This is a genomic window from Micromonospora eburnea (genome assembly GCF_900090225.1).
In the GTDB taxonomy this organism is placed as follows: Bacteria; Actinomycetota; Actinomycetes; order Mycobacteriales; family Micromonosporaceae; genus Micromonospora; species Micromonospora eburnea.
Window position 1 is genome coordinate 6,571,186 of sequence record NZ_FMHY01000002.1, and the last position, 54,584, is coordinate 6,625,769.

The following is a 54,584-nucleotide window of genomic DNA, read 5'->3' on the forward strand; positions in this document are numbered from 1 at the left end:
GGACGACCTGCTCGCCACCGCTGGCGGAGCCGGCGGGGGCGGCATCGGCTACCTGCTGAAGGACCGGGTGGCCGCGATCGACGAGTTCCTGGACGCGCTGGGCCGGGTGGCCGCCGGCGGCACGGTGCTGGACCCGGAGGTGATCAGCCAGCTGCTGGTCCGGCGCCGGCGCGACGACCCGCTGGCCGCCCTGACCCCGCGCGAGCGGGAGGTGCTCGCCCTCATGGCCGAGGGCCGCTCCAACACCGCCATCGCCAAAGCCCTCGTGGTCAGCGACGGCGCCGTGGAGAAGCACGTCCGCAACATCTTCACCAAACTCGACCTCCCCCCGGACGCGACAACCCACCACCGCCGAGTCCTAGCCGTCCTGACCCACCTCCGCGCCCCCTCCTAGCGAGTTGATCAAGAGGTTTGCGTCTGACTCACGCGAACCCCAGACGCAAACTTCTTGATCAACAAGGAGGGCGGTGGCGGTGACGGGGTCAGGGGAGGGTGCGGGCCAGGGTGACCGCGTCGGTCAGGGTGTCGGCGCAGGGATGACCGGAGCGGCGGAGGCGGGTGGGGTCGGATAGGCCGCCGGTGTAGAGGACGCAGGGGGCGCCGACCGAGCCGGCGGCGTCGGCGTCGTCCAGCGAGTCGCCGATCAGCACCACCTCGTGGCCACCGAGCCCCAGCTCGGCCAGGTGCTTGGCCAGCCATTCGGCCTTGTGCCCGCCGCCCACCGCGGCCCGCAGCCCGTCCACCCGGCTGAAGTGCGGGGTCAGCCCGTACGTGCGGACGGTCGGGACCAGTTCGTCGTGGAACCACATGGACAGCAGCGACTGGCTGCCCGGCCAGGCGGCGATCGCGGTGGTCGCGTCGGCGGCCAGCCCGCAGCTGGTCAGCCCGGTCCGGTACGCGTCGTGGAAGATCCGGTCGAGCCGGCCGAACGCCTCATCGTCGATCGCCCGGCCGAGCATATCGGCGTAGTAGTCGGCGATCGGCCGGCGGAACCGCACCCGGTGCTCGTCGGCGGTGACCACCGGACCGCCGGCGCTGGCGAAGGCCACGTTGGTGGCGCGGACCACCAGGTCGAGGTCGTCGAGCAGGGTGCCGTTCCAGTCCCACACCAGGTGGCGTCGCGCAGTGGTCATCGCTGCACTGTAAGGGCCGGTCAGAGCTGCGGCGTGGTCAGGTCCCGCAGCAGCCGCCCCTCCTCCACCCGCCAGTAGCCGTGCTCCTTGCCGTCGAGCAGCACCACCGGCAACCGGTCGCCGTACTCGCGTTCCAGCTCGATGTCCTCGGTGACGTCCTTCTCGATCCAGCGGTCACCGGTGACGGCCACCACCCGGTCGAGCGCCGCCTTCGCGTCCTCGCACAGATGGCAGCCGGGCCGGGTGATCAGGGCGAGCCGGGGGTCACTGCTGGACATCGGGTACCTCCGTGCGGATCCGGGTCGGCGGTGCCGGAGACACCGCCGGGCGAAGCTCGGTCGGACCGGGCCAGGTTACGCGCACAGGGCCCGAGCAGCTCCTCCGCCGCCCGGAACCGTCGGCGCGGGACCGCCGCCGCCGGACCGTCGGCGCGACACGCCGAAGGTGCTACGCAAATCGCTCCGACCAGGATTTTCCACTCAAGACCCAACTCCGACGCAAAAGTCAACCGCACACGACGGACAACCGGTCCGCCATGGGTGCGACAGGGCGGGAAATACTTCCGCTCTGTGTAACGGACTTGCCACGCGTGGGTGACGTTGGCCCTATCATCACTCGGGTCGGCTCACCCCATTTGCCGTGAGTCGACACCCCTCAGCCCGAGGAGGCCCCCGTGCCTGTGAGCGCATTGGACCAGCACCTCAAGGGGATCTGCCGCCCGTCGGCACGTCCCGGAACGGCCCTGCCCGGCCGGGGTTTAGGCCGTCCCGCGGCGACGCCGCGACGGCCGTGCGCCGAGTGGATCGGGGAGGCGCGGTGACCACGTTCGGTTACGCGGAACGGCCGGCCGGGGTGACCAGCCCGACCCAGCGGACACCGGTCAACGAGCGGCTGGAGTCGCGCGCCTCGACCGAGGAGATGCGGAGCCTCGCGGTGCGGGCGGGCGAGGGGGCGCGACGGCTCCGCAACCGCTCGCACCCCAACGAGGCACCGCCGCGTCCGGCGGTGCCCGGCGGCAACGCGAAGCCCGCCACCAGCCGGCTCAACACCCCGGCCCGGCCGACCATGCCGGCGCAGGGCCGCCGGGTGGGCGACGCTCCGATGACCGCCGATCCCGGCGAGACCGCCGTGCTGCCGGCGGTGCCGGCCGCCGACACCGCGATCCTGCCGGTGGTGCCGGCCGCCGCGACCCCGGCCACCGGCTACCCGAGCCGCCCCGATCCGTCCGACCCGGCGACCGAGGTGTGGGCGCTGGTCGAGCGGGCGCAGGCCGGCGAGGCCGAGGCGTTCGGCCTGATCTACGACCGGTACGTCGACACCGTCTTCCGCTTCGTCTACTTCCGGGTCGGCAACCGGCAGCTCGCCGAGGACCTCACCTCCGACACCTTCCTCCGGGCGCTCAAGCGGATCGGCAGCTTCACGTGGCAGGGGCGCGACCTGGGCGCCTGGCTGGTCACCATCGCCCGCAACCTGGTCGCCGACCACTTCAAGTCGGGGCGGTACCGGCTGGAGGTCACCACCGGCGACGTACTCGACGCCGATCGGGAGGACCGGGGGCCGGAGGGCAGCCCGGAGGCGGCGGTGGTCGAGCACATCACCAACGTCGCGCTGCTCACCGCGGTCAAGCAGCTCAACCCGGAGCAGCAGGAATGCATCGTGCTCCGCTTCCTCCAGGGCTTCTCGGTCGCCGAGACGGCCCGCGCGATGGGCAAGAACGAGGGCGCCATCAAGGCGTTGCAGTACCGGGCGGTCCGGGCGCTGGCCCGGTTGCTGCCCGACGGTTTTCAGCCCTGATCCCCCACCCCTCGGCGCTCCGTCGGGTGTGGACCCTGTGCGCCTCCACCCAGCAGTGACGACGATCACTCCTTGTGATTAGCCATCGCCGCCCCCGTAACCGCCGACCGGCGCGGTCCGTTTCTCCGGGTGCGACCAGTGGTTGTCCCGGCGTCCCCCGGGCCACCCGGTCCGGCGGGTACGGTCGATCGTTCCTCCTCGACCGTCGGCGTCACGCTGCCACCGGTCGCTGGTGACGACAACGGCCGAGGAGGCCGTGACCAGCGAGAGGGGGTGCCTGCGGTGGACAGCGACCTCTTCTCCCGTCGGCGTGCCGAGCGCTTCGCACAGCTCCTCGACGAGGCCAACGGCGGCCGGCGGCACCATGTCCGCTCCCGGGCCGACGACGAACTCGCCGCGCTCGTCGCGGTGGGCCGGCGACTCGCCGCCGACCCACCGGCCGTCGAGGTCGACGCGGAGTTCCGCACCGGGCTGCGCGCGATGCTGGTCGCCACCGCCGAGCGGGAGGGTGTCGGGGCCCCGGCGCAGCCGACGACCGCCCCGGCCAGCACCGGCGTACGCGCGGTGACCGGGCGACGGGTCCGCGCCCGGGGCGCGATCCTGGTCGGGGTGGCGGCCGGCGCGATCGCCCTCTCCGGCATCTCCGCCGCCAGCGAGAACGCGCTCCCCGGCGATGCCCTCTACGGCATGAAGCGCTCCACCGAACGGGCCCAGCTCGCCCTGGCCAGCTCGGACGTGAGTCGCGGCCAGCTCTTCCTCGACTTCGCCCGGACCCGGCTCGACGAGGCAGCCACGGTCCATGGCGACCGGGTCGGGTTCAGCGCCGTCCTGGACGACATGGATGCGGACACCCGGCAGGGCGTACGCCTGCTGGCCACGGCGGCCGTGCAGCGCGCCGACGCGACGGGGCTGAACGCGATCGACGCGTTCGTCACCGGCCAGCGGCGCGCGGTCAGCGGGCTGCTGGACCGGGTGGACCACGTCGAGCGGGACCGTACGCACCGGTCGCTGGACCTGCTCGACGCCGTCGGCCGGCGCGCCGACGGGATTCGCGCCGCGATCGCCTGCGGGCTGTCGGCGCCGGTGGCCAGCGACGCGCTCGGCCCGAATCCGGACGCCTGCCCCGCCGACCGCTGACCGCCCGGCCCCGGTCGGCGCGGGAGCCTGCCGTCCCCGCCACACCGCACGCCGTGGCCGTCCGCCCGGCACACCCGCCCGGATAGGCTCGACAGGCGGGGATGCCGAGGGAGGAGGTCACCATGGTCCGGACCCGGAAGGTGACGGTCAGCACCGACGCCCACGGCCACACGGTCACCGGCTCGGAGGCCCCGGAGGCAACCCGGGAGGCCCCGACGCCCGACCCCACCACCGCCGCCGCCTTCTTCGACGTGGACAACACGATGATGCAGGGCGCCTCGATCTACTGGTTCGCCCGCGGGCTGGCCGCCCGGAAATACTTCACCACCGGCGACCTGGCCCGGTTCGCCTGGCAGCAGGCGAGGTTCCGACTGTTCGCCACCGAGCGCGCCGGGGACATGTCGCAGGCCAAGGAGGCCGCGCTCGCCTTCATCCAGGGCTGGCGGGTCGACGACGTGGAACGGCTCGCGGAGGAGATCTTCGACGAGCTGATGGCGCCCCGGATCTGGGCCGGCACCCGCCGGCTGGCGCAGCGGCACCTGGACGCGGGTGAGCGGGTGTGGCTGGTCAGCGCCGCCCCGGTCGAGATCGGCCGGGTCATCGCGACCCGGCTCGGGCTGACCGGGGCCATCGGCACCGTCGCCGAGGTGGTCGACGGGACGTACACCGGCCGGCTGGTCGGCGACCTCATGCACGGGCCGGCCAAGGCCGAGGCGGTGACCCGGCTCGCCGCGCTCGAAGGGCTGGTCCTTGACCACTGCGCGGCCTACAGCGACTCCGTCAACGACCTGCCGATGCTCTCGGTCGTGGGTCACCCGGTGGCGATCAACCCCGATCCGGCGCTGCTGCGGCAGGCCCGCCGGCGCGGCTGGGACGTCCGGGACTTCCGCACCGGACGTCGGGCGGCCAAGATCGCGGTGCCGTCGACGGCCGCCGCCGGGCTGCTCGCCGGCGCGGTCACCGCCGGTCTGGCGCTGCACCGCCGCCGTCACCGCGCCGACTGATCCCGCCCTGGCACTGGCCACAGGCCGGCAACTTCGGGGAAACTGCTGCCTCCCGCCCCTGGCAGGCAGCACCTTCGGCGAAGTTGCGCGGACCTCGGACCCGCTCGGGCAGGGACGGGTCGGGCGTCAGGGGCCGAACGGGTCGGGGCGGCGTTCGAGGAGCTTGTACAGGGTCTGCTGGATGGTCTCCCGCACCTGGTCGGCGAGGTTGAACACGACCAGCGGGTCGTCCGCCGAGTCACGCAGGTGCGCGGTGGGGATCGGTGGACAGAACTCGATCAGCCACTTGCTCGGCAGCGGCACCATGCCCAGCGGCCCCAACCAGGGAAACGTCGGCGTGATCGGGAAGTAGGGCAGCTTGAGCAGCCGGGCGAGCGGCTTGATGTCGGCGAGCATCGGATAGATCTCCTCGCCGCCCACGATCGCCACCGGCACGATCGGCGTGCCGGTGCGCAGCGCGGCCGAGACGAAGCCACCCCGGCCGAACCGCTGGAGCTTGTAGCGGTCGGCGTAGAGCTTGCCGACCCCCTTGAACCCCTCCGGGAAGACGCCGACCAGCTCGCCGTTGCCGAGCAGCCGTTCCGCGTCCGGGTTGCAGGCCACCGTCCCGCCGGTCTTGCGGGCGATCTCGGAGACCACCGGCATCCGGAAGACCAGGTCGGCGCCGAGCAGCCGCAGATAGCGATGTGCCGGGTGCTGGTCGTGCAGCGCGGTTGCCAGCACCAGCGCGTCCAGTGCGACGGTGCCGGCGTGGTTGCCGACCACCAGGCCGGGACCGGATTCCGGCACGTGCTCCACGCCGCTGACCTCGGTGCGGAACCAGTCCCGGTAGAGCAGCCGGACCAGCGGGTGGAAGACCGCGTCGGTCAGCTCCGGATCGAAGCCGAACTCGTCCACCTCGTAGTCACCGGAGAGCCGCCGCCGCAGAAAGGCGAGACCGTTGGCGACCTTGCGGTCCCAGTGGTCGCCGGGCCGGTCCGCCACCGCCGGCCCGGGCGGCGCGACCGGGGCGTCGGCCCGCGGCTCGCCCGCCGCCTCCGCCGGCTCGTCGGCGGAGGTGTCCGGCTCGTCGAGCGACGTGTCCGGCCCGCCGCTCGGTGCCGGGTCGGCGGCGGTCGCCGCGGTGCGTCGGTGCCCGTTGCGCCGCGCCGGCTCCGCGTCCGGCCCGGGCACGGTCAGCGGTACGTCGTAGCGGGCCTCGCCCGGCTCCTCGGGCCCGCTCACGGCCGCTCCCGCACGGCGGCCCGGGCCTGCCGGATGCCCTCCAGCACCAGCCACTCGGCTACGGCGAGCTGGTCCCGGGTCACCACCACGCCGCCGTGGTGCGCCCGGATGAAGTCCTCGAAGGCGGCGGCGGTCGAGCGGGGCGTGAAGCCGAACTCGCGTTCCAGCCTCGTGGTGTCCACCACCCGGCCGTGCACGAAGAGGTCGACCTGGTCCAGCCCGTACCGGCCGAAGCCCAGGGTGCGGGCGATCGCGGCGGCCCCGGACATCCCTGGTTCCAGCACCGGTACGGCCACCCGGCCCGCCCGGCGGATCGCCTGCGACAGGGAGAGCACCCCCGGCCCGGCGACGTTGTACGTCCCCGGGTGGTCCTCGGCGACCGAGCGGTGCAGCACCTCCAGGGCGTCGTCGAAGTGGACGAACTGGAGCCGGGGATCCCGGCCGAAGACGGTGGGCACCACCGGCTGGGAGAAGTAGCGGGTGAGCGTGGTGTCCGCGGTGGAGCCGATGAACGGCGCGAAGCGCAGCACGGTGGCGGTGACGTCGGGGCGGCGGCGGCGGAACCCGCGGACGTACCCCTCGATGTCGAGGATGTCGCGGCCGAAACCGCCGCGTGGCACCTCCCGCGGCTCGGTCTCCTCGGTGAAGACGGCGGGGTCGCGGAACGACACACCGTATGCGGCGGTCGAGGACCGGACCACCAGCTTGCGCAGCCGCGGCGCCCGCTGGCAGGCGGCGAGCAACTGCATGGTGCCGATGACGTTCTGTTCCTTCATCGCCGCGCGGCCGCCGTGCTGCGGATCGGGCGCGCTGACCAGCGCGAGATGCACCACCGCGTCGACGTCCAGGTCGATGAGCAGGGCACTGAGCGAGTCGAGGTCGAGGCGAATCCGCTCGACCCCGTCCAGCAGGTCGGTGAGCTCGGCGCCGGGGGGCGCCGGGTCGACCCCGATGACGCGCTCGATGCGCGGGTCGGCGGCGAGGCGCGCGGCGACGTGCGCGCCGAGGTAGCGCCCGACCCCGGTCACGACGACGACCCCCGGAGCACCGGGGGTGCCACCGGGGGTCATGTCGCGCGCCTTGCCCGGCAGGCGGGATCGAGCCGAGACGTCCACGGCCTGATCACCTGAGCCTCCGACGGTCGACTGTTGGCAAGTGTTGCCGGGTGCCGGGCCGCAGCCCGGCCCCGGTCACTTGCCGAGACGGCGACGCTGGACGCGGGTCTTGCGCAGCAGCTTGCGGTGCTTCTTCTTAGCCATGCGCTTGCGGCGCTTCTTGACCACCGAGCCCATACGACAGCCTTTCGATGCAACATGCGGGGCGGACCGGGCGACACCACCACGGGTGGCGTCGATGACCGCTTGCGGACAACGGACCGGACCAGCGTAGTGGGCAGGGCACACCGGCATGCGGTCACGATCGGAGTCCAGGGTAGCCGGAGCGCGTCAGCAGGACCAACGCGCCCCCGTCGATGCCCGTTACGTCGCACTCGACGGCCTGGCCGGCGGCGCGTCAGGCGGTCTCCTGAAACGCACCCCGAAGGTACTCGTGAACGGCGTGCTCGGGCACCCGGAACGATCGACCGACCCGCACCGCGGTCAGCTCACCGCTGTGCACGAGACGATAGACCGTCATCTTGGACACCCGCATGACCGTCGCCACCTCGGCAACGGTCAGGAACCTGACATCCGACAGTCGAGCGTCGGACTGCGACCCGGCCATGGCTCACCGACCCATTCCCGTGCCCGGCGCGTGCCGCCGGGGCGGGTTGCTCCCGCCACGACGAGCGACGCGCGTGTTACCAGTACGGTAGCGGGACGGCTGTGACCGGCGCGATCCCTTCCTGCGATTGATCATGGAACGCCCGCCGCCTCCCCGCTCACCACCTGGCGTTTTCCACCCGGAAGAGCGGCACGTCCGATCCCGTGAGCGGGTCCCCGGAGCAGCCGGGCTGGCTCCCGCTCCGAGCGTCACTCGGCCCGCAGCGCCACCACCGGATCGAGCCGACCGGCCCGCTGGGCCGGGACCACCCCGAAGACGATGCCGACCCCGGCCGATACGCCGAAGGCGAGCGCCAACGACCACCAGGTGATCGCCGCCGGGATCGGCGAGACCGCGTCGACCAGCAGCGCGGTGCCCACGCCCAGCGCCATCCCGGTCAACCCGCCGATCGAGGTGAGCAGCACCGCCTCCAGCAGGAACTGCACCCCGATGTCCCGGGGTCGGGCGCCGACCGCCTTGCGCAGGCCGATCTCGCGGGTCCGCTCGCGTACCGAGACGAGCATGATGTTGGAGACCCCCACCCCGCCGACCAGCAGCGAGATGCCGGCGATCGCGGCCAGTACGCCGGTGAGCACCCCGAGGATGTCGCCGAGCACACCGAGGATCTGCTGCTGGGTGACGGCGCTGAACTCGGTGTCCGGGTGCCGGCGGGACAGCTCCGCGACGATCCGGTCGCCGAGTTGGCCGATCTGCTCCCGGTCCGGGGCCTTGACCGCGATGCCGTCGATCCGCTGGGTGCCCCAGAGCCGCTGCGCGGCGGTCACCGGGATGTGCACCTCGTCGTCCCGGTCCACCCCGAGGCTCTGACCGAGCGGGGTGAAGACGCCGATCACCCGGAACCGGACCCCGGCCAGCGCGAGCTGCTGGCCGAGCGGGTCCCGGTCGGGGAAGAGCGCCCGGGCCACCGACGCCCCGAGCACCGCGACCCGCCGGCTGGTGTCCACGTCGGCGCCGGTGAGGTAGCGACCCCGGGCCAGCGAGCGGGTGAAGACCGCCGGGGTGGTTTCCAGGACGCCCTGCACGGTGGCGAAGTCGGATCGGGTGCCGGCCCGGACGGTCGCGCCGGAGGCGATGGTGACGGCCACCCGCCCCGGGTCGCCCACCACCCGGGAGACCGCGTCCACGTCCTTGAGATCCAGCGGCGAGACCACCGGGGCGTTGCCGACCTCGATCCGACCGGGAACCACCAGCAGCAGGTTGGAGCCGAGCCCCTCCACCTGCTGCTCGACCATCTGCTTGGTGCCGGTGCCGATGGCCACCAGCAGCACCACCGAGGCGACCCCGATGATCACCCCGAGCATGGTCAGCGCGCTGCGCAGCCGGTTCGCCCGCAGCGCGTCCAGCGCCACCCGCCAGGCTTCGGTGATCCTCACGTGGCACCCCCGGGCATCGCCTGGTCAGCCGCCGGACGCGGAAGACGTCCGGTGGCTCCGGCGGCGCCACCGGAGCCACCGGACGGGTGCCCCGGGCCGTGTCCGGACGCGGACCGGGGCTCCGCGCTGGGAGCGCCGTCCAGTGTCGCAGGTCCACCGGGACCGCCGGACAGCGGTCGATCATGAATGGTGTCGGACCGGATCAGGCCGTCACGTACGGCGATCCGCCGACGGGCCCGGGCGGCCACCTCCTGGTCGTGCGTCACCATCACCAGGGCCACCCCGGACTCGGCGTTCAGCCGTTCCAGCAGCTCCAGCACCGCCTCGCCGGTGGCGGTGTCCAGGTTGCCGGTGGGCTCGTCGGCGAGCAACACCGCCGGGTCGGTGACCAGGGCGCGGGCGATGGCCACCCGCTGCTGCTCCCCGCCGGAGAGCTGGTTGGGCCGGTGGTCCAGCCGGTGCCCGAGCCCGACCCGGCCGAGCATCGCCGCCGCGCGTTCCCGCCGCTGCCGCGCCCCGACCCCCCGATAGACCAGCGGCAGCGCGACGTTGTCCACCGCCGACGTCCGGGGCAGCAGGTGGAACGCCTGGAAGACGAAGCCGATGGTCTCGTTGCGCAACGCCGCCAGCTCGGGCGCGCCGAGGGCGGCCACGTCCCGGCCGCCGATCACCAGCCGGCCGCCGGTCGGCCGGTCCAGCCCGCCGAGCAGGTGCATCAGGGTGGACTTGCCGGAGCCGGACGGTCCGATCACCGCCACGTACTCGCCGGAGGCGATGGTGAGCGACACCCCGCGCAGGGCGGGCACGGTCACGCCGTCCAGCTCGTACGTCCGGGACACGTCGACCGCCTCGATCGCCGGCACCCCGGCGGGCAGCGCGGGCACCGGCCGGCCCCGGGTCGGGACCCCGGCGCTCACTTCAGTTCCTGGCCGTCGTGGATCCGGTCGGTGCCGCGCACCACGATCCGGTCGCCGGCCCGCACCCCGCTGACGATCTGCACCAGGTCCTGCCCCTGCACCCCGACGGTCACCGGCACCCGGCCGGCCCTGCCGTCCCGCAGCACCCAGACCGCGTCCCGCCCGTCGTCGGAGAAGACCGCCGAGGCGGGTACGGCCACCGCGTCGGTCGCCTCGCGTACCCGGAGGTGGACCACGGCGTTCATGCCGGGACGGGGGGTCGGCGCCGGCTCCCCCTCCCCGAGCCGGCCGGCACCGAGGCCGAGGCGGACCCGGTAGGTGACGCCGCCCCGGGCGGAGCTGGTGGGCAGCACGTCCACCGAGCGGACCGTGGCGTCGTACGTCGCGCCGGTCGCCGCGTCCAGCTCCACCGAGGCGGTCAGGCCGGCCCGGACCAGCAGCACGTCGGTCTCGTCCACCTCGGCGAGCAGGCCGAGCTGGCCGATGTCCACGATGGTGAGGACGGGAGTACCGGCGGTGACCCGGCCGCCCGCAGGCACCGCGTCGTCCACCCCCGGCGGGGGGCCGCCCTGAGCACCGGCTCCCAGGACCGCCGGGTCGATTCCCGCCGCACCGCCGCCGGCCGCGCCGAGCAGGCTGGTGAGGTCGGTCGGGGCGGCGGCCCGGGTGCCGCCCGGCTGCACCACCCCGGCGATCGGGGCGCGCAGGGTGAGCGCGTCGACGGTCGCCTTCGCCAGGTCGTACGCCTGCTGGGCCTGGAGGCGCTGCGCGGCGGACAGCGCGCTGACGGCGTTGTTCAGCCCGGCCATCCCGCGCTGCACCGCGGCGACCGCCTGGTCGGCGGCGCGGGCGGCTGACTCGTACTGCTGCTGGGCGGAATCGACCTGGAGCAGCAGCGCGGACCGCAGCTGCGGGTCACCGATCTTCCCGGCGGCCTGGCGCGCGGCGTCGAACGCCTCGGCGGCGGCCTTGTCGGTGCCGCGCCGGCGCCCGCCCAGGTCGCCCACGCCGACGCCCCGGCCGGCCCGCCGGGCCGCGCGCAGCGCCTCACGGGCCTGCTTCAGCCGCTCCTGTGCGGACGGCGAGTCGATCACGGCGAGCACCTGGCCGCGGGCGACCCGCTGTCCGGGCTGGACCCGCAGGCTGGCCAGGGTCCCGTCGGCGGGCGCGGTGAGGGTGGCGGCGGCCCGGGCGGTCACCGTGGCCGGCGCGTCGATCACCTCGGCGACCTCGGAGCGGCCCACCTGGGCCACGGTGACGCCGGACTGGTCGTCACCGCAGGAGGCGGCGGTGGTGCCGGTCAGGGCGACGACGGCGAGGAGGGCGGTGAGCAGGCGGGGGCGGGTGGCCACGGGCAACCGCGGCGAGTGGGGGCGGCGCACTCGTCGATGGTACGAGGGCCGGGAAAGGCCACCACGACACCGGGTCAGGCACCGGCGACCGTGCGGAGGTAGTTCACGCAGTCGTCGTGCAGACCGGACCAGGGGTCGCCGAACACCTGGTCCGCGGCCTCGTCCAGGGATTGGCGTTCGTGCACCACCGCCCGGAAGAAGTCGAGCACCCGCTGCTCGCCGTACCGGTCGACCAGGTGGTGTACGGCCAGGTAGCTGACGCCATAGGCACCGCCGACCCGGTCGTCGGCCGCGTCGTCGGCAGGCGCCAGCGAGTCGAGCCGGCCGTTCCATCCGCCATGGACCAGTTTCCGCACCTCGGCGAGACCGTCGTAGCGGGCCACCCGCTGGCCGTCCGCGCCCGCGTGCTCGGCCAGCCCTTCCACCAGCCACCAGGTGGACCGGTCCGAGTAGCCCCGGTCGGGCAGCGACGCGGCGTGGGTCAGTTCGTGCCGGAGCAGGTCGTCGGTCCCGGTCGGGGTGCTGGTCTGCGCGTTCAGCACGACGTCGTGGTGCCCGCCGCCGACGCCGACCGCGTAACCGGCCGTCCATTTCGGTCGCCCGCCGCCGTACCAGCGCTGCCACTCGGTGCGGCCCGCGTAGAAGACCAGGTAGCGGTCCGGCGGGGTGCCGGCGACCGCGTACCGGTCGGCGACCTCGGCGGCGGCCTCGGCCTGGGCGAGCAGCCCGGGAAGCTTGGCCCGCAGCGCCGGCGTGGTGGCCACCATGGTCCGCTTCCCCACCGCCACGGCCAGGTCGCTCACCTCCCAGGGCCGGGCCCCGGCCGGCTCCGCCCGGGACTCCTCGACGGTGACCAGCCGGGGCTCCTCCCCGACGATCCGCCACCGGGTGCCGATCGCCACGGTGCTCGGGGTGCAGTCCGGCACCACGAAGCAGTAACCGACCGTCACCGTCAGCCGCCACTCCCCCGGCCGCCCGTCGACCTTCGCCGGCACGCCGTCCACCTCCGGGCGCCACACCGTGACGCGCAGCGCGCGCAGGGCGGCGTACCGGCGGGTGAGGGCGGGGCGGGCGGCCGACTCCGCGACGGCGAGGAAGCCGGGCCGGTCGCCGGCGAGCAGTGCGGCGGCCTGGCGGTCGAGTTGCACGGCCATCCGCTCCGCGAGGCGGCGGGCCGCCGGGTCGTCGGGCGGCCCCGCCGCCGGTCGCCCCGCCGCGCCTGGCACGAGCAGGAGTACGCCCGGCACGCCGCACGCCAGCACGGCGAGCACCAGCCCGAGCGGCGCCCACAGCGGCCACCGCCGGCGGGACCTGCCCCGCCGCCGCTCCCACCGTTCCCAGGATCGGGCCCGATCCGGGAAGTGGTGGCTTCGGATCGGCCGGAACGCCACTGGTTCCAGGATCGAGCACGATCGTCCGGCTGCTCGTCAGCGTCGGTCATCCGGCGAAGGTTACCGCCGGTGGGTCAGACCGGGTGGTGGGCGAGGGTGAGCAGGGCCTTGTCCACCGCCCAGAGGCCCACCAGCAGTGCGCCGGGTACGGGACTCCCCGCCAGCGCGAGCAGCAGGCCGCCGGTGACGAAGCAGGCGGCCTGCACGGTGAGCTTGCCCGACGCGGGCAGCGGCACACTGGCCCTGGGCGAGCAGAACAGACCCCACACGACCGCGATCAGCAGCGGCGCGCCGAGGCCCGCGAGCAGGCGTACCGGCCAGCCGACGTCGAGGGTGAACCCCCACCATCCGGCGGCCACGATCAGCGCCAGCTCCAGCAGCAACGCAAGCGCGAGCAGCACACCCTTCATGACAGGACCTCCAGTGTCCGGCGCGGCCGCCGTGCGGGGCGTTCGGCTAATTGACTTAGCTAATAAGCTAATCCTATTAGCCTGTGCCGTCAAGACTTGACCTCAACCCGAGTGGAGCTTGCAAGATCGACAGCATGACGCTCTCCGGAAACGCCCACGTACGCCTCGCCCGCCCCAGCCGCGACCTGGCCGCCGCCGAACGGTTCTGGGTGGACGGGCTCGGCCTGCGGGTGCTGTACCGGAGCACGGCCGACGGTCCGGGCGAGCACGATCTCGTGATGGTGGGCTGGCCGGACGCCGGCTGGCACCTCGAACTGGTCGGCGGCGCGCACCTCACCGTGACCCCGAACCCCACCAGCGAGGACCTGTTCGTGCTCTACCTGGACGGACCGGTCGACGACGACCTGGTCGGGAGACTGGAACGGGCCGGCGGGACCAGGGTCTCCGCCGGCCCGTACTGGGACCGCTGGGGGTGACGTTCGCCGACCCGGACGGCTACCGCCTGGTGCTGAGCACCCGGGCCTGGTCGAACGGCTGAGTCACTTCTTGCTGACCAGCGCCCGACCGAAGAACATCAGGTTGGCCGGGCGCTCGGCCAGGCGACGCATCAGATAGCCGTACCACTGGTCGCCGTAGGGGACGTAGGTACGCACGGTGTAGCCCTCGCCGATCAGCCGCTTCTGCTCCTCGGGCCGGATGCCGTACAACATCTGGAACTCGAAGCGGTCCGGGCCGCGATCGAACCACCGGGCCCGGTCCTCGCCGATGGCGATCAGGCGCGGGTCGTGGGTGGCCAGCATCGGGTAGCCGTCACCGGACATCAGCACGTTCATGCAGCGCACGTACGACTTGTCGACCTCGCGGGCGGACTGGTACGCCACCGACTCCGGCTCCTTGTACGCGCCCTTGCAGAGCCGCACCCGGGAACCGGCGCCGGACAACTCCCGGCAGTCCGACTCGGTACGCCGCAGGTACGCCTGGAGCACCGCACCGGTCGACGGATAGTCCAGGCGCAGCTTGGCGAGGATGTCCAGCGTCGAGTCGGTGGTGGTGTGGTCCTCCATGTCCAGGGTGACCGTGGTGCCCGCCGCGTCCGCCGCCGCGCAGATCGCCCGAGCGTTGTCGTACGCGAGCTGCTCGTCGAACATCTGCCCGAGCGCGGAGAGCTTCACGCTGACCTCGGCGGCCGGGGTCAGCTCGGCGGCGGCGAGCAGCCGCAGCAGCTTGAGGTATTCGTCCCGGGTGGCGTTCGCCTGCTCCGGGGTGACGGTGTCCTCACCAAGGTTGTCGAGGGTGACCGCGAGGCCGTCGGCGACGAGCGCGCGGGTCACGCGCAGCGCGTCGTCAGTGCCGGCGCCGGCGACGAACCGGCGGACGACGTCCCGGGTGAACGGGGCCGTCGCGACGAGCCGCTCGACCTGGGATGACCGGGCCGCGGCGAGGATGACGGATCGGAGCATGGGCCGAGCGTAACGCCCGGCCGGGGGCCTGCGCGGGTGGCCCGGGTCGGCTACAAACGATCCCGTGGAACGACGCCCCCGACGCCGCCTCCGGTCGGCCACCGTGCACCTCGGCGCGCTGACCGCGCTGGCGCTCACCCTCTCCGGGTGCAACAACGACGATGACGACTGCGCCCTCGGCCCGGCCGGGGGTGGCGGCGACACGGTCGCCCTGGCCCTGCGGGTCCCCGGGCCGGCCGCCGCCCGGGACACCCCCGCCCCGGCCGCCGCCGCGCTGCCCGCCCGGGGCGGCTTCGGCACCCACCTCGCCTCCTGCGGCGGCTGACGTGCGGCGCGAGCCCAGCACCCCGCGCCCCGACTGGGACGCCACCATCCGCGCCCAGGGCCTGGTGTACGTCGACACCGAGCTGCCCGACGGCGGGATCATGTCGTACTGGGACGAGACCGCCGCGTACGCCTTCGAACTGGACGAGGTGCTCCGGCTGGAGGAGGCGACCGAGGAACTGCACCGGATGTCGGTGGCCGCGGCCGAGCACATCGTCGCCCGAAACCGGTACGCGGAGTTCGGCATCCCGGCCTGGGCGGCGGAGGCGGTCGCCCGGTCGCTGCGGGAGTCCCCGCCGAACCTCTACGGCCGCTTCGACCTCTGGTACGACGGCACCTGGCCGCCCAAGCTGCTGGAGTACAACGCCGACACCCCGACCTCGCTGGTCGAGGCGAGCATCGTGCAGTGGTACTGGCTGGAGCACACCCACCCCGAGGCGGACCAGTGGAACAGCCTGCACGAGCGGCTGGTCGGGGCGTGGGCGAAGATCGGCGCGGGGTTGCACGACCCGCGGGTGCACGTGGTCTGGTCCGAGGAGGAGGAGTCCGGCGAGGACCAGATCACCGCCGGCTACCTGGCCGAGACGGCCCGCCAGGCCGGGCTGGACGTCACCCTCATGCCGATCCAACGGATCGGCTGGGACGGGCGGCGCTTCGTGGACGCCGACGACCGGCCGATCACCACCTGTTTCAAGCTCTATCCCTGGGAATGGATGCTGGCCGAGCCGTACGGGCCGCCGGCGCTGGAACCGGGCACCCCGACCACCTGGATCGAGCCGGCCTGGAAGCTGCTGCTGTCGAACAAGGCGCTGCTGGCGGTGCTCTGGGAGCTGCACCCGGGGCACGAGTACCTGCTGCCGGCATACCTGGACTCGCCGCGTGGGATGACCGGGTACGTCGCGAAGCCGCTGCTCGGCCGGGAGGGCGCATCGGTGCGCATCATCACCGAAGGGGCCGAAATCGCCAATCCGGGAATCTATGGCGACGAGGGATTCTGCTACCAGGAGTTCCGAGCATTGCCCGAATTCGCCGGTAATCACATGGTGTTGGGGAGCTGGATCGTCGACGGTGAGTCAGCCGGCGTCGGCGTACGGGAGAGCGCGAGCCTCATCACGGACGGCTACGCGCGGTTTCTGCCCCACTACATCGACGCGCCGCGGGTCGGCTGAGTCGTCTACCGTTGGTGTCGTGAACTTCGACGCGTACGCCCGGACCGGTGTTGATCTCGTCAATGCCCGCCTGGACGACCTCGACGACCTTCGGGCCATCTTTCCCGACGAAAACGCGTGGATGCGCGACGAGGTCGCGGAACGCGACCTGGCGATCTTCCGGCGGGCCCAGAAGCGCCTGCGGGACGTCTTCGAGTACGGCACCTCGGGCCGCGACGGCGAGGCGGTGGCGGAGCTGAACGCGCTGCTGGAGTCGTTCCCGGTCCAGCCGCGCATCTCCGGCCACGACTCCAGCGACTGGCACATGCACGTGACCAGCCGGGGCGCCTCGGTCAGCTCCGAATACCTGGCCGGCGCGGTGTGGGGCCTGTCGGTCTGGCTCTGCGAGTACGGCAGCGCCCGGTTCGGCGTCTGCGCGGACGAGCGGTGCGGCAACGTCTACCTGGACACCTCCTCGAACTGCTGCCGGCGGTTCTGCTCGGAGCGCTGCGCCACCCGCTCGCACGTGGCCGCGCACCGGGCCCGCAAGCGCGCCGCGATCGGCGACCAGGTCACCGTCCCCACCCAGCCCGAGCCCCTGACCCCGGTCAGCTGACCCCGCTCGGCCCGCGGTTGATCAAGAGGTTCGCGTCGGATCCGGACGGCATGCCGAGGCAAACCCCTTGATCGATCTCGGGCCGGGCTCAGGCGTCGACCGGGGAGGGAGCGGTCAGGTTGGCGCGGGCGAACTCCAGCGCCTCACGCAGGTCGGCCTCCCGGACCGCTCGGCTCTTCGCGCCCCGCGTGGTCACCTCCACCGCGACCGAGCCGGTGAATCCCCGGCCGGCCAGCGAGCGGAGCAGCTCCGCGCAGGGCTGGCCGCCGCGCCCGGGCACCAGGTGCTCGTCGCGCCCCTCGCCGGTGCCGTCGCCCAGGTGCACGTGCGCCAGGCCGGACCCCATCCGGTCGGCCATCGCCAGCGCGTCGCTGTGCGAGGCCGCGCAGTGCGACAGGTCCAGGGTGTACGAGGCGTAGCCGGTGTCGGTCGGATCCCAGCCGGGGACGTACGGGACGAACTGCCGGCCGGCCATCCGCACCGGATACATGTTCTCCACCGCGAACCGCAGCCCGCCGAACTGGCCGGCGATCCGGTCGAGGCCGTCAGCGAAGTTGCGGGCGTAGTCCCGCTGCCAGGTGAACGGCGGGTGCACCACCACCGTCGGGGCCTCCAACGTCTCGGCCAGCTCGGCGGCCCGGCGCAGGCGCTCCCACGGGTCGGGGCTCCACACCCGCTGGGTGACCAGCAGGCAGGGCGCGTGCACCGAGAGGACCGGAACGTCGTAGTGGCTGGCCAGCCCGCGCAGCGCGCCCGCGTCCTGGCTCACCACATCGGTCCAGACCATCACCTCGACGCCGTCATAACCGAGCGCCGAGGCCATCTGGAACGCCGCCGCGGTCCGCTCAGGGAAGACCGAGGAACTGGACAGGAGCACCGGGACTCGGGAGGTCACACCTGTCAGGGTAACCGCCGGCGTCGTGCGGCATCGGGACGAGCATCCGCAAAGCGCGCAGACCGACCGGCCGCGATCAGCTCGACGCGAGCTGATCGAGCCGGCGGAGGATGACCCCCTCCCGCAGCGCCCACGGGCAGATGTCCAGGTGGTCCACGTCGAGTCGGCGCATCACCGCCTCGGCCACCACCGCACCGGCGAGGAGCTGGTGGGCCCGCCCGCTGCTCACCCCCTCCAGCTCGTGCAGCTGGCCGGGCGGGATGTGCCGGATGAAGCCGAGCACCTGCCGCAGCCCGGTCCGGGTCAGCCGGCGCCGGGCCCACAGGCCCGCCCCGGAGGGTGCCGCGCCGGCCAGCCGGGCCAGCATCCGGAACGTCTTCGAGGTGGCCACCGGGCGCTCCCAGCCCACCTCGGTGAGCTGCTTCGCCACCGGGTCGAGCAGCGCGTCGGCGTACTCCCGCAGCTCGTCGACGACCTCGGCGGAGGGCGGCCGGGTGGCGGCCGGATCGATCCCCAGCCGCTCGCGGCTCAGCCGCCCGGCGCCCAACGGCAGCGAGACCGCCACGTCCGGATCCTCGTCGATGCCGGCGGCCAGCTCCAGCGAGCCGCCGCCGATGTCGGTGACCAGCAGCCGGCCGGCGGACCAGCCGAACCACCGCCGCACCGCGAGGAAGGTCATCCGCGCCTCGTCCGGACCGGAGAGCACCGCCAGGCGTACGCCGGTCTCGTCGCGGACCCGGGCCAGCACCTCGCCGGCGTTGGTGGCGTCGCGGACCGCGCTGGTGGCGAACGCGATCAGGTCGTCGACGTCCAGCCCCTCCGCCGCCGTACGGGCCATGCTGACCGCCTTGACCAGGCTGTCCGCGCCCGCCTCGGTGAGCGCCCCGTCAGGCCCTAGCTGCTCGGCCAGCCGGAGCACCACCTTCTCGGAGTGCGCCGGCCAGGGGTGCGCCCCGTGGTGGCCGTCGACCACCAGCAGGTGCACCGTGTTGGAACCGACATCGAGGACACCCAGTCGCATGGTGGCGAGCCTAGGGCCAACATGTTTCGCCGGCTCGCCCGCCGGCCCGGCTCACCGCGCGTACGCTGGTCCGGGTGACAGGCCAGATCGAGCTGCAGGTGCTGGTGGACGACCCGGACGACCCGCGTAGCCGGGAAGTGGAGCTGGACTTCCCCCGGGAGTGGATCGAGTTCGTCGACCCGGCGGACGACAAGCACGTGATCCGAGCCGACCTGACGTGGTTGCTCTCCCGGTGGACCTGCGTCTTCGGCAAGGGCTGCCACGGCATCATCGCCGGCCGGGCCGCGGACGGCTGCTGCTCGCACGGGGCGTTCTTCACCGACTCCGACGACGAGAAGCGGGTTCGCGCCGCGGTCAAGCGGCTCACCCCGGAGACCTGGCAGCACTTCCGCCGAGGCTTCAAGAACTGGACCGAGAACGACACGATCGACGGCAAGAACCCGGCCCGGCGTACGGCCACCCGGGACGCCGACTCCCCGTGCGTCTTCCTCAACGACGCCGACTTCCCGGGTGGGGGCGGCTGCGCGCTGCACGCCCAGGCGCTGCGCGACGGGGTGCACCCGCTGGAGTACAAGCCGGACGTCTGCTGGCAACTGCCGATCCGCCGGGACCAGGACTGGCACAAGCGGCCGGACAACACCAAGGTGCTGATCTCCACGCTCGCCGAGTTCGACCGGCGGGGCTGGGGCGCGGGCGGGCACGACCTCGACTGGTGGTGCACCTCCTCGACCGACGCGCACGTCGGCACTGAGCCGATGTACCTCTCGTACGCCCCGGAGCTGACCGCGCTGGTCGGCGCGCCCGCGTACGCGAAGCTGGCGGAGTTGTGCGCCGCCCGCCTCCGCCAGGGCCAGGTCGCCCCGCACCCGGCCACCGAGGGCTGACCCTACGCCGGCCCGGCGGCCGGGAGGGTGACGACGCCGTCGTCGTCGCTGTAGACGTGAACGCCCGCGGCGAAGACGCAGTTGCCGAAGAACACCGGCACGTCCCGCTCACCCGCTCCGGTCTTGGCGCTCTTGCGCGGGTTCGTGCCGAGCGCCTTGATGCCGATCGGGAGAGCCCGCAGGGCGGCCACGTCGCGGACCGCGCCGTTGATCACCACGCCCGCCCAGCCGTTCTCCGCCGCCGTGCCGGCGATGAGGTCGCCCATCAGGGCGGTGTGCACGGAGCCGCCGCCGTCCACCACCAGCACCCGGCCCTCCCCCGGTTCAGAGACGATCGACTTCAGCAGCGCGTTGTCCTCGAAGCAGCGCACCGTCACGGCCGGTCCGCCAAAGGCCCGGACACCGCCGAACTGGCGCAGCTGGGTGTCGCACGAGCCAAGGGCATCGCCGTAGCGGTCGTACAGGTCGGCGGTGGTGGGCGTCTCCATGGTTCTCCTCTTCTCTCATCGGGGGTTGCGGTGCAGGCCGGTGGCGGCGACGGCCGCGCCGGCCAGACCCGCGGCGGTGCAGGCGAGGACGCCGACCGCGCCGGCTCCCGCCGCCAGCAGGCCGGCGGCGCTGGGGATGAGCACCTGCCCGAGCCGGTTGCCGGTCAGCCGCAGCGACATCGCCCGGCCGCGCAGCCCGGGCGGCGCCGACTCGGCCAGGAACGACATGGTCAGCGGCTGACCCGCGCCGAGTCCGAGGCCGGCGACGGCGACGACCGCGGACATCGCCCAGAACGGCAGGGGCGGCAGCAGCAGCGCGAGGCCGCCGGCGGAGAGGGCGACCGTGCCGATGAGCAGCGCCCGCCGGCCGAACGCCGAGACCAGTCGGCCGAGCAGCAGCCGGGACGCCATCGAGGCGACCGCGCGGACGCCGAGCAGCAGACCGATCTCCCCGGCCGCGATGCCGCGTTCGGCACCGAGGGCGGGCAGGTAGACCAGGGTGATGTCGACCGCCGCCAGGACCACGCAACTGACCGTGAGGGCACGCACCAGCCCGGGCTGACGGAGCAGGTCCCGCATCCCGCCGGCGCCCGGCCCGGCCGCGGCCCGGTGCTGCGCGGAGGGGCGCAGGAACGCGGCAGCCACCAGCAGCGGCACGGCCAGCGCGGTGGCGCCGAGGAAGATGGCCCGGGTGTCCGGGATCGGGCGGTCCCCACCGAAGACCACGATCAGGCCGGGGCCGATGGCCTGGCCCAGCGAGGCGGCGAAGGTGTAGTAGCCGAACGCCGCGTCGTACCGGTGCGCCGGGGTGCGGTTGGCCACCAGCGCCTGCTGGGCCACCACGGCGCACAGACGCGCGGTGCCGAGCAGCATGCTGGCCACCACCAGGCCGGCCACCGAGCCGGCGAACAGCACGAAACCGAGGCCGGCGGCGACGAGCAGCGCCGATCCGGCGAGCGCGATCCGGCGCTCGCCGAACCGGTCAACCGCCTGTCCGGAGGGAACGGCCAACACCAGCGGTACGACGGCGAAGCTGGCCCCGAGCACCCCCAGCCAGGCCCCCGGCACGTCCAACTCCAGCGCCCGGTACGCGGACGCCGGCCGCAGCATGAACGTGACCGCCTGCACCACGATCGTGTGCGTGAGCAGCAGCATGGTCTGGGCGCGCCCGGGGACGGCCAGGTCCCCGGGCGCCACTCAGTCGGCCTTCACCGCGAGGACCGGGCAGGACACCCGGAGCAGGATCTCCTGCGCGGTCGAACCCATGATCAGCTTGCCCACCGGGGTGCGGTGCCGGATACCGATCACCACCAGCGACACGTCCTCGGCCTCGACGATCTCCTCGATCTCCTCGACCGTGTCGCGCCCCCGCATGAGCTGCCGCACGTTGTGCGGTACCCCAGCGGCGACCAGCTCGCGGACCACCCGGTCCAGGTCGGCCTCCTGGGCGAGCCGCGGGTCGGCGTACGCGTCACCGCGCGAGGTGTTCACCACCAGCACCGGCTCGTTGCGGAACCGGGCCTGCTCGATCGCCGCGTGCAGGGCCACCTCGCCGAGCGGCGAGGGCACGTAACCCACCAGCACGGTCATCCGGTCACCAACCTTCCCCGCAGCGGCCGGACCACGAACCGACCGATCAGCGGCCAGAGCAGCACCACCAGGATGGCGGCGTAGATCACCCAGGACACCCAGCCGCCGATCAGGCCGTGCAGCTCGCCGCCGGAGAGCTGGAGCGCCCGCCGGCCCTGCAACTCGGCGCGCGGGCCGAGGATGATCCCGATGATCAGCGGCAGGATCGGCAGGCCGAAGCGGCGCATGCCGAAGCCGAGCAGACCCAGGGTGAGCAACAGGAACAGGTCGAACGGCTGGGCGTTGACCGCGTACGCGCCCATCGACGCGAAGAAGATGATTCCGGCGTAGAGGTACGGGCGCGGGATCCGCAGCAGGCGCGCCCAGGCCGGGGCGAGCGGCAGGTTGAGCACCAGCAACAGCAGGTTGCCGATGAAGAGGCTCGCGATCAGCGTCCAGACCAGCGTGGACTCCTGCTCGAAGAGCAACGGCCCGGGCTGGATGCCGAACTGCTCGAAGGCGGCCAGCATCACCGCGGCGGTGGCGTTGGTGGGCAGGCCGATCGCCAGCATCGGCACCAGGGTGCCGGCGGCCGAGGCGTTGTTGGCCGCCTCCGGCCCGGCGACGCCCTCGATCGCGCCCCGACCGAACTCATCCCTGTGCTTGGAGAGCTTCTTCTCCGTGATGTACGACAGGAAGGTGGGGATCTCCGCCCCACCCGCCGGCACCGCGCCGAACGGGAACCCGAACGCGGTGCCGCGCAGCCAGGGCTTCCAGGACCGCTTCCAGTCCTCCCGGCCCATCCAGGGCTGGCCGACCGGGATCACCTCACCGGACTTGCGGCGCAGGTGGGCGGCGATCCAGAGCGCCTCGCCGACGGCGAAGATGCCGACCGCCACCACAACCACGTCGATGCCGTCGATGAGCTGCGGGATCCCGAAGGTGAGCCGCTGCTGACCGGTCTGATCGACCCCGATCACGCCGATGACCAAGCCGAGCAGGAGCGAGGCGAAGCCGCGTACCCGGGACGCACCGAGCACCGCGGTGACCGCCACGAAGGCGAGCAGCATCACCGCGAAGTAGTCGGGCGCGCCGAGGCTGACCGCGAACGACACCACCGGCGGGGTGACCACCACCAGCAGCAACGTGGCAATGGTGCCGGCGACGAACGAGCCGATCGCGGCGGTCGCCAGGGCCTGGGCGGCCCGCCCGGCCTTGGCCATCTTGTTGCCCTCGATGGCGGTCACCACAGAGGACGACTCGCCGGGGGTGTTCAGCAGGATCGAGGTGGTCGAGCCGCCGTACATGCCGCCGTAGAAGATGCCGGCGAACATGATGAGCGCCGAGGTCGGCCCCATGCCGTAGGTGACCGGCAGCAGCAGCGCCACCGTCATCGCCGGGCCGATGCCGGGCAGCACGCCGACCGCGGTGCCGATGGTCACGCCGAGCAGCGCGATCAGCAGGTTCATCGGAGTCAGCACGTGGCCGAACCCGTCGAGCAGGTTGCCCAGGTTTTCCATCACAGGATCCCTTGCAGTACGCCGGCGGGCAGGTTGACACCGAGCCCGATGGCGAAGGCGTAGAACGTGATCAGCGACAGCGCGACGGAGATCAGCAGGTTCCGGAAGTAGTGGCGGTTGCCGAGCGCGTACGCCGAGCCCCAGAAGAGGATCGTCCCGCTGATCACCCAGCCGAGCCGGTCGATGAGCACCGCGTTGACCAGGAACGCGCCGATCAGCAGCAGCACCGTCCGCCAGTCGATCCGGGTGGTCAGGTCGACGTCCTCGCCGGCCTCCGGCTCACCGACGCCGCCGCGGGCCACGTCCACCGCGTAGATCGCGGCGACGATGAGCAGCAGCACGCCGAGCAGGATCGGCACCGGCTTCGGGCCGATCGGGTCCGCGCTGTTGATCGCCTGCCCGACGCGCGTCGTCGCGTCGAAGATGACCAGGCCGCCGACCAGGGCCAGGAACGCGCACATCCCGTACTGCGCCCGGTCCCGCCTGGGCACCGCGTTCTCCGCCGACGACTCGGCGCCGTACGACTCGTCGCCTGCGGCGGGTGCCGCGGCCCCGGCGGGCTGCCCCGCCGGATCGGCGGCCGGGGCGGGGCCGGAGGGCATCCCGCCCGTCTCCCGGTCCGGCGCCGCCGCCTGCTCGGGCACGATTGATGCGGCCTGCCGGGGCGGCTGGTCGCCGCCCCGGTCCGGTCGGGTAGTCCTGTCGGTCATGCCAACCCGAGCTGCTTGAGGATGTCGGCGACCGCCTTGTCCTGCTCGGTCAGGAAGGTGCCGAACTCGTCACCGGTGACGAAGGCGTCGGTCCAGCCGCGCTTGGCCAGCTCGGCCTTCCACTCGGCGGAGTCGTGCATCTTCGTCAGCACGTCGATCCACACCTTCTTGTCGGCTTCGCTGATCCCGGGCGGCGCGACGATGCCGCGCCAGTTGGTGAAGACCAGGTCGATGCCGGACGCCTTGAGGGTCGGCACGTCCTTGAGCACCTCGATCGGCGCTTCGCTGGTCACCGCGAGGACCCGGATCTGGCCGGCCTCGACCTGCTTGAGGAACTCGCCGAAGCCGCTGGCGCCGAAGGCCACCTTGCCGCCGAGCAAGGCCGGCAGCAGCTCGCCGCCGCCGTCGTACGAGACGAAGTTGACCTGGCGCGGATCGATGCCGACGGCCTTGGCCAGCTGCATGGGCAGCAGGTGGTCCGGGCCGCCGGGCGACGAGCCGCCACCGACCGCGATCTTCTTGGGGTCGGCCTTCCAGGCCGCGATCAGGTCGTTGATGTTCTTGTACGGGGAGTCCTTCGGCACCACGATGGCGCCGGCCTCCTCGATCATCTTGGCCAGCGGGGTGGTCTGGGTCAGCGTCGCCGCCGACTTGGAGGTGTACGAGGCACCGACCACGCCCAGCCCCATCTGCATGGCGAGCTTGCCGTTGCCCTTCTCGTTCACGGTCCGCTGGAGGCCGACCGTGCCGCCCGCGCCGGGCAGGTTGAACACCTGAACGCCCGTGGCGATCTTGGCGTCCTCCATCACCTTGGCTGCGGTGCGGGCCGTGGTGTCGTACCCACCGCCGGGGCTGTTCGGGACCATGATCCGCAGTCCGGTGGCCGGCTTGCCGTCGTTGGCGCCGGCCCCGTCCTTCTCGGCGGTGGCACCGCAGGCCCCCAGGGCGAGCGCCGTCGCGGCGGCCACGCCCATGACCAGCAGGTTTCTCCTAGTTGCCATCATGTTTCTCTTCCGTTTCGAATGAGTCCGGCGGCAAGATGGTGGACCCCGGGCAGGCCATCTGTCTGCGTTGTGTCACCAGCGGAAGTTGAGGTCTTTGTGGTCGCGGTCACGTCCCGGCGGCGTACGCTCGCCGGGCAGCTGCTCGTCCTTCAGCTCGCGATCATCGTCGTGGTGCTGGTGGCGGTGGCCGCCGTCTCGCTGGCCCAGTCCGCGGCCACCTTCAACCGCGTCGAAGGACGCCGGGTCGCCGCGCTCGGCGAGGAGCTCGCCGTCAGCCCGCTGCTGCGCGACCAGCTCAACCAACCGGCCCCCGCCGAGGCGATCGCGCCGCTGTTGCAGAACACGCTGATCCGGTCCGGGGTGACCACTTTGACCGTGGCGAACGAGCGGGGCCGGGTGGTCAGCTCGACCGACCCGACCCTGGTGGGCAGCCCGGTGGTGCTCGGCGATCCGCAGGTGGCGCAGGGCCGGAGCTGGTTCGGGGAGCTGGAGGTCGACGGGTCGCAGGAGCTGGTGGCCCAGGTGCCGGTACTCGGCGACCGGAAAGGGGAGAACCTCGGCCGGTACCTGGGTGTGGTGGTCGTCGGTGAGGCGTCGCCGACCTGGTCGGAACGCCTGGTCGGGGCTTCCTCGTACCTCCTCACCTATCTGGGCATCGCCAGCGGGCTGGGCGTGGTCGGGTCGTGGCTGCTGGCCCGGCGGATCAAGCGGCAGACCCTCGGCCTGGAGCCACGGGAGATCGCCGGGCTGGCCGAACATCGAGAGGCCCTGCTGCACGGCATCGCCGAGGGCGTGATCGCGCTGGATCCGCAGCAACGCGTCACCCTGGTGAACGCGGTGGGCCGGCGGCTGCTCGACCTGCCCGAGGACTGCCTGGGCCGCAGCCTTCGCGAGCTGCGGATCAACGGCCGGCTGCGGGACGTGCTGGCCGGCACCGGCAGCGGCCCGGAGGCCCGGGACCAGGTGGTGGTACGGCGCGGCCGGGTGCTGGTGATGAACCGGATGACCGTCCGCAAGGACGGCCGCCGGCTGGGCTCGGTCACCACCCTGCGGGACCGTACGGAGCTGGCCCGGCTGGAGCAGGAGCTCGGCTCGTTCCGCAGCACTACCGAATTGCTGCGGGCCCAGACCCACGAGTTCGCCAACCAACTGCACACCATCTCCGGGCTAATCCAGATCGGCGAGCACGACGAGGTGGTCCGGTACGTGGACGCGCTGAGCCGGCACCGGGCGTCGCTCGACCTGACCGTCACCAGCCGGATCCACGACACGGCGGTCGCGGCGCTGCTCATGGCGAAGTCGGCGGTGGCCGCGGAACGCCGGGTGGAGCTGCGGGTGTCCGAGCGGACCGGGCTGGACCGGCTGCCGGCGGAACTGTCGGCGGACGTCGCCACCGTGCTCGGCAACCTGGTCGACAACGCGGTCGAGGCGGTGGCCGGCGGCCGGGAGGCAGCCGGGGACCCGGCGGCGGAGCAGCCTGCCTGGGTGGAGGTCGAGCTACGGCAGGACGCGGCCTCGGTGGAGATCGTCGTCCGCGACTCCGGCCCCGGAGTCGCACCGGAGCTGGCGCAGGAGGTCTTCACCCACGGCTTCACCACCAAGGCGGCCCAGGGCGGCGAGCGGGGTATCGGCCTGGCGCTCACCCGCCTCGTCTGCCATCGTCACGGCGGCGAGGTCGCCGTGACGAACACCGACGAGGGCGCGATGTTCACCGCGCGGATGTCGCTGCCGCCCAGTGTGTTGGAGGGAGCGCGATGATCGACGTGCTCATCGTCGACGACGACTTCATGGTGGCCCGCATCCACCGCGGTTTCGTCGAGCGGATCGACGGCTTCCGGGTGGTCGGCACCGCCAGCACCGGAGAGCAGGCGATCGCCGCCGTCGACGAGTACCGCCCCGACCTGGTCCTGCTCGACCTCTACCTGCCCGACATGTTCGGCCTGGACGTGGTGACCCGGATCCGGGCCGCCCGGCACGACTGCGACGTCCTGGTGATCAGCGCCGCCCGCGAGGCCGAGGCGGTCCGCCGGGCGGTCCGCTACGGGGCGGTCAACTACCTGCTCAAGCCGTTCGGCTTCGACGAGCTGCGCAACCGGCTGGAGCAGTACGCGGCACGCCGCGCCACGCTGCGCGCGGCGGTGGTCGCCGACCAGGCCGATGTCGACCGGGTGCTCTCCCGCAGCGGCTCACTGGCCACCGCCCCGGCCCTGCCGCGTGGGCTCAGCCCGGAGACCGCGGAATTGGTGGAGCGCGCCCTGCGTACGAACGACGGCACCCTGTCGGCCAGCGAGTGCGCCGACCGGGTGGGCATCTCCCGGGTCAGCGCCCGCCGCTACCTGGAACACTTCTCGGGTACGGGACGTGCCGAGGTGAGCCTCCGCTACGGCGCGGCGGGCCGCCCCGAGCGCCGATACTCCTGGGTGACCTGAGGAAACGCCGCTGGCCGGCACCCCGGGTTGCGGGGTGCCGGCCAGCGATGTTCATGTGGTTCGTGTTCTGTGGTTGTCAGCTGTTCCAGTGCTGGGCGACCAGGTCGGCGGCCTGCTGCTCCCACTGGGCGTAGGCATCCGGGTACGCCGACACCTGCACCGTCTGGGCGGCCTTGGTCAGCGGCATGTCCTGCCACCCGTCAACCTGCTTCAGACCCTTCAGGAACGCCGTCGTCGAGTACTCCGGATCGGTGATCTGCTCCGGCGAACCCCAACCCGAGCTCGGGCGCTGCTGGAACAGACCCAGCGAGTCATGGTCATTGGCGTCGCCGAGGTGGCCCAGGTTCTCCAGCTTCGACTCCTGCAGGCTCGTGGCGATCGACACCACCGCGGCCCGCTCCGGCATCCCGGCCTTCTTCGTCGCCGCGATGATCGCCTTCACGTTGCCGGTCTGCTCGTCGTTCAGACCGATCCTCGACTGCGCGCCCTGCACACCGTGCGGGATCAGCTTGCCGCTGTCCGGCTTGTCGGCCTGTACGACGGCCGGGTTGGCGTGCACCGGCTCAGCGGCGTGAGCCGCGATCGGACCAGCGAACACACCACCGGTGAAAGCCAGACCAGCAACACCAAGAACGCTCTTACGGAAGATCGTGTTCATGACAAGCTCCATTCGGGGGTTGGCGCACACCCGCCGACAAGAGGGGAGACGGCAATTCCGTGTGCGCAAGCACCGTCAGGCGCTCAAAAGAGAAGGGGGAAAGTCTTCGACCGGAACGCTCACGGGGCGAGGGGGATCGCCTCTTCGCGGCGCCGGGACCATGTACAACGACCGACCACCCGGCGTCATTCCCGGGATCGGCCCACCCGCCGACGCGGGCGGCCATCACCCCCGGGGTTTGGGGGGCTCCTCGGTCGTGCAGCCCTGTACAACGACCCCCGCCCGTCGGCCATTCCGGCCGCAGGATGCCGCCGCTCACCCCCGGACCGGACATCCGGCGCGAAACGCGACACCGGGTGATCGCGGAGCTCCGTGATCCACTCCATGTGCCGCAAACGGTGGTCACCGGCCCCGCCGAGACCACCACATGCCGCACACGGAGTCGACCAAGGCCCCGTCGAGGCCCGGGCGGGCCGGACCGGAAGAGCGCCAGCCACAGCCGGACCCAGGGTGATCTACTCCATGTGCCGCAAACGGTGGTCACCGGGCCCATCGAGACCGCCACATGCCGTACACGGAGGCGATCAAGGTCTGTGGGCCCGCACGCAAGCGGGCGGCGGCGCATTCGACGTGAGCTGCCGCAGCGGGCGGCGTTCGGCAGCCCGGACGCCGTGACCCGCCGCGGACGGAGCCGGCCGAAGGCCGGTCACGGCTCGAACTTGTAGCCCAGGCCGCGGACGGTGACGATGTAACGGGGTGCCGAGGGCTCCGGCTCGATCTTGGAGCGCAGCCGCTTGACGTGCACGTCCAGCGTCTTGGTGTCGCCCACGTAGTCGGCGCCCCAGACCCGGTCGATGAGCTGCCCCCGGGTGAGCACCCGGCCCGCGTTGCGCAGCAGCAGCTCCAGCAGCTCGAACTCCTTGAGCGGCAGCTGCACGACGGCGCCGTCCACGGTCACGACGTGCCGCTCGATGTCCATCCGGACCGGGCCGGCGGCCAGCGTGGGCGCGCCCGACTCGGTCGCCTCCGCGCTCTGCCGACGCAGCACCGCCCGGATCCGGGCGACCAGTTCACGCGGCGAGTACGGCTTGGTGACGTAGTCGTCGGCCCCGATCTCCAGGCCGACCACCTTGTCGATCTCGCTGTCCCGGGCGGTGACCATGATGATCGGGACGTGCGACCGCTGGCGGAGCTGACGGCAGACCTCCGTACCCGACATCTCCGGCAACATCAGGTCGAGCAGCACGATGTCGGCGCCGGTCCGGTCGAACTCGGTGAGGGCGGACGTGCCCGTCGCGGCGACGGACACCTCGAAGCCCTCCTTGCGGAGCATGTAGGACAGGGCGTCGGAGAACGATTCCTCGTCCTCGACCACCAGTACGCGGCTCAACGGGTGTTTCCTTTCCTGTCGGTCAGACCTACCGAAGCTCGGCCGGGCCGGCCTCGATCCCAGCGGAGGAGAGTGTCGCCTCCAGGTCGTCCGGGGGACGGGCGGGCAGCCGGAGGGTGAACGTCGACCCCCCACCAAGAGTGCTCGACACATCCACCCGGCCGCCATGGTTGCTGGCGATGTGTTTGACGATGGCCAGCCCGAGGCCGGTGCCTCCGGTGGCTCGGGAGCGGGCCTGGTCGGCCCGGTAGAAGCGCTCGAAGATCCGCTCGACCTCGTTCGGGGCGATGCCGATGCCCTGGTCGGTCACGGCGATCTCGACGTGCTCGTCGGTGGCCCGCGCGGCCACCCGGACCGTGGTGTCCTCGCCCGAGTAGTTGATCGCGTTCTCCACCAGGTTCGACACGGCGGTGGCGAGCTGACTGTCGCTGCCGTACACGGTGAGGCCACGCTCCCCGTCGACGACGATCTCCACCCGATGGGCGGTGGCCGAGGTACGGGTCCGGTCGACCACCTCGGCGATCACCCAGTCCACCGAGACCGGCTCCGGGGCGGGCTGCGGCTCGGCCCCCTGGAGTCGGGTCAGCTCCAACAGCTCCTGCACCAGCCGGCCCAACCGGGTCGACTCATGCTGGATCCGCTCGGCGAACCGCCGGGCCGCGATCATGTCCTCGGACAGCTCCGACGTACCCTCGCCGGTCGGCTCGGTGGCGTCCACCAACGCCTCGGCGAGGAGTTGGAGCGCGCCGATCGGGGTCTTCAGCTCGTGGCTCACGTTGGCCACGAAGTCCCGCCGAACCCGGGCCAGCCGGTGTGACTCGGTGACGTCGGCCGCCTCGACCGAGATGTAACCGGCACCCAGGCCCATCGCCCGCAGATGCACGCCGAGCGGATTGTCTCCCGCGCTGTCGCGGCCGCGCGGCAGGTCCAGCTCGATCTCGCGCCGCACGCCCGTGCGCCGGACCTGCCCGGCGAGGGTACGGATCAGCGGGTGCGCCGCGATGGATCCGGGCGTTGTCCCGGTACGGAGCAGGCCCAGCGCCCGCGCGGCCGGGTTCACCAGCACCGGCACGTCGTCCGGGTCGAGCACCACCACGCCGGCGCGGAGCGAGTCGATCGTCTTGCGGCCGAGCCCGGAGAGCCCGCCCTGCTGCTCGTCGGGAATCGCCGGCCTCCCTGCGCTGCCACGGGAGCGGTCACTCCCCGGCGCCGGCCGGCGCCGCTCTCGGACGGTTCTGGACAGCAGCAGCCCGGCGACCAGTCCGGCCACCAGAGCCACGGCCACCGCGACCGCCACTGCCCATTCCACCCGGCGATCGTAGAGTCATTGTTCACCTGCCGATCGGGCGAAATGGGATGAAACACTCTCACTTCCGAGAAAGTTCACTCATGGGTCTCGCGTCGTTCACCCGGGTTCACCATGGATCCGATCACCCCCACCTACCGTGGGTCGCGCACCTGCTCACGACGTACGCGGTCCGCCGGTCCGCCGGCGGCCACCGATCCCAGGAAGTGACGATGCGCGAAGAGTTCCGGGCCGACCTCCAGATTGTCAGCCAGCTACTGGTGGACATGGCGGAGGGGGTGCGCGCCGCCATGCGCCAGGCCACCACGGCCCTGCTCACCGCCGACCGCCCGGCTGCGGAGAGGGTGGTCGAGGGGGATGCCGAGATCGACGACCGCTATCGGCACGTGGAGGAGCGGGTCTGCGACCTGCTGGCCCGGCAGGCGCCGGTGGCCTCCGACCTGCGCGCCATGATCACCGCCCTGCACGTGGCGGCCGACCTGGAGCGGATGGGCGACCTGGCCCAGCACGTCGCCAAGACCGCGCTGCGCCGGCACCCCTCGCCGGCGGTGCCGGCCGAGCTGCGGCCGGTCTTCACCGACATGGCCGCCGTCGCCGACCGGATGGCCGAGAAGATCGGCGTGGTGCTGGCCCACCCCGACGCGACCGTCGCCGCCGAGCTGGACAGCGACGACGACCCCATGGACGACCTGCACAAGAGCCTCTTCACCGTGCTGCTCGGCGACGACTGGCCGTACGGGGTGGAGACGGCGATCGACGCCACCCTGCTGGGCCGCTTCTACGAGCGCTTCGCCGACCACGCGGTGAACGTCGGCGAGCACGTGGTCTACCTGATCACGGGCGAGGCCAGCTGACGGAGTGAAGGAGGGGCCCCTTCTTAACGCGCCAAGGCGTTAAGAAGGGGCCCCTCCTTCGCGCTCAGCGGCCCTGGTTAGCGACCGCGGCGGCGGCCGCCTTGGCGGCCTCCGGGTCGAGGTACGTCCCGCCGAGGGTCTGCGGGCGCAGGTCCCGGTCGAGGTCGTAGCGCAGTGGGATGCCGGTCGGGATGTTCAGCTTGGCGATCGCCTCGTCGGAGATCTGGTCGAGGTGCTTGACCAGGGCGCGCAGCGAGTTGCCGTGCGCGGCCACCAGCACCGTCCGGCCGGCCAGGATGTCCGGCACGATCGAGTCGTACCAGTACGGCAGCATCCGCTCGACGACGTCCTTGAGGCACTCGGTCCGCGGCATCAGCTCGGTCGGCAGCAGCGCGTACCGGGGGTCGCCGACCTGGGACCACTCGTCGTTGTCGTCGATCGGCGGCGGCGGCGTGTCGTACGACCGACGCCAGAGCATGAACTGGTCCTCGCCGTACTCGTCCAGAGTCTGCTTCTTGTTCTTGCCCTGGAGTGCGCCGTAGTGCCGCTCGTTGAGCCGCCACGACCGGCGCACCGCGATCCAGTGCCGGTCGGCGGCGCTGAGCGCCAGCTCGGCGGTGCGGATCGCGCGGCGCAGCACGCTCGTGTGCACCACGTCGGGCAGCAGGTTGTGCTCGCGGAGCAGCTCACCGCCGCGCCGCGCCTCGTTCTCCCCCTTGGCGGTCAGGTCGACGTCGACCCAGCCGGTGAAGAGGTTCTTGGCGTTCCAGTCGCTCTCGCCGTGCCGCAGCAGGACCAGCGTCCCGACGGTGGGCCCCTCGCTCGCAGTCATGCGGATCATCCTGCCGTACCCGCCCGGGGGACACGCAGGGACCGGTGGTGACGACCACCACGTGGAAAACCTGATGACCGGCGTTCCGGGGCGGGACTAGTTTGTAAGGCGCTAGTTAGACATTGGTCGTTACATAACGGGGGCGTCGGAATGCGGACGGTACGCGGCTGGTTCCGGGAGACAACCGGCGGGCTGCCGAGATCCTTCTGGTATCTCTGGACCGGCACCCTGATCAACCGGCTCGGCTCGTTCGTCCTGGTCTTCCTGGCCATCTACCTCACCCAGTCGCGGCACTTCTCGGCCGCACAGGCCGGCCTGGTGATCGGCCTGTGGGGGGTCGGCGGCGCGGTCGGCACCACCATCGGCGGCACCCTGACCGACCGGTGGGGACGGCGACCCACCCTGCTCACCGCGCACCTCGGCGCAGCCACCATGATGGTCGCGCTCGGCCTGGCCCGGCCACTGTGGGCGGTCGCGCTGGGCGCCCTGCTGCTGGGCGCGTTCGCCGAGGCGGCCCGCCCGGCATTCGGGGCGATGATGATCGACGTGGTGCCGGAGAAGGACCGGCTGCGCGCCTTCTCGCTGAACTACTGGGCGGTCAACCTCGGCTTCGCCTGCGCCGCGGTACTCGCCGGCGTCGCCGCCCAGGCCGGGTACCTGCTGCTCTTCCTGGTCGACGCGGCCACCACCCTGGTCACCGCGCTGATCATCTTCGCCCGCGTCAAGGAGACCCGGTCGGTCCCGACCGGCCCGGTGGTCAAGGGCGCGGCCGCTCCCGCCAGCGCCCTGCGCACCATCCTCGCCGACCGCGTCTACCTGGGCTTCGTGGCGCTCAACCTGTTCGCCGCACTGGTCTTCCTCCAGCACATCTCGATGCTGCCGATCGCGATGGGCGACGCCGGCCTGAGCCCCGCCACGTACGGCTCGGTGATCGCGCTCAACGGCGTGCTGATCGTGGTCGGCCAGCTCTTCGTACCCAAGCTGATCAGGGGCCGGAGCCGGTCGCACGTACTCGCGCTCGCCGCGCTGGTGATGGGCGTCGGCTTCGGGCTCACCGCGTTCGCGGACGCGGCCTGGTTCTACGGCCTGACCGTGCTGATCTGGACCGTCGGCGAGATGCTCAACTCGCCGTCCAACGCCACCCTCATCGCCGAACTCTCCCCCAGCGCGCTCCGCGGCCGCTACCAGGGCGTCTTCTCCCTCTCCTGGCAGATCGCCGGAGCGGCGGCCCCGATCCTCGGCGGCCTGGTCCGGGAGCACGCCGGCAACACCCCCCTCTGGCTCGGCTGCGCCGCGATCGGCGCCGCGATCGCCGTGGCCCACCTGGTCTCCGGCCCGGCCCGCGAACGGCGCGCCGCACAGCTCCAGGCCATCGCGGTGCCACTGCGACCGATCACGGTGGCCCGCACGCCGGCCGCGGAGGTGACCGAGGCCGCCGCCGAGCCGATCCGCGCCGCCTCCTGAAACACCCGCCGGTGATCAGCGCCACGCTGGTGCGGGCCCGCCGGGCTCCCTAGGGTCGTCCGATGGGCAGCTGTTAACAAACCTTCCTGGAGGAATCGTGCGCGCGCTGCGGCGCTGGTGGGACGACACGGCCGGAGGCCTGCCCGCCACCTTCTGGTACCTCTGGTCCGGCCTGCTGATCAACCGGGCCGGCGCCTTCGCGCTGCTGTTCCTCTCGCTCTACCTGACCGCCGCGCGCGGCGCCTCCGAGTCCCTTGCCGGGGTCGTGGTCGGGGCGTACGGGGCGGGCGGGGCGGTCGGGACGCTGCTCGGCGGGGTGCTGGCCGACCGGTGGGGCCGGCGGTCCACCCTGCTCGCCGCGCACCTCGGCGCGGCCGCGTTGATGGCGGAGCTGGCATTCAGCCGGCATCTGGCGGTGATCGCCGTGCTCGCCGCGCTGGTCGGGGTGACGCACTCGATGCCCAGCCCCGCCTTCGTCGCGGCGATCGTGGACGTCGTGCCCGAGGAACGCCGTTCGCGCGCCTTCAACCTCCAGTTCTGGGCGTTCAACCTCGGCATGGCCGTCGCGTCGCTGCTGGCCGGCATGCTCGCCGAGGCCAGCTTCGTCGCGCTCTTCCTGGTCGACGCGGCGGCCACCCTGGCCGCCGCGGCCGTCATCGCGCTGAAGGTCCCGGAGACGCTCGCCCGCCCGGCCCGGATGGCCGTTGAGGGCTCGTCCCGCTCGGGTCGCCCCGGCCGGGCCCGGCCTCCCGGTCTGCACACCGCGCTGACCGACCGCACCTTCCTCGCCTTCGTCGGGTTGACCTTCCTGCTGGCCGTGCTGACCATGCAGACCTCGACGATCATGCCCCTGGCGATGCGGGCCGACGGCCTGCGCCCCTCGGCGTACGGGCTGGTGGTGGCGCTCGGCGGCGCGCTGATCGTGGCCGGGCAACTGTTCGTGCCACGGCTGATCGAGCCGTACCGGAAGTCGAGCGTGCTCGCGGTCTCCACCGGGCTGATGGCGCTGGGCTTCGGCACCCTGGTCGTCGCCGACGACCTGCCGGTCTACCTGGGCGCCGCGGTGATCTGGACGATCGGCCAGATGCTCGCCGCGCCGCCGAACGCGCAGATCAACGCCGACCTGGCGCCGCCACACCTACGGGCGCGCTACCAGTCGGTCTTCTACCTGACCTTCCCGGCGGCGTCCTTCGTGGCACCGGCGCTGGGCGGGCTGAGCCTGCAACACCTGGGCGAACGGCACTGGCTCGTGGTCGGCGTGCTCGGCGTCGTCGCCGCGGTCGGTCACCTGCTCGCCGGGCCGCACCGGGAACGCCGGGTCGCCGCCCTGCGGGCGGCGCAACGGGAGGCGGAACCCGTCCGCGGCTGAGCCGGATACGCCGAGCGCCCACCCCGACCTCCGTCGTGGTGGGCGCCCGCACCGTACACCCGGCGGCGGCGGGCGACACTCACCCCCGTAAGCGTCGCCCGCTCGCGCCGCCGGTACTCGGATGGCACCGTCCCCCAACGGTGTGCTCCACCCGATCCATCGCGCCTCGCTTGCGCGGATCTGATCGATCCGCCGCTCCCCCGAACGATTACAAGCGTGGCGCGGTGCAACAAAGTTAGATCGCCCGGATTCTGGATTCAACTCAGATCGCTGTCTCGCCCGTCACAACGAGTCGCGAATCCGCCTGCTCCGCTCCGGTCTCTCCCCTGGCCAACACCGCGTTCCCGCCGGCCATTCCCGTAAACCTCAGGCGTCTTCCCGTTCGGGTGACTCGGTGCGGAAGAAGTTGCTCTGCCGGCCGTCCCGGAGCTGCTCCTGGTAGATCAGGTTCAGCCGACGCAGGTCGAACGTCCGGAACCAGTCCTCCCAGGTGATCTCGCGGATCCGGCTGCTCTCCCGCCACCCCGGGATGTTGAACGTCAGCACCCCCGGCCGGCCGTCGCGCTCGGTGCCGGCGATGGTGGCCGGCTTGGCGCCCCGGGCCCGCGCCCAGCGCTGGATGACGTCGTGGTTGGCGGTCACCAGGCTCCGACCGGGACGCTCCGGGCGATCCGCCAGGGAGGTGATCTGCTGTGAGGACCGCACCGAACGGGCCGAGGTCCGGCCCGTGCGGACCGGGGTCACCGCCGTACCGCCCGTCGCAGGCGCCTGCCGCCCCGCCACACCGGCTGCCGTCGTGGCACCACGCGCCCGCGTTGTCGCCGCCGTCCGCTTCGCGGGGGCCGCCTTCTTCGCGGGGGCCACCTTCTTGGCGGCAGGTGCCTTCTTCACGGCGGGCGCCCTCTTGGCTACGGCCTTCTTCGCGGGGGCCGCCCGCTTCGCGGCCGGCGCCTTCTTCGCCACAGCCCGCTTCGCGGGCGCTGCCTTCTTCGCCCGGGCACCGGTGGCCTTCGCGGCGGGCACCGCCTTTCCCGCGGTCTTCTTCGCCGGGGCCTTCTTGGCCGCCGCCTTCTTCGTGGCGGCGCGCCCGGCCGGCCCGGTGGCCTTGCGTGCCGCGCCCCCACCACGGGTCTCCGCCCGCAGGGTCCGGACCAGCGTCTTCACCAGCTCCGGCTTGCGTAGGGCGGAGATGCCGGAGACGCCGCGCCGACGAAGCTGGCCGCGGATGTCGTCGACCCGCATCCGGGAGATCGCGGATTCGGAGACGTCCGGCGTCCCCGGGGTCCGGTTGCCGGTTTGCCGCCTGGTCCTCGTCGCAGTCGTGCCGCGACCTGAGCTGTTGCGCTGAGCCATGGGACACGCTCCTCGACAGTCCGTCCTCGGCCCGCGGTGGGTCCCAACTGCCGCACCGCGCGGTGCCGCATACCCGTCAGGACGGGTCCGAACCACCAGGGGCGGAGCCGGTGCCGGTCGACGGCGCGAAGAGGTGGGCGAAGGCGGCCAGGTTGGCCGTCGACTCGCCCCGCTTGACCCGCCACTCCCACTCCCGCCGGATGGCGGTGCCGAAGCCGATTTCCAGCATCGTGTCGAAGGACTCGTCGGCGTACGTCAGCACGGCGCCGAGCAGCCGGTCCAGTTCATCGGAGTCCACCCCGGCCAGGTTGACCCGTCCGGTCAGATAGACGTCGCCGACCGCGTCGATGGAGAAGGACACCGCGTACATCCGGGCGTTGCGCTGGAGCAGCCAGGCCCAGAGTTCCTCGCGGCGCTCGTCCGGCTGGCGCATCACGAATGCCTCGATCCGCAGCGCGTGCTCGCCGACGATCAGGTTGCAGATCGTCTTGAGCTTGTGCGTACCCGGCAGGGTGACCGCGTACGACGCCTCGCCGGTGGACTCCCACTCCAGCTCACGCTCGGCGCAGGCCGACTCGATCAGCGCGGCGATCTCACTCCTGCGGCTCATCGCACCCACTCTACGGCCGGCGACCCGGGCCCGCCGGGGCGAGGATCACCAGGAGCAGGACAGGGCGGGGTCGCAGAGCCGGCCGGCGAGCCGCGCCCGCTGCTGCGCGATCGCCTCCCCGTAGACGGCGAGCAGCCCGGAGACCGTACGGTGCCAGGAGAAGTTGTGCGCGTGCCGTCGCGCGCCCCGGCCCAGGGCGGCCCGGCGCGCCCGGTCCGGCAGCAGCCGGGCCAGCGTACGGGCCCAGTCGACCGGGTCGTGGCCGTCGATCAGCACTCCGCTGACCCCGTCGCGTACGGCGGTGACCAGGCCGCCCACGGCGGCGGCGAGGACGGGCGTGCCGCACGCCTGCGCCTCCAGCGCGACCAGCCCGAACGACTCGTTGTACGACGGCACCGCGACCAGGTCGGCGGCCCGGTAGAGGGCGGGCAGGTCCGCACCGGTCTGCGGCGGCAGGAAGCGCACCCGGTCGGCGACGCCGAGCGAGCCGGCCAGCTCGATCAGGGCGGTGGGCCGGTCCAGGCCACTGCCGCTGGGGCCGCCGCAGATCACCACGGTCAACTCGTCGGCGAGCGCGGGTTCCCGCTCGCGCAGCGCGGCGACCGCCCGGACCAACACGTCCGGGGCCTTGAGCGGCTGGATCCGGCCGACGAAGGCCACCACGTACCCGGTGGTGGGCAGTCCGAGGCGGCGGCGGTCGGCGAGGACGGCCTCGTCCCGGTCGCCCGGGGCCGGGCGGAACCGGTCCAGGTCGACGCCGGGCTCCACCACGGTCACCCGGGCCGGGTCGGCGTCGTACCGTCCGACCAGGTCGGCGGCCTCGACCCGGGTGTTGGCGACCAGCCGGTCCGCCTCGGCCACCACCTGCTCCTCGCCGATGACCCGGGCCTTCGGCTCGGGCCGGTCTCCGGCGGCGAGCTGAGCGTTCTTGACCTTGGCGAGGGTGTGCGCGGTGTGCACCAGCGGCACGCCCCAGCGCTCCTTGGCCAGCCAGCCGACCTGACCCGAGAGCCAGTAGTGCGAGTGGATCAGGTCGTAGTGGCCCGGCGGGCGGGCCGCCTCGGCGCGCAGCACGCCGGCGGTGAAGGCGCAGAGCTGTCCGGGCAGCTCCTCCTTGGTCAGCCCCTCCAGCGGGCCGGCGGTGACGTGCCGGACCTGTACGCCGGGCGCCATCTCGACCACCGGGGGCAGGTCGCCGGAGGTGGCCCGGGTGAAGATCTCCACCTCCACGTCGGCCTCGGCCAGCCGCCGGGCGACCTCCAGGATGTAGACGTTCATGCCGCCCGCGTCGCCCGTGCCGGGCTGGTGCAGGGGCGAGGTGTGCACCGATACGGTGGCGATCCGGCGCGGCTGCGGCCACGGCAGGGCACCTCGCTGACGACCGACACCGGTGTGCAAATCCGCCACGTCCGCTCCCTCTGTCACGGTCTGATGCCGTCCCGCACGACCGGCGCTTTCTCGGTCAACCTCCGCACCGGACGTCATCTTCCCGATCGGCCTTCGGAAATGCGTACCGGCCGGTCCCGGGCGTGACGGACCTCATCGCCTCGGCTCGGTGCGGGCAGGGGAGAATGACCGGATGACCTCCGTCGCCATCGTCACCGGCGCGTCCAGCGGGATCGGGGCGGCCACCGCCCGCCGGCTGGCCGCCGAGGGTTTCCACGTGCTCGCCGCCGCGCGGCGTACCGACCGGCTGGCCGGCCTGGTGGCCGAGATCGAGGCGGCCGGCGGCGCGGCCACCGCGGTGGAGTGCGACGTCACCTCCGACGAGTCGGTCGCCGGCCTGGCCACGGCGGCCGCCGCCGCACCCGGCCCGGTCACCCTGCTGGTCAACAACGCCGGCGGGGCGCGCGGCCTGGATCCGGTCGAGTCCGGGAGCGTCGGCGACTGGCAGTGGATGTACGACGTGAACGTGCTCGGCACGCTCCGGGTCACCCAGGCGCTGCTGCCCGCGCTGGAGGCGTCCGGCGCCGGCACCATCGTGATCGTCAGCTCCACCGCCGGGCGCGTCGTCTACGAGGGCGGGGGCGGCTACACCGCCGCCAAGCACGCGCAGACCGCGATCGCCGGCACGCTCCGGCTGGAGCTGTGCGGCCGCCCGGTCCGGGTGATCGAGATCGACCCCGGGATGGTGCGGACGGAGGAGTTCGGCCTGGTCCGCTTCGACGGTGACGCCGAGCGGGCCGCCGGGGTCTACGCCGGGGTGGCCGAGCCGCTGGTCGCCGACGACGTCGCCGACTGCATCGCCTGGTGCGCCACCCGCCCGCAGCACGTCAACATCGACCAGCTCGTGGTCCGCCCGCTGGCCCAGGCCGCCCAGCACAAGGTGCACCGGGTTTAGCGTGAAGCGCGAGGAGTGAGCCGGGTTTGCGAGCCCCGCAGTCGCGAACAGACGGCACCAGTGAAGCGCGAGGAGTGAGCCGGGTTTGCGAGCCCCGCAGTCGCGAACAGACGGCACCAGTGAAGCGCGAGGAGTGAGCCGGGTTTGCGAGCCCCGCAGTCGCGAACAGACGACACCAGTGAAGCGCGAGGAGTGAGCCGGGTTTGCGAGCCCCGCGAACGGAGGCGCTGCTGATGCAACGCCGGCCGCTGGGCGTGGTGACCCGGGGGACGACGAATCCCAACCGGCTCCGGCGGGTGGACAACTGGATCGTCGAGACCTGCGGCGACGCGCTGCGGTCCGCCGCCGACCCGCTGGTCGTCGACCTGGGCTACGGCGCCACGCCGGTGACCGCCGTCGAACTGCGGGCCCGCCTCGCGGCCGGGGTCCGCCCGGACGTCCGGGTGGTCGGGCTGGAGATCGATCCGGTACGCGTGGCCGCCGCCCAGCCCGCCGCCGAGCCGCCCTGGTTGACCTTCGCCCGGGGTGGCTTCGAGCTGGCCGAACTCCGGCCCGCCCTGGTCCGGGCGTTCAACGTGCTACGCCAGTACGACGAGAGCGAGGTGGCCGACGCGTGGCGTACGGTCACCGAGCGGCTGGCCCCGGGCGGGTTGCTGGTCGAGGGGACCTGTGACGAGCTGGGCCGGCTCGGGAGCTGGGTGCTGCTCGACGCGGCCGGCCCGCGCACGCTGACCCTGGCCGCGAAGCTGACCACCCTGGAGCGGCCGGCGCAGCTCGCCGAGCGGCTGCCGAAGGCGCTGATCCACCGCAACGTCCCCGGTGAGCGGATCCACGACCTGATCCGCGCTCTGGAGGACGCCTGGCAGGCCGCCGCCGGCTATGCCCCGTTCGGCCCTCGCGAGCGCTGGACCCGCACCGTAGCCATGGTCAAGCAGGCCGGCTGGCCCGTCCTGGGCCGTCCCCGCCGCTGGCGCCACGGCGAACTCACCCTCCCCTGGCCCACCGTCTCCCCCACCTGACCCACCCCGACGTGGTCGATGGTCGTGACGCTGGTCACACATTCTGTCCGATTTGTCGCCAATCTTCGTGATCGACAAGGACTAGATGGTGCAGTTGATCAGGACGGGCTCGGGGTGGAGGGTGACTCCGAAGCGGTCGTGGACGCCGTCGCGGATCTGTCGCGCCAGTGCCACCAGCGCCGCCGTGTGGGCGGTGCCACTGCGGTTGGTGAGGGCCAGAGTGTGCTTGGTGGAGATGGCCACACCCTCCGGGCCCAGGTGGCCCTTGCCGAAACCGGCCTTGTCGATCAGCCAGGCGGCGCTGACCTTGACCACGTCCCCGGCACCCGGCCAGGACGGCGGCTCGCCGAGGTCGGCGGCGCGCTCCCGGAGCAGCTCGTACGCCTCACGATCCAGCACCGGGTTGGTGAAGAACGACCCGACCGACCTGGTGTCCGGGTCGTCCGCGTCGAGCACCATGCCCTTGCCGGCGCGCAGCCGCAGCACGGTGGCCCGGGCGTCGGACAGCGGCACCCGGTCACCCACCTCGACCCCGAGCGCCCGGGCCAGCTCGGCGTAGCGCACCGGGCCGGACAACGGGGAGCGGGCCAGCCGGAAGTCAACCGAGAGCACCACCCAGCGGTCGCTGTACTTGAAGACGCTGCCCCGGTACGCGAACCCGCAGTCGGCCGCGGCGATCCGTACGACCTCGCGGTGGGTGCGGTCGTACGCCTGGACGGCGGTGATCGTCTCGGCCACCTCCTGGCCGTACGCGCCGACGTTCTGGATCGGCGTGGCGCCGGCCGAGCCGGGGACGCCGGAGAGGCACTCCAGCCCCGACCAGCCCCGCTCGACCGTGGTGGCGACCAGGTCGTCCCAGGTCTCGCCGGCCTCGACCCGTACGGTGACCGTGTCGTCGTCCTCGGCGACCACCTGGAATCCTCGGGAGCGGAGCAGGACGACGGTGCCGGGGAACCCCTGGTCGCCGATCACCACGTTGCTGCCGCCGGCCAACACCAGGATCGGCTCGTCCCGCGCTTCCGCTTCCCGGACCTTTTGTACGATTTCCTCGGCGTTGCCGGCGGTCTCCAGCCGTCCGGCGGGGCCACCGAGACGGAGGGTGGTGTAGCGGGCCAGGGTGGCCGGACCGGCCGGGGCCGCTCCGGTCGTCGGTTCGGCGTAGACGTCTGACACGCCTTTCACCCTAGGCTGAGGGTTAGCCGAGGCACCCACTGGTGGCCCGGTCACCCCCGGGAGGATTGCGATGGGCAGACTGCACGGCACGAAGGACTTCTGGATCGGTGCGCTGCGGACAGAGGGCCCCGCCTTCGCCGCCGCGGTCGCCGAGGCGCCACCGGAAACCCCGGTGCTCTCCTGTCCCGGCTGGACGGTCACCGATCTCGCCCACCACCTGGCCCGGGTCTGCGTCTGGGCCCGCACGGTGGTGACCGCCGGGAGCACCACCAGGCCGGAGCGGCACGACCCCGAGCCGCCGGCCGGGCTGACCCCGGCCCAGTGGTACCGGCAGGAGTACGACCAGCTCATGGCGCTGTTCGAGGGGCTGGACCCGGAGGCGCCGGCGTGGAACTTCGCACCGCAGCCGAAGAAGGCGGGCTTCTGGCCGCGCCGGGTGGCGCACGAGACGGCGGTGCACCGCTGGGACGCCCAACTCGCCATCGGCGCGGGTGAGCCGGTCGAGGCCAAGCTCGCGGTCGACGGGGTGAGCGAGGTACTGGACACCTGGCTGCCGGCGGGGCGGCGGATCCAACGCGGCCAGTGGCACGGGGTGGTGCAACTGACCGCGACCGACGCGGCACAGGACTGGTACCTGCGGCTGCGCGGCGAGGGGGTGGCCCTGCTGGACACCGCGACCATCCTCGACCACGACGACCACCACGCCCGGGCGCAGGTCACCGGCACGGCCAGCGACCTGCTGCTGGCACTGATGGGCCGGATCAGCTTCGACACGCTCGGGGTGGCCGGCGACCGCCAACTGCTCGACGGGCTGCGGGTGGGCTGACCGCCCGGCGGCCCCGAGGCGCCGACCGGGTCGCGCCCGGGGGCCGGCGGGAAGCGCCCGCCGACAGCGGGAGATGATCCCCAGGAGCGGGCCCGTGACGAGGTGGTGGTGACCGGATGACGACGGCGCAGCGACCGACCCTGGAGGCGGTGGCCCGGCGGGCAGGCGTGTCCCGGGCGACGGTCTCCCGGGTGGTCAACGGCTCCACCACCGTAGCCGAGTCGATCCAGCAGGCGGTCCGGCAGGCGGTCGAGGAGCTGGGGTACGTCCCGAACCTCGCCGCCCGCAGCCTGGTCACCCAGCGCACCGACTCAATCGCGCTGGTGCTGCCCGAGGCGGCCACCCGGGTCTTCTCCGACGACCAGGTGTTCCCGGGGATCATCCGCGGGGCGGCCCAGGAGTTGGAGGCCGCGGACAAGCAGCTCGTGCTGATGCTGGCCGGTTCGCCGGGCGGGCACGAACGGGTCGAGCGGTACACCACCGGCCGACACGTGGACGGGGTGTTGTTCGCCTCGCTGCACGGCGAGGACCCGCTGCCCGGCAGGCTGGCCCGGCTCGGCATCCCGGTGGTGTGCAGCGGCCGGCCGCTGGACGGCGTCGAGGTGCCCTACGTCGACGTCGACCATGTCGGCGGGGTCACCCGGGCGGTACGCCACCTGATCGAGGGCGGCCGGCGGCGGATCGCCACCATCGCCGGTCCGCAGGACATGGTCGCCGGCATCGAGCGGCTCATCGGCTACCGGGACACGGTCGCCGCGGCCGGCCTGCCGGAGCTGGTGGCGTACGGGGACTTCACCCGGGAGTCCGGCGCGGCGGCGATGCGGCAACTGCTCGCCGCGTACCCGGATCTGGACGCGGTGTTCGCCGCGTCCGACCTGATGGCGCACGCCGCCCTGCGTACGCTGCGCGAGGCGGGGCGGCGGGTGCCGGACGAGGTCGCCGTGATCGGGTTCGACGACATCGAGACGGCGGCGTACACCGAACCGCCGTTGACCACGATCCGGCAACCGATCGTGGAGCTGGGCCGGGCGATGACCCGCCAACTGCTGCGGATCGCGGGGGGCGAGGCGGTCGAGCCGGCCCTGCTCCTGCCCACCGAGCTCATCATCCGCGACTCCGCCTGAGGTGTAAGGAAGGGCCCCTTGTTAACGCCGTACGCGGTACAGGGGCCCCCTGTTAACACGTCGCCGGCACACAACCCCAGCGCTAGGGTCGGCCGGATGGCCGAGCACCTGATCCGACCCGCCCGCCCCGACGACGCGCCCGGTGTCGTGGCGCTGCGCAGCGTCGTGCACCCCTACCTGGTGCGTGGGGTCGAGTCGACCCGACAGATGATCGCCGCTCCACCGCCCGAGGAGGACTGGGCCGCCTGGGTGGCCGAGGCGGACGGGCAGGTGGTCGGCTGGGTGTCGGCGTACCGGAACAGCCAGACCTCGGAGCCGGACGTCGGCGAGTTGTCCACCCTGCACGTACACCCGGCGCACCGGTTTCGGGGAGTCGGCACCGCGCTCCTCGACGCCGCGCTCGGCCACCTACGCGTCATCGGCGCGCGGCGGGTACTCACCTGGTCCCAGTCCGGATCCCTGCCGTTCGCCCGTCGGCACGGCTTCACGCCTAGCCGGGAGTTGCGCTACTCCGCGCTCGACCTCCGGCCCGTCCCGCCGATGCCCGAGCCCCCGCCGGGCGTACGGCTGCTGCCGGCCGCCGAGGTGGACCCGCGCCGGATCCACCGGGTGGACGCGGAGGCGTCGCGGGACGAACCGGGCGACGTCCCGACGGACTCGATGGGCTACGACATCTGGCGCCACGAGGTCTGGGAGAACCCGGGGTTGGACCGGGAGGCCAGCACGCTGGCCGAGGTGGACGGCACGTTGGCCGCGGTGAGCCTGGTCAAGCGGGACGGCGACCGGATGTGGTCGGCGTTCACCGGCACGCTGCCCGAGCACCGGGGCCGCGGCCTCGCCGGGCTGGTCAAGCGGGCGGCGCTGCACCGCGCCGCGCGTGGCGGCGTCCGCGTCGCCTACACGTCCAACGACGCGGCGAACGCGCCCATGTTGGCGGTGAACACCCGGCTCGGCTACCGGCCGGTGGCCACCCAGTGGTCCTGCCTGCGCGAGCTCACCTGAGGCCGACCGTTGCCCGGCCGTCCGGTGGGACGGGGCGGGGTTCAGTCCCGCCGGGCGACCCGCTCGGCGACCGCGTACGTCTCCGCGCCGAAGAGCACCAGCCGCGCCTCGGTGACGTGCGCCGGGGCGGCCGCGTTCAGCACGGTCAGCACCTGACGTACCGCGTCGTCGACCGGCCAGCCGTAGACACCGGCGGAGACCAGCGGAAACGCGACAGTCTCCGCGCCCAGCTCGTCGGCGACCCGCAGGCTGTTTGCGTAGCAGTCGCGCAGCAGCGCCGAGCGGTCCTCGCCGGGGGAATGGACCGGCCCGACGGTGTGGATCACCCAGCGGGCCGGCAGGTCACCGGCGGTGGTGGCGACCGCCTGCCCGGTCGGCAGTCCACGGCCGTACCGGGAGGCGCGCAGCGCCCGGCACTCCGCGAGGATGGCCGGCCCGCCCCTGCGGTGGATGGCGCCGTCCACTCCCCCGCCGCCGAGCAGCGAGGAGTTGGCGGCGTTGACGATCGCGTCGACGCGCTGGGCGGTGATGTCCCCCTCGACCAGCATGATCACCATGTCAGCCCTCCTCGATCGACTGTCCGAGCGATCGGCGGGCGAGCAGGGTGGCGCCGGCCACGGCGGCCGGCATGACGAGCACCGCGCCGAGCGGGATCAGGAAGCAGACGAAGACCGCCACCCCGAAGCCGAGTGCGGTCGGCCGGTCGGCCCGCAGCAGCGAGCGACGCTCCGGCAGCCCCATGCCGCGCCGGTAGAAGGGCGCGCCGACCAGCTCCAGGGCGAGGAACCAGCCGCCCACCGCCGCCCCGATCACCGGCACCACGGTCTGCCCGACCACCGGGATGAAACCGGCCGCGAAAAGGGGTACGCCGATCAGCACGGAGACGGCCACCAGCCGCAGCGAGTCGACGAGGCTGCGGCGCAGCGAGGCCCAGAACGGCACCTCCACCGCGCCCGGGGTGCCGCCGAGCCGGTCCTCGACCCGCTCGGAGATCTTCTCGTAGAACGGGTCGCCGATGATCAGGGTGACCGCGGTGAAGGTGAGCACCCCGAGCAGCCCGCCCAGCCCCAGGAGGGCCAGCCCGGCAACGACCCGGACCAGGCTCCGCCAGGTCGCCGACCAGTCGTCGGCGAACGGGGTGACCAGCGCCGCCAGGTCGTCCACGAAATACACCAGGGTGGCGAAGGCGGTGACGAAGAGGGCGCCGGAGATCAACGCCGGCACGACACCGAGCAGCATCAGGCCGGGGCTGCGCACGTAGAGGCCGATGCCGCGCAGCAGCAGCCCGACGCCGGAGAGGAACCGGCCGACCGCCCCGGTCACCGGACGCGCGATGTTGGTCACGTCCACACCGGAGAGCGTAGCCACCTCGGCCACATCAACCGGTTGGTGGATCGCCGGGGTCATCCCACGCCGGTCCCGATCTTCGCCGGCCGGTCGATGTCCCGCCGGGCCGCCGCCGCGACGCTGGACAGGGTACGAACGCGACGGTGAAGGGCGGCGTGATGCCGGTCATCGAGGTAACAAACCTGCACAAACGGTACGGCGATCTGGTGGCCGTGGACGACGTGTCGTTCACGGTGGCCGCCGGGGAGATCTTCGGCGTGCTCGGCCCGAACGGCGCGGGCAAGACCACCACGGTGGAGTGCCTGGCCGGGCTGCGCGTCCCCGACGGGGGCGGGGTGTCGGTCCTCGGGCTCGACCCCCGCCGGGACGCGACCCGGCTGCGCGAGCGGGTCGGCGTGCAGCTACAGGAGAGCCAACTGCCGGACCGGCTCCGGGTGGCCGAGGCGCTGGAACTCTACGCCTCGTTCTACCGGGATCCGGCCGACCCAGCGCGGCTGATCGACGAGCTGGGTCTCGGCGACAAGCGGGACACCCCGTACAAGAAGCTCTCCGGCGGTCAGAAGCAGCGGCTGTCGGTCGCGCTGGCGCTGGTCGGCAACCCGGAGATCGCCATCCTGGACGAGCTCACCACCGGGCTCGACCCGCAGGCCCGCCGGGAGACGTGGGGGCTCATCGAGCGGGTCCGGGACCGTGGGGTGACGATCGTGCTGGTCACCCATTTCATGGAGGAGGCCGAGCGACTCTGCGACCGGCTCGCGGTGATCGACAAGGGTCGGGTCGTGGCCCTGGACACCCCAGCCGGCCTGGTCTCGCGCGTGGCACCCACCCAACGGGTCCGGTTCCGGCCCTCCGCGCCGGTGGACGACCGGCTCCTCACCGACCTGCCCGAGGTGGCCTCGGTGGCCCGCACCGGCAGCCAGGTGGTGGTGACCGGCACCGGCGAGCTGCTGCACGCGGTCACCTCGGTGCTCGCCCGCAACCAGATCGTCGCCGCCGACCTGCGACTCGAGCAGTCCACCCTCGACGACGCCTTCGTCGAGCTGACCGGACACCGATCCGGCAACTGAGAGAGGAAGACAGATGCACGCCTTCGGGCAGATCCTCAAGATCGAGGCGAGGCTGTACCTGCGGGACCTGCCGAGCCTGCTCTCCACCTTGGGGGTGCCGACCCTGGTCCTGGTGGTGCTCGGGCTGATCCCCGCGCTGCGCGAGCCGGACCCGCTCTTCGACGGACAGTCCTTCGTCGCCTACTTCGCCCCGTCACTGCTGGTGATCACGCTGGCGATGGCAGGACTGAACGTGCTGCCCAACGTGCTGGCCACCTACCGGGAGCGCGGCGTGCTGCGGCGGCTCTCCACCACCCCGGCCAGCCCGGCGGCGCTGCTCGCCGCCCAACTCGTCATCACCCTCTGCGCGATCCTGGCCAGCGCGGTGCTGCTCGTCGTGGTCGCCCGGCTCGCGTTCGGGGTGCCACTCCCCCGGCATCCGTTCGGCTTCGCGGCGGCCTTCGTCCTCGGTACGGCGGCGCTGCTCGCGCTGGGGCTACTGGTGGCGGCGGTCGCCCGGACGACCAAGGCAGCGCAGGCCGTGGCCGTGCCGCTGTTCCTGCTGACCATGTTCTTCGGCGGGGTCTACCTGCCCCGGTTCCTACTGCCGGACTTCCTGATCCGGATCGGGGACTACACGCCACCCGGTGTGGAGGCGCTGCTCGACGCCTGGACCGGCACCGCGCCGCAGCCGCTGCACCTGCTGACGATGATGGTGGTCGCCGTCGTCGCGGGTACCGTGGCGGCCAGATTGTTCCGTTGGGAGTGAGTCGACGCCGATGAGCAGCATCTCTGAGCAGGCCGACCGACTGGCCGCCTCGGAGGCCCGCGAGGTGAGCCTCTACCGGGTGCTGCCGTACTTCGGGCTGGCCGTCGGGGCGTTGCTGGCCACGTTCGCGCCGGTACCCCGCGCCCTTCCCGTCGCGCCCACCCTGGCCGTCACCGCCGCCGCCGGCTGCTGGGTCGCCTGGTTCATCAATCTGCACCCCGGCTGGATACGCCGCCGGTCGTTGATGGCGGTCTACTACGTCGGGCTGCTCGCGTTCGCCGCCGTGCTGGTGCTCGCCAGCCCGTGGTACGCCTTCTTCGCCTGGGTCGGTTTCCTGCACGCGTTCCTCGTGCTGCCGGGCGGCTGGCGGATCGCCGGGGTGGCCGCCACCGCCCTGCTGGTCGCCACCGCGCAGGGCGGTGGCCCGCCCTCTTCGCCGGCGCACTGGCTGCTCTGGTCCGTGCTGGTGCTGTTCAACGCGGGCCTGGCCAGTGGGGTGGGCTGGTTCAGCGAACGGCAGACCACCAACCGCAAACAGCTCATCGAGGCACTCGCCGAGGCCAACCGCCGGCTGGCCGAGACGGCGCGGGAGAACGAGGGCCTGCACGCCCAACTGCTCACCCAGGCCCGGGAGGCCGGCGTGCTGGACGAGCGACAGCGGATGGCCCGGGAGATCCACGACACGCTGGCCCAGGGGTTGACCGGCATAATCACCCAACTGGAGGCGGCCGAGCAGAGCCGGGACCGGTCGGCCGACTGGCGACGCCACGTGGACAACGCGCTCGCCCTTGCCCGGGGGAGCCTCACCGAGGCCCGGCGCTCGGTGCGGGCGCTCCGCCCGGAGCCGCTGGAGACGGCCCGGCTGCCCGACGCGCTCGCCGAGCTGACCGAAGGGTGGTCGACGATCAACGGCGTACGGGGTGAGATGAGCACCACGGGCGATCCGCGCCCGCTGCACCCGGAGATCGAGGTGACCCTGCTGCGCGCGGCCCAGGAGGCGCTGTCCAACGTGGCCCGGCACGCCGGAGCGGCCCGGGTCGGACTGACCCTGTCGTACATGGCGGACGTGGTCACCCTCGACGTGCGCGACGACGGGGTGGGTTTCGACGTCGCCGCGCAGGCCGGGATGCCGCGGCGGCCGGACGGCGGGTACGGGCTGACCGCGATGCGGCAGCGGGTGGCCCGGGTCGGCGGCAACCTGGCCGTCGAGTCCGAACCGGGCGGCGGTACCGCCCTGTCGGCGACCGTTCCCGCGCTCTACGGCGGTGTCGAATGAGCGCCCCGGTCCGGCTGCTGATCGTCGACGACCACCCGGTGGTGCGGGACGGGCTGCGCGGCATGTTCGCCGGCGACCCCGGGTTCGAGGTGGTCGGCGAGGCCGCGGACGGGGCCGAGGCGCTGGCCCGAGCCGCGACGCTGCACCCGGACGTGGTGCTGATGGACCTGCGGATGCCCGGCATGGACGGGGTGACCGCGATCGGCCGGCTGGCCCGCTCCGGCAGCACCTCCCGGGTGCTGGTGCTGACCACGTACGACACGGACGCGGACGTGCTGCCGGCGATCGAGGCCGGCGCCACCGGCTATCTGCTCAAGGACGCGCCCCGGGAGGAACTGGTCCGGGCGGTGCGGACCGCCGCCCGCGGTGAGGCGGTGCTCTCGCCGAGCGTGGCCGGCCGGCTGATGGGGCGGCTGCGCACTCCCGCCGAGGAGCCGCTGAGCCAACGGGAGCTGGAGGTGCTGACCCTGGTGGCGCGGGGGGCGTCCAACCGGGAGGCGGCCGTCCGGCTGTTCATCAGCGAGGCCACGGTCAAGACCCACCTGCTGCACGTCTACGCCAAGCTCGGCGTGAACGACCGGGCGGCCGCGGTCGCCGCCGCGTACGACCGGGGCCTGCTCACCCCCGGCGGGCGGTGACCGGGCCCGGGGCAGGATGGACGGGTGCGGGCGTCCCGGTTGATCTCAGTGGTGTTGCTGCTCCAGTCACGGGGGACGATGACCGCGGCCGAGCTGGCTCGCGAGCTGGAGGTCTCCGAGCGGACGGTCTACCGGGACGTGCTGGCGCTCTCCGCCGCCGGGGTGCCGGTGTACGCCGACCGGGGCCGGACCGGCGGCTACCGGCTGCTCGGCGGCTACCGGACCCGGTTGACCGGGCTGACCCGGGACGAGGCGGAGGCACTCTTCCTGGCCGGGCTGCCCGGACCGGCCGGCGACATGGGCCTCGCCGACGCGGTGGCCGCCGCCGAGCTGAAGGTGCTCGCCGCGCTGCCGCCGAGCCTGCGGGACGCGCCGGCCCGGACCGGGCAGCGGTTCCACCTCGACGTGCCAGGCTGGTTCCGCGAGTCCACCCCGCCCCGCTGGCTGACCGAGCTGGCCCGGGCGGTCTGGCGGGACCGGGTGGTCGAGTTGCGCTACCGCCGGGGCGAGCGGGAGGTGACTCGCACGGTCCAGCCGTACGGGCTGGTGCTGAAGAGCGCCGCCTGGTATCTGGTCGGCCGGGTCGGCGACGGGTACCGCACCTACCGGGTGGACCGGGTGCTCGGCGTCGAGGTGGGCACGGAGATCTTCGACCGGGACGACGGCTTCGATCTGGGGGCGTACTGGCGGGAGCAGGCCGAGGCGTTCCTGCGGCAGATGCTGCGGGCCGAGGTCACCGTCCGGCTCAGCCCCGCCGGCCGGCGCGCCCTCCGGCACGTGGCGGAGGCCCCCTTCGCGTACGAGGAGGCGATGGCCGGGGCCGGGGAGCCGGACGAGGAGGGCTGGGTGACGACCCGGCTGCCCGTCGAGTCCGTGCCGGTGGCGTACGACGTGCTGCTCGCGCTCGGTCCCGAAATGGAGGTGCTGGAGCCACCCGAGCTGCGGGCGCGCTTCGCCGAGGCGGCCCGCCGCTCGGCCGCTCTCTACACGGCCGGCAGTCAGACGTAGAAAGTGGATCAGGCAGCATCGGCCGGAGTCGGCGACTGACCGAGAGGGCCCCGGACGGTTCCGGAGCCCCCTCTGCCGCCGGTCAGCGGTAACCGGTGTCGTCGGCCGGCCTGCCGGTCGCCACGACCTCGTCGTGGTACCGCGCCCAATGTGGGCGGGTGCCGTCGAGATCGGTGAAGCCGTACACCTGGGCCAGCCCGCCGCTGTCCACGGACTGGCCGTTCCAGCGGGCCCGGTCCGGGTCGGCGGCCAGGGCGGCCACCGCGCGCCCGACGAAGGCCGGTGTCTCCGACATGACGAAGTGCGGTTCCTTCGCCGCGCCGTCGCGCCAGTTCGCCTCGGTGACGCCGAAGTGCTCCAGCATCGCCTCGGACCGCAGCCAGCCGGGGGTGAGCGCCACCGCCGTGCAGCCGTGCGGCGCCAGCTCGTGCGCCTGGGTGAAGGCGAGCCGGTTCACCGACATCTTGGCCAGGTCGTAGAAGACCGAGAGCCGGTACGTGCGGTCGTTGTACTCCCTGGTGCCGTCACCGATCTCGACGACCAGGCCGCCCGGGTTGCGAATCAGCAGCGGCAGGGCGAAGTGGCTGGTGATGATGTGGGTGTCCACGGCCAGCCGGAGGGTGCGGAAGCCCGCGTCGAGGGGTTGTTCCCAGACCGGCTTCTCCCAGGTGATCAGCGGGTCGGCGCCCCAGATGTCGTTGACCAGCACGTCCAGCCGGCCCTTTTCGGCGTCGATTCGCTCGACCAGGCGGCGTACCTGGTCAGGGTCGAGGTGGTCGACCGGTACGGCGATGCCGGTGCCGCCGGCCGCGGTGACCAGCTCGGCGGTCTCCTCGATGGTCTCCGGCCGATCCATCTCGGACCGGCGCTGCCGGGTGCTGCGGCCGGTGGCGTAGACGGTGGCCCCGGCGGCGCCGAGCTGGACGGCGATCTGCCGGCCGGCACCGCGGGTCGCCCCGGCGACGAGCGCGATCTTCCCTGTCAGCGGTTGCGTCATGCGGACGACGATGGCAGTGATACCTGACAGCGAAAGTCCGGTTTTCCGGCCGTTCCGGATCCGCCATCATGGCCGGCATGCACCTGCTGCTCTCCGGGATCGTCGGCTCGGTCGCGTACGGGCTGGCCGGCCCCGACTCGGACGTGGACCGGATCGGGGTCTTCGCCGCCCCGACGGTCGCCTTCCACGGCCTGCACCCGCCCCGGGAGTCGGTGGTCACCACCGAGCCGGACGTGACCCTGCACGAGGCGGGGAAATACTGCCGGCTCGCGTTGAGCGGCAACCCGACGGCGACCGAGCTGATGTGGCTGCCCGACGACTGCTACGAGACCCGGACCGAGTTCGGCGAACGGCTGATCGCCATCCGGTCGGCGTTCCTCAGCGCGCCCCGGGTCCGGGACGCCTACCTCGGCTACGCCAGCCAGCAGTTCCGGAAGCTGACCAGCCGTGATTCCAGCGTGGGTGGCCGGCGGCGGTCGGCGAAGCACGCCCGGCACCTGGCCCGGCTGCTGCACCAGGGGCGGGTGCTCTACGCGACCGGGGTGCTGGAGATCCGGCTGGCCGATCCGGAGTGGTTCCGCGCCTTCGGCGAGCGGGTCGCGAACGGCGCGCTGGCCGAGGCGGAGGCCCTGGTGGCGGCGGCCGAACGCGACTTCGACCGGATCCGCACCCCGCTGCCGGACCGGCCCGACGAGGCGACCGTGGAGCGCTGGCTGCTCGACGTCCGGGCCGCCCACCTGCCCGCCACCCACTCTTGATCATGATATTGTTGTGCTCGGCCCCGCCGTGTCGCGACAACGACATCAGGATCAACCACTTGGGTGCCGAGCGGGCACCCGGCGGCTAGTCCGCGAGGCGGACGCGGACTCGGCGGTTGGCCCGACCCTTGCTCTCCACCTTGACCACCTGGACCTTGCCGATCTGGGCGGTCGAGGCGACATGGGTGCCCCCGTCAGCCTGCACGTCCAGCCCGACGATGTCGACGATCCGGACCTCCCGCTCGTCCGGCGGGATCAGGTTGGACTGGGTACGGATGATGTCCGGCAGGGCCAGCGCCTCTGCTCGGGGCAGCACCCGCACGGCGACCGACCGGTCGGCGGCCACCTCGGCGTTGACCAGCTCCTCGATCCGGGACTTGAAGTCCGGTGGCACCTCGGGGAGGTTGAAGTCCATCCGGGCCTCGCCGGGTTCCATGTTGCCGCCGGTGACCAGCGCGCCGAAATCCCGGAACACCACACCGCAGAGCACGTGCAGGCCGGAGTGGGTCCGCATCAGCATGGTCCGCCGGGCGTCCTCGACCGCGCCGGTGACGGCGGCGCCGACCGGTGGCACCGGATCACCGTCGGCGGGAATCAGCCAGAGGTCGTCGCCCTTGCGGGTGCCCACGATCCGGGTCTGCGTCCCCTGCCAGAGCAGCACCCCGTGGTCCGGCGGCTGCCCGCCACCGCCCGGATAGAAGGCCGACCGGTCCAGCACGATGCCCTGCTCGGGATCGGCCGCCAGCACCGTGCACGCCCACTCGCGCAGCGTGGGGTCGGCGAGGTCGAGGCGGTGCGTACGGCCGTGATGTGTGACACCCATGACAGGGGACGTTACCCGTTGAGGAAGGTCGAGATCCGCTCCCGCAGGTCGGCGCGTTCGGTCCAGAGCACGCCCGGCCGGTCGTACACGTGCAGGGTGGCCTGTGGGAGCGCGGCGGCGAGCTGCTCGGCGACCGCCACCGGGTGCAGGTCGTCGCCGGCGCAGCCGATCACCAGCGCCGGCGCGGTGACCCCGGCGAGCACGGCGGCGTCCCGCAGCGGGGCCTGCTCCGGCAGGCTGGCCAGGCCCGGCGCGAGCCCGTCGCGCAGCAGTTGGTCGAGCCGCTGCCGCAGGTACGCCCACCCGGCCGGGGTGTTGCGCACGGCCGGCGGCAACTCCAGCGACACCACGTCGGCCAGTGCGGAGGCGTCCCCGTCCGCCACGGCGTCGAGCAGGTCCGTCAGCCGGGCCCGGGCCACCTCGCCGCGCGGGGTGTCCAGCACCGCGGGGAGGAAGAAGACGAGCCGTTCGAAGCGTTCCGGGCTCTCGACGAGCAGCCGGCACAGCGCACCCGCGCCGAGGCTCGCCCCGAAGGCTCGGGTGGCACCGCCGAGATCGGCGATCGCCCGCAGATCGCGGGCCAGGTCCAGATAGCTCCACGGCCCCGGGGGCGAATCGGAGCGGCCGTGCCCACGGAACTGAAAGAAGATCTTGCGGCCGGTGACCGCGCTGCCGAACGGCCGCGTGGTGGCGATGCCGTTGCCGAGCCCGTGGGCGAACACCGTCACCGGATCACCGGTGCCGGTGACCAACCGCTCCAGCCGTACGTCGTGCGGGGTGGTGACCAGCTCGGTTTCCGGCTCGGGCAGGGCTGGCCGGCCGGTGCGGGGCGCGCCGGGACCGGGACCCCAGGTACGCGGGCCGCCGTCCGGCGGCGGGGGCCAGCGAAAGCCCCTCACCAGAATCCTCGGCCGTCCTGCAGGTCGCGCAGCCCGACCCGAACGTCCAGCAGGTAGATCAGCGCCGCCGCGATGCCGATCAGGCCGAAGATGCTCAGCGGTCCGAAGCCGAACGCC

58 protein-coding genes and 1 pseudogene (2 of these 59 only partly in view) are annotated in these 54,584 nt (G+C 72.8%); 25 read left to right on the top strand and 34 right to left on the bottom strand.

The genetic code is table 11. From position 1 onward, the window contains the following. Nucleotides 1-394: the 3' portion of a response regulator transcription factor gene (locus tag GA0070604_RS28640; protein WP_091127478.1), read on the top strand. The gene continues 272 nt to the left of window position 1, outside the view; 394 of the gene's 666 nt are visible here — the last part of the coding sequence; its start codon lies off the left edge, out of view; its stop codon occupies nucleotides 392-394. Between the two features lie 88 nt (nucleotides 395-482). On the opposite strand, the gene GA0070604_RS28645 is transcribed toward GA0070604_RS28640, so the two are convergent. Further along, on the bottom strand, nucleotides 483-1,133 hold the full coding sequence (locus GA0070604_RS28645) for an HAD family hydrolase (protein ID WP_091125486.1): 651 nt from the start codon (nucleotides 1,131-1,133) through the stop codon (nucleotides 483-485). Between the two features lie 20 nt (nucleotides 1,134-1,153). Then, on the bottom strand, nucleotides 1,154-1,411 hold the full coding sequence (locus GA0070604_RS28650; RefSeq protein WP_091125490.1) for a glutaredoxin family protein: 258 nt from the start codon (nucleotides 1,409-1,411) through the stop codon (nucleotides 1,154-1,156). 640 nt (nucleotides 1,412-2,051) lie between these two features. Between GA0070604_RS28650 and GA0070604_RS28655 the strand changes: the two genes are divergently transcribed. The 3 genes from GA0070604_RS28655 (at nucleotide 2,052) to GA0070604_RS28665 (ending at nucleotide 5,068) form a co-directional block, all read left to right on the top strand. Then, nucleotides 2,052-2,927: an ECF subfamily RNA polymerase sigma factor, BldN family gene (locus GA0070604_RS28655; RefSeq protein WP_377593214.1), complete on the top strand. Its 876-nt coding sequence runs from the start codon at nucleotides 2,052-2,054 to the stop codon at nucleotides 2,925-2,927. A gap of 282 nt (nucleotides 2,928-3,209) precedes the next feature. Further along, complete coding sequence (locus GA0070604_RS28660) at nucleotides 3,210-4,064, top strand: DUF5667 domain-containing protein (protein WP_091125497.1); 855 nt, start codon at nucleotides 3,210-3,212, stop codon at nucleotides 4,062-4,064. 122 nt (nucleotides 4,065-4,186) lie between these two features. Further along, the gene (locus GA0070604_RS28665; RefSeq protein ID WP_091127479.1) at nucleotides 4,187-5,068 is read left to right on the top strand and encodes an HAD family hydrolase; all 882 of its coding nucleotides are present in this window, start codon (nucleotides 4,187-4,189) and stop codon (nucleotides 5,066-5,068) included. 126 nt (nucleotides 5,069-5,194) lie between these two features. Here the strand turns inward: GA0070604_RS28665 and GA0070604_RS28670 are convergent, their stop codons facing one another. From GA0070604_RS28670 to GA0070604_RS28710, 9 genes are all read right to left on the bottom strand, one after another. Continuing rightward, entirely contained in the window at nucleotides 5,195-6,052 is an 858-nt protein-coding gene (locus GA0070604_RS28670; RefSeq protein ID WP_091127481.1) for a lysophospholipid acyltransferase family protein, read from the bottom strand. Nucleotides 6,053-6,288: 236 nt separating this feature from the next. Then, nucleotides 6,289-7,362, bottom strand: coding sequence for an NAD-dependent epimerase/dehydratase family protein (locus GA0070604_RS28675; protein WP_091127480.1), 1,074 nt, complete (start codon nucleotides 7,360-7,362; stop codon nucleotides 6,289-6,291). 120 nt (nucleotides 7,363-7,482) lie between these two features. After that, nucleotides 7,483-7,584, bottom strand: coding sequence for a 30S ribosomal protein bS22 (locus tag GA0070604_RS28680; RefSeq protein ID WP_007465623.1), 102 nt, complete (start codon nucleotides 7,582-7,584; stop codon nucleotides 7,483-7,485). Nucleotides 7,585-7,804: 220 nt separating this feature from the next. Next, nucleotides 7,805-8,014 (bottom strand): helix-turn-helix domain-containing protein, encoded by a 210-nt coding sequence (locus GA0070604_RS28685; RefSeq protein WP_046564428.1) that lies wholly within the window; start codon nucleotides 8,012-8,014, stop codon nucleotides 7,805-7,807. A 248-nt stretch (nucleotides 8,015-8,262) separates the two neighbouring features. Beyond that, nucleotides 8,263-9,447 (bottom strand): ABC transporter permease, encoded by a 1,185-nt coding sequence (locus tag GA0070604_RS28690; protein ID WP_091125501.1) that lies wholly within the window; start codon nucleotides 9,445-9,447, stop codon nucleotides 8,263-8,265. Continuing rightward, nucleotides 9,444-10,310 (bottom strand): ABC transporter ATP-binding protein, encoded by an 867-nt coding sequence (locus GA0070604_RS28695; protein ID WP_091127482.1) that lies wholly within the window; start codon nucleotides 10,308-10,310, stop codon nucleotides 9,444-9,446. The genes GA0070604_RS28690 and GA0070604_RS28695 overlap by 4 nt, the downstream gene beginning before the upstream one ends. A gap of 50 nt (nucleotides 10,311-10,360) precedes the next feature. Next, on the bottom strand, nucleotides 10,361-11,746 hold the full coding sequence (locus GA0070604_RS28700; protein ID WP_208602184.1) for an efflux RND transporter periplasmic adaptor subunit: 1,386 nt from the start codon (nucleotides 11,744-11,746) through the stop codon (nucleotides 10,361-10,363). A 44-nt stretch (nucleotides 11,747-11,790) separates the two neighbouring features. Further along, nucleotides 11,791-13,107, bottom strand: coding sequence for a hypothetical protein (locus GA0070604_RS28705; protein WP_244162110.1), 1,317 nt, complete (start codon nucleotides 13,105-13,107; stop codon nucleotides 11,791-11,793). A gap of 74 nt (nucleotides 13,108-13,181) precedes the next feature. Then, on the bottom strand, nucleotides 13,182-13,517 hold the full coding sequence (locus GA0070604_RS28710; protein ID WP_091125505.1) for a YrdB family protein: 336 nt from the start codon (nucleotides 13,515-13,517) through the stop codon (nucleotides 13,182-13,184). A gap of 134 nt (nucleotides 13,518-13,651) precedes the next feature. On the opposite strand from GA0070604_RS28710, the pseudogene GA0070604_RS28715 reads away from it, so the two are divergent. Beyond that, nucleotides 13,652-14,055: pseudogene (locus tag GA0070604_RS28715) on the top strand (VOC family protein). Nucleotide 14,056: 1 nt separating this feature from the next. On the opposite strand, the gene GA0070604_RS28720 reads toward GA0070604_RS28715, so the two are convergent. Next, nucleotides 14,057-14,977 (bottom strand): proline dehydrogenase family protein, encoded by a 921-nt coding sequence (locus tag GA0070604_RS28720; RefSeq protein ID WP_091125509.1) that lies wholly within the window; start codon nucleotides 14,975-14,977, stop codon nucleotides 14,057-14,059. Nucleotides 14,978-15,041: 64 nt separating this feature from the next. Between GA0070604_RS28720 and GA0070604_RS28725 the strand changes: the two genes are divergently transcribed. Genes GA0070604_RS28725 through GA0070604_RS28735 form a run of 3 tightly spaced genes read left to right on the top strand, consistent with a single transcriptional unit; the run spans nucleotide 15,042 to nucleotide 17,065 of the window. After that, nucleotides 15,042-15,302: a hypothetical protein gene (locus GA0070604_RS28725; RefSeq protein WP_244162111.1), complete on the top strand. Its 261-nt coding sequence runs from the start codon at nucleotides 15,042-15,044 to the stop codon at nucleotides 15,300-15,302. A gap of 1 nt (nucleotide 15,303) precedes the next feature. Further along, nucleotides 15,304-16,470: a glutathionylspermidine synthase family protein gene (locus tag GA0070604_RS28730; RefSeq protein ID WP_091125513.1), complete on the top strand. Its 1,167-nt coding sequence runs from the start codon at nucleotides 15,304-15,306 to the stop codon at nucleotides 16,468-16,470. Nucleotides 16,471-16,489: 19 nt separating this feature from the next. After that, nucleotides 16,490-17,065: a CGNR zinc finger domain-containing protein gene (locus tag GA0070604_RS28735; protein ID WP_091125517.1), complete on the top strand. Its 576-nt coding sequence runs from the start codon at nucleotides 16,490-16,492 to the stop codon at nucleotides 17,063-17,065. A gap of 88 nt (nucleotides 17,066-17,153) precedes the next feature. On the opposite strand, the gene GA0070604_RS28740 is transcribed toward GA0070604_RS28735, so the two are convergent. Then, the gene (locus GA0070604_RS28740) at nucleotides 17,154-17,960 is read right to left on the bottom strand and encodes a sugar phosphate isomerase/epimerase family protein (protein WP_208602185.1); all 807 of its coding nucleotides are present in this window, start codon (nucleotides 17,958-17,960) and stop codon (nucleotides 17,154-17,156) included. Nucleotides 17,961-18,036: 76 nt separating this feature from the next. After that, the gene (locus GA0070604_RS28745; protein WP_091125520.1) at nucleotides 18,037-18,981 is read right to left on the bottom strand and encodes a Ppx/GppA phosphatase family protein; all 945 of its coding nucleotides are present in this window, start codon (nucleotides 18,979-18,981) and stop codon (nucleotides 18,037-18,039) included. 74 nt (nucleotides 18,982-19,055) lie between these two features. Here GA0070604_RS28745 and GA0070604_RS28750 point away from each other — a divergent pair, with 74 nt between their 5' ends. Continuing rightward, a complete protein-coding gene (locus GA0070604_RS28750) occupies nucleotides 19,056-19,865 on the top strand; it encodes a DUF3109 family protein (protein WP_091125523.1) in 810 nt (269 codons plus the stop codon). 2 nt (nucleotides 19,866-19,867) lie between these two features. On the opposite strand, the gene rraA is transcribed toward GA0070604_RS28750, so the two are convergent. The 6 genes from rraA to GA0070604_RS28780 are packed head-to-tail and all read right to left on the bottom strand — an operon-like array spanning nucleotide 19,868 to nucleotide 25,153. Then, nucleotides 19,868-20,353, bottom strand: a complete 486-nt coding sequence (rraA, locus tag GA0070604_RS28755) for a ribonuclease E activity regulator RraA (protein WP_091125526.1) — start codon at nucleotides 20,351-20,353, stop codon at nucleotides 19,868-19,870. A 15-nt stretch (nucleotides 20,354-20,368) separates the two neighbouring features. After that, nucleotides 20,369-21,550, bottom strand: coding sequence for an MFS transporter (locus GA0070604_RS28760; protein WP_208602186.1), 1,182 nt, complete (start codon nucleotides 21,548-21,550; stop codon nucleotides 20,369-20,371). Beyond that, a complete protein-coding gene (locus GA0070604_RS28765) occupies nucleotides 21,551-21,943 on the bottom strand; it encodes a universal stress protein (protein WP_091125529.1) in 393 nt (130 codons plus the stop codon). Next, nucleotides 21,940-23,442: a tripartite tricarboxylate transporter permease gene (locus tag GA0070604_RS28770; protein WP_091125532.1), complete on the bottom strand. Its 1,503-nt coding sequence runs from the start codon at nucleotides 23,440-23,442 to the stop codon at nucleotides 21,940-21,942. Before GA0070604_RS28770 ends, GA0070604_RS28765 begins: the two co-directional genes overlap by 4 nt. Beyond that, nucleotides 23,442-24,152: a tripartite tricarboxylate transporter TctB family protein gene (locus GA0070604_RS28775; protein WP_091125535.1), complete on the bottom strand. Its 711-nt coding sequence runs from the start codon at nucleotides 24,150-24,152 to the stop codon at nucleotides 23,442-23,444. Before GA0070604_RS28775 ends, GA0070604_RS28770 begins: the two co-directional genes overlap by 1 nt. Next, the gene (locus GA0070604_RS28780; protein WP_244162112.1) at nucleotides 24,149-25,153 is read right to left on the bottom strand and encodes a Bug family tripartite tricarboxylate transporter substrate binding protein; all 1,005 of its coding nucleotides are present in this window, start codon (nucleotides 25,151-25,153) and stop codon (nucleotides 24,149-24,151) included. Before GA0070604_RS28780 ends, GA0070604_RS28775 begins: the two co-directional genes overlap by 4 nt. Nucleotides 25,154-25,252: 99 nt before the next feature. Between GA0070604_RS28780 and GA0070604_RS28785 the strand changes: the two genes are divergently transcribed. Both GA0070604_RS28785 and GA0070604_RS28790 read left to right on the top strand, forming a co-directional pair. Continuing rightward, on the top strand, nucleotides 25,253-26,914 hold the full coding sequence (locus tag GA0070604_RS28785; RefSeq protein WP_244162113.1) for a sensor histidine kinase: 1,662 nt from the start codon (nucleotides 25,253-25,255) through the stop codon (nucleotides 26,912-26,914). After that, a complete protein-coding gene (locus GA0070604_RS28790; RefSeq protein ID WP_091125543.1) occupies nucleotides 26,911-27,585 on the top strand; it encodes a response regulator in 675 nt (224 codons plus the stop codon). Before GA0070604_RS28785 ends, GA0070604_RS28790 begins: the two co-directional genes overlap by 4 nt. 76 nt (nucleotides 27,586-27,661) lie before the next feature. Here GA0070604_RS28790 and GA0070604_RS28795 read toward each other — a convergent pair whose 3' ends face one another. From GA0070604_RS28795 to GA0070604_RS28805, 3 genes are all read right to left on the bottom strand, one after another. Continuing rightward, a complete protein-coding gene (locus GA0070604_RS28795) occupies nucleotides 27,662-28,243 on the bottom strand; it encodes a hypothetical protein (RefSeq protein ID WP_091125546.1) in 582 nt (193 codons plus the stop codon). 706 nt (nucleotides 28,244-28,949) lie between these two features. Continuing rightward, nucleotides 28,950-29,633: a response regulator transcription factor gene (locus GA0070604_RS28800; protein ID WP_091125548.1), complete on the bottom strand. Its 684-nt coding sequence runs from the start codon at nucleotides 29,631-29,633 to the stop codon at nucleotides 28,950-28,952. 28 nt (nucleotides 29,634-29,661) lie between these two features. Further along, on the bottom strand, nucleotides 29,662-30,942 hold the full coding sequence (locus GA0070604_RS28805; RefSeq protein WP_208602187.1) for a sensor histidine kinase: 1,281 nt from the start codon (nucleotides 30,940-30,942) through the stop codon (nucleotides 29,662-29,664). Nucleotides 30,943-31,151: 209 nt separating this feature from the next. Between GA0070604_RS28805 and phoU the strand changes: the two genes are divergently transcribed. Beyond that, nucleotides 31,152-31,793, top strand: coding sequence for a phosphate signaling complex protein PhoU (gene phoU, locus GA0070604_RS28810; RefSeq protein WP_091127488.1), 642 nt, complete (start codon nucleotides 31,152-31,154; stop codon nucleotides 31,791-31,793). A 64-nt stretch (nucleotides 31,794-31,857) separates the two neighbouring features. Here the strand turns inward: phoU and GA0070604_RS28815 are convergent, their stop codons facing one another. Further along, entirely contained in the window at nucleotides 31,858-32,625 is a 768-nt protein-coding gene (locus GA0070604_RS28815; protein ID WP_091125552.1) for a phosphoglyceromutase, read from the bottom strand. Nucleotides 32,626-32,775: 150 nt separating this feature from the next. On the opposite strand from GA0070604_RS28815, the gene GA0070604_RS28820 reads away from it, so the two are divergent. Then, nucleotides 32,776-34,089, top strand: a complete 1,314-nt coding sequence (locus GA0070604_RS28820; RefSeq protein WP_091125555.1) for an MDR family MFS transporter — start codon at nucleotides 32,776-32,778, stop codon at nucleotides 34,087-34,089. A gap of 97 nt (nucleotides 34,090-34,186) precedes the next feature. Then, nucleotides 34,187-35,458, top strand: a complete 1,272-nt coding sequence (locus tag GA0070604_RS28825) for an MFS transporter (RefSeq protein ID WP_091125559.1) — start codon at nucleotides 34,187-34,189, stop codon at nucleotides 35,456-35,458. 366 nt (nucleotides 35,459-35,824) lie between these two features. Here GA0070604_RS28825 and GA0070604_RS28830 read toward each other — a convergent pair whose 3' ends face one another. From GA0070604_RS28830 to mshA, 3 genes are all read right to left on the bottom strand, one after another. Then, nucleotides 35,825-36,700 (bottom strand): hypothetical protein, encoded by an 876-nt coding sequence (locus GA0070604_RS28830; RefSeq protein WP_244162114.1) that lies wholly within the window; start codon nucleotides 36,698-36,700, stop codon nucleotides 35,825-35,827. A 187-nt stretch (nucleotides 36,701-36,887) separates the two neighbouring features. Beyond that, nucleotides 36,888-37,421 carry a type III secretion system chaperone family protein gene (locus GA0070604_RS28835; RefSeq protein ID WP_091125566.1) on the bottom strand — a complete coding sequence of 178 codons (534 nt, stop codon included), beginning with the start codon at nucleotides 37,419-37,421 and terminating at the stop codon, nucleotides 36,888-36,890. A gap of 45 nt (nucleotides 37,422-37,466) precedes the next feature. After that, complete coding sequence (gene mshA, locus GA0070604_RS28840) at nucleotides 37,467-38,828, bottom strand: D-inositol-3-phosphate glycosyltransferase (RefSeq protein ID WP_091125569.1); 1,362 nt, start codon at nucleotides 38,826-38,828, stop codon at nucleotides 37,467-37,469. A gap of 172 nt (nucleotides 38,829-39,000) precedes the next feature. Between mshA and GA0070604_RS28845 the strand changes: the two genes are divergently transcribed. Both GA0070604_RS28845 and GA0070604_RS28850 read left to right on the top strand, forming a co-directional pair. Beyond that, on the top strand, nucleotides 39,001-39,762 hold the full coding sequence (locus GA0070604_RS28845; protein WP_091125574.1) for an SDR family NAD(P)-dependent oxidoreductase: 762 nt from the start codon (nucleotides 39,001-39,003) through the stop codon (nucleotides 39,760-39,762). 233 nt (nucleotides 39,763-39,995) lie between these two features. After that, nucleotides 39,996-40,781, top strand: coding sequence for an SAM-dependent methyltransferase (locus GA0070604_RS28850; RefSeq protein ID WP_091125577.1), 786 nt, complete (start codon nucleotides 39,996-39,998; stop codon nucleotides 40,779-40,781). An 81-nt stretch (nucleotides 40,782-40,862) separates the two neighbouring features. Here GA0070604_RS28850 and GA0070604_RS28855 read toward each other — a convergent pair whose 3' ends face one another. After that, nucleotides 40,863-41,954 (bottom strand): UDP-N-acetylmuramate dehydrogenase, encoded by a 1,092-nt coding sequence (locus GA0070604_RS28855; protein ID WP_091125580.1) that lies wholly within the window; start codon nucleotides 41,952-41,954, stop codon nucleotides 40,863-40,865. Between the two features lie 70 nt (nucleotides 41,955-42,024). Between GA0070604_RS28855 and GA0070604_RS28860 the strand changes: the two genes are divergently transcribed. The 3 genes from GA0070604_RS28860 to GA0070604_RS28870 all read left to right on the top strand — a co-directional run bounded on the left by GA0070604_RS28860 (nucleotide 42,025) and on the right by GA0070604_RS28870 (nucleotide 44,906). Further along, the gene (locus tag GA0070604_RS28860) at nucleotides 42,025-42,780 is read left to right on the top strand and encodes a maleylpyruvate isomerase family mycothiol-dependent enzyme (protein ID WP_091125584.1); all 756 of its coding nucleotides are present in this window, start codon (nucleotides 42,025-42,027) and stop codon (nucleotides 42,778-42,780) included. A 116-nt stretch (nucleotides 42,781-42,896) separates the two neighbouring features. Then, entirely contained in the window at nucleotides 42,897-43,904 is a 1,008-nt protein-coding gene (locus GA0070604_RS28865; RefSeq protein ID WP_091125587.1) for a LacI family DNA-binding transcriptional regulator, read from the top strand. A gap of 96 nt (nucleotides 43,905-44,000) precedes the next feature. After that, nucleotides 44,001-44,906, top strand: coding sequence for a GNAT family N-acetyltransferase (locus GA0070604_RS28870; protein ID WP_091125589.1), 906 nt, complete (start codon nucleotides 44,001-44,003; stop codon nucleotides 44,904-44,906). A gap of 41 nt (nucleotides 44,907-44,947) precedes the next feature. Here the strand turns inward: GA0070604_RS28870 and GA0070604_RS28875 are convergent, their stop codons facing one another. Both GA0070604_RS28875 and GA0070604_RS28880 read right to left on the bottom strand, forming a co-directional pair. After that, nucleotides 44,948-45,463, bottom strand: coding sequence for an O-acetyl-ADP-ribose deacetylase (locus tag GA0070604_RS28875; protein ID WP_091125592.1), 516 nt, complete (start codon nucleotides 45,461-45,463; stop codon nucleotides 44,948-44,950). A gap of 1 nt (nucleotide 45,464) precedes the next feature. Further along, entirely contained in the window at nucleotides 45,465-46,256 is a 792-nt protein-coding gene (locus tag GA0070604_RS28880; protein WP_244162257.1) for an EI24 domain-containing protein, read from the bottom strand. Nucleotides 46,257-46,411: 155 nt separating this feature from the next. Between GA0070604_RS28880 and GA0070604_RS28885 the strand changes: the two genes are divergently transcribed. The 5 genes from GA0070604_RS28885 to GA0070604_RS28905 are packed head-to-tail and all read left to right on the top strand — an operon-like array spanning nucleotide 46,412 to nucleotide 50,990. Next, nucleotides 46,412-47,320: an ABC transporter ATP-binding protein gene (locus GA0070604_RS28885; RefSeq protein WP_091127489.1), complete on the top strand. Its 909-nt coding sequence runs from the start codon at nucleotides 46,412-46,414 to the stop codon at nucleotides 47,318-47,320. Between the two features lie 13 nt (nucleotides 47,321-47,333). After that, complete coding sequence (locus GA0070604_RS28890; protein WP_091125599.1) at nucleotides 47,334-48,068, top strand: ABC transporter permease; 735 nt, start codon at nucleotides 47,334-47,336, stop codon at nucleotides 48,066-48,068. Nucleotides 48,069-48,078: 10 nt separating this feature from the next. Then, nucleotides 48,079-49,344, top strand: a complete 1,266-nt coding sequence (locus GA0070604_RS28895) for a sensor histidine kinase (RefSeq protein WP_091125603.1) — start codon at nucleotides 48,079-48,081, stop codon at nucleotides 49,342-49,344. After that, nucleotides 49,341-49,982 (top strand): response regulator, encoded by a 642-nt coding sequence (locus GA0070604_RS28900; RefSeq protein WP_091125606.1) that lies wholly within the window; start codon nucleotides 49,341-49,343, stop codon nucleotides 49,980-49,982. Before GA0070604_RS28895 ends, GA0070604_RS28900 begins: the two co-directional genes overlap by 4 nt. 24 nt (nucleotides 49,983-50,006) lie before the next feature. Next, nucleotides 50,007-50,990, top strand: coding sequence for a helix-turn-helix transcriptional regulator (locus tag GA0070604_RS28905; protein ID WP_091125609.1), 984 nt, complete (start codon nucleotides 50,007-50,009; stop codon nucleotides 50,988-50,990). An 82-nt stretch (nucleotides 50,991-51,072) separates the two neighbouring features. On the opposite strand, the gene GA0070604_RS28910 is transcribed toward GA0070604_RS28905, so the two are convergent. Then, nucleotides 51,073-51,987, bottom strand: a complete 915-nt coding sequence (locus GA0070604_RS28910) for an SDR family oxidoreductase (RefSeq protein WP_091125612.1) — start codon at nucleotides 51,985-51,987, stop codon at nucleotides 51,073-51,075. 77 nt (nucleotides 51,988-52,064) lie between these two features. Here GA0070604_RS28910 and GA0070604_RS28915 point away from each other — a divergent pair, with 77 nt between their 5' ends. Next, complete coding sequence (locus GA0070604_RS28915) at nucleotides 52,065-52,745, top strand: nucleotidyltransferase domain-containing protein (RefSeq protein WP_091127490.1); 681 nt, start codon at nucleotides 52,065-52,067, stop codon at nucleotides 52,743-52,745. An 85-nt stretch (nucleotides 52,746-52,830) separates the two neighbouring features. Here GA0070604_RS28915 and GA0070604_RS28920 read toward each other — a convergent pair whose 3' ends face one another. The 3 genes in view from GA0070604_RS28920 to GA0070604_RS28930 are tightly spaced (at most 11 nt apart) and all read right to left on the bottom strand, a layout consistent with a single transcriptional unit that may run on beyond the window. Then, nucleotides 52,831-53,568 (bottom strand): alanyl-tRNA editing protein, encoded by a 738-nt coding sequence (locus tag GA0070604_RS28920; protein ID WP_091125615.1) that lies wholly within the window; start codon nucleotides 53,566-53,568, stop codon nucleotides 52,831-52,833. 11 nt (nucleotides 53,569-53,579) lie between these two features. Next, nucleotides 53,580-54,467 carry an alpha/beta fold hydrolase gene (locus tag GA0070604_RS28925; RefSeq protein ID WP_091125619.1) on the bottom strand — a complete coding sequence of 296 codons (888 nt, stop codon included), beginning with the start codon at nucleotides 54,465-54,467 and terminating at the stop codon, nucleotides 53,580-53,582. After that, on the bottom strand, nucleotides 54,464-54,584 hold the end of the coding sequence (locus GA0070604_RS28930) for a DUF2516 family protein (RefSeq protein ID WP_091125622.1). The gene runs 200 nt beyond the window's last position; 121 of the gene's 321 nt are visible here — the last part of the coding sequence; the start codon falls outside the window, past its right edge; the stop codon is at nucleotides 54,464-54,466. The genes GA0070604_RS28925 and GA0070604_RS28930 overlap by 4 nt, the downstream gene beginning before the upstream one ends.

Coding starts and splice junctions, on each gene's coding strand:
- GA0070604_RS28645 (WP_091125486.1), bottom strand. CDS start 1,133: ATGACCACTGCGCGACGCCACCTGGTGTGGGACTGGAACGGCACCCTG.
- GA0070604_RS28650 (WP_091125490.1), bottom strand. CDS start 1,411: ATGTCCAGCAGTGACCCCCGGCTCGCCCTGATCACCCGGCCCGGCTGC.
- GA0070604_RS28655 (WP_377593214.1), top strand. CDS start 2,052: ATGCGGAGCCTCGCGGTGCGGGCGGGCGAGGGGGCGCGACGGCTCCGC.
- GA0070604_RS28665 (WP_091127479.1), top strand. CDS start 4,187: ATGGTCCGGACCCGGAAGGTGACGGTCAGCACCGACGCCCACGGCCAC.
- GA0070604_RS28675 (WP_091127480.1), bottom strand. CDS start 7,362: ATGACCCCCGGTGGCACCCCCGGTGCTCCGGGGGTCGTCGTCGTGACC.
- GA0070604_RS28680 (WP_007465623.1), bottom strand. CDS start 7,584: ATGGGCTCGGTGGTCAAGAAGCGCCGCAAGCGCATGGCTAAGAAGAAG.
- GA0070604_RS28685 (WP_046564428.1), bottom strand. CDS start 8,014: ATGGCCGGGTCGCAGTCCGACGCTCGACTGTCGGATGTCAGGTTCCTG.
- GA0070604_RS28710 (WP_091125505.1), bottom strand. CDS start 13,517: ATGAAGGGTGTGCTGCTCGCGCTTGCGTTGCTGCTGGAGCTGGCGCTG.
- GA0070604_RS28720 (WP_091125509.1), bottom strand. CDS start 14,977: ATGCTCCGATCCGTCATCCTCGCCGCGGCCCGGTCATCCCAGGTCGAG.
- GA0070604_RS28745 (WP_091125520.1), bottom strand. CDS start 18,981: ATGCGACTGGGTGTCCTCGATGTCGGTTCCAACACGGTGCACCTGCTG.
- rraA (WP_091125526.1), bottom strand. CDS start 20,353: ATGGAGACGCCCACCACCGCCGACCTGTACGACCGCTACGGCGATGCC.
- GA0070604_RS28765 (WP_091125529.1), bottom strand. CDS start 21,943: ATGACCGTGCTGGTGGGTTACGTGCCCTCGCCGCTCGGCGAGGTGGCC.
- GA0070604_RS28770 (WP_091125532.1), bottom strand. CDS start 23,442: ATGGAAAACCTGGGCAACCTGCTCGACGGGTTCGGCCACGTGCTGACT.
- GA0070604_RS28775 (WP_091125535.1), bottom strand. CDS start 24,152: ATGACCGACAGGACTACCCGACCGGACCGGGGCGGCGACCAGCCGCCC.
- GA0070604_RS28780 (WP_244162112.1), bottom strand. CDS start 25,153: ATGGCAACTAGGAGAAACCTGCTGGTCATGGGCGTGGCCGCCGCGACG.
- GA0070604_RS28790 (WP_091125543.1), top strand. CDS start 26,911: ATGATCGACGTGCTCATCGTCGACGACGACTTCATGGTGGCCCGCATC.
- GA0070604_RS28795 (WP_091125546.1), bottom strand. CDS start 28,243: ATGAACACGATCTTCCGTAAGAGCGTTCTTGGTGTTGCTGGTCTGGCT.
- phoU (WP_091127488.1), top strand. CDS start 31,152: ATGCGCGAAGAGTTCCGGGCCGACCTCCAGATTGTCAGCCAGCTACTG.
- GA0070604_RS28815 (WP_091125552.1), bottom strand. CDS start 32,625: ATGACTGCGAGCGAGGGGCCCACCGTCGGGACGCTGGTCCTGCTGCGG.
- GA0070604_RS28820 (WP_091125555.1), top strand. CDS start 32,776: ATGCGGACGGTACGCGGCTGGTTCCGGGAGACAACCGGCGGGCTGCCG.
- GA0070604_RS28830 (WP_244162114.1), bottom strand. CDS start 36,700: ATGCGGGTCGACGACATCCGCGGCCAGCTTCGTCGGCGCGGCGTCTCC.
- GA0070604_RS28835 (WP_091125566.1), bottom strand. CDS start 37,421: ATGAGCCGCAGGAGTGAGATCGCCGCGCTGATCGAGTCGGCCTGCGCC.
- GA0070604_RS28845 (WP_091125574.1), top strand. CDS start 39,001: ATGACCTCCGTCGCCATCGTCACCGGCGCGTCCAGCGGGATCGGGGCG.
- GA0070604_RS28850 (WP_091125577.1), top strand. CDS start 39,996: ATGCAACGCCGGCCGCTGGGCGTGGTGACCCGGGGGACGACGAATCCC.
- GA0070604_RS28860 (WP_091125584.1), top strand. CDS start 42,025: ATGGGCAGACTGCACGGCACGAAGGACTTCTGGATCGGTGCGCTGCGG.
- GA0070604_RS28865 (WP_091125587.1), top strand. CDS start 42,897: ATGACGACGGCGCAGCGACCGACCCTGGAGGCGGTGGCCCGGCGGGCA.
- GA0070604_RS28870 (WP_091125589.1), top strand. CDS start 44,001: ATGGCCGAGCACCTGATCCGACCCGCCCGCCCCGACGACGCGCCCGGT.
- GA0070604_RS28875 (WP_091125592.1), bottom strand. CDS start 45,463: ATGGTGATCATGCTGGTCGAGGGGGACATCACCGCCCAGCGCGTCGAC.
- GA0070604_RS28885 (WP_091127489.1), top strand. CDS start 46,412: ATGCCGGTCATCGAGGTAACAAACCTGCACAAACGGTACGGCGATCTG.
- GA0070604_RS28890 (WP_091125599.1), top strand. CDS start 47,334: ATGCACGCCTTCGGGCAGATCCTCAAGATCGAGGCGAGGCTGTACCTG.
- GA0070604_RS28895 (WP_091125603.1), top strand. CDS start 48,079: ATGAGCAGCATCTCTGAGCAGGCCGACCGACTGGCCGCCTCGGAGGCC.
- GA0070604_RS28900 (WP_091125606.1), top strand. CDS start 49,341: ATGAGCGCCCCGGTCCGGCTGCTGATCGTCGACGACCACCCGGTGGTG.
- GA0070604_RS28910 (WP_091125612.1), bottom strand. CDS start 51,987: ATGACGCAACCGCTGACAGGGAAGATCGCGCTCGTCGCCGGGGCGACC.
- GA0070604_RS28915 (WP_091127490.1), top strand. CDS start 52,065: ATGCACCTGCTGCTCTCCGGGATCGTCGGCTCGGTCGCGTACGGGCTG.
- GA0070604_RS28920 (WP_091125615.1), bottom strand. CDS start 53,568: ATGGGTGTCACACATCACGGCCGTACGCACCGCCTCGACCTCGCCGAC.